Origin of the sequence: Dokdonia sp. LLG6352-1, from assembly GCF_045055815.1 — a bacterium.
GTDB lineage: Bacteria > Bacteroidota > Bacteroidia > Flavobacteriales > Flavobacteriaceae > Dokdonia > Dokdonia donghaensis.
Genome location: NZ_CP159329.1, coordinates 959044 through 1016714, shown reverse-complemented (window position 1 = coordinate 1016714; position 57671 = coordinate 959044). Strand labels below are relative to the sequence as shown.

The following is a 57671-nucleotide window of genomic DNA, read 5'->3' as shown; positions in this document are numbered from 1 at the left end:
CTACATCTTGATACACGCAGTCTTGTTCTACTACAAAAACCTCAGCTCTAAGTTGTAGTATATCGTACAACTCGCTCGTAGTAAGAAATTCAAACTTTTTGATTTTAAAATCAAGGGCTACTTTGTCCATAAGTAATACCCGCGTAGCGGGATTTTTATAAGGCTAGTTACAAGCTATTTTATCTACACGTCTCTGGTGGCGGCCTCCTTCAAACTCTGTAGTAATAAATGCTTTTACCATCTCAAGCGCCTGCATTTCTGAAGTGTAGCGTGCTGGTATCGCTATTACATTTGCATTATTATGCTCACGAGCAAGAATGGCAATCTCTTTTATCCAGCATAGGGCCGCACGTACACCTTGATGCTTATTAACAGTCATTGCAATACCGTTACCACTACCACATATAACAATACCAAAATCTGCCTTACCCTCCTCTACATCTGTCGCAACGGGATGTCCAAAGTCTGGATAGTCTACACTATCTGGTGTGTCTGTACCATAATTACTAACAGTATGCCCAGCTTCTTTTAAAAACTTGACAATAACATTCTTATAACTAGGTCCTGCGTGATCGTTTCCTATAGAGATTTTCATAGTACGTTTGTTTGAGTAACAAAGTTAGTAAATAGCGGTATTGTTTTATCGTTTTACTTAAGCGGTAATTTAATACTGACTATAATTTTGTGTTCTTTTTATTCTTTGATAAAGTTACACGCTCAATATGCTGTATATCAAAACTTTAATAGGTAGTTGTGTGTAAACCTCTTCCTTTGTTTACAATTGTTGATAACCGTGAAAAACCTGTTAATAGTAATTGTCAATAACTTTTAAGCAATACTGATAACTCTATTTGTGATTATAAAATAAAAATACAATACAGGACTTAGGGTATATAAACCTAATTTTTCTATCCCAAATAATGATCAAAATTATGAGCAATAAAAGGAGCCATTTTTAATAAGTTAATAACTCAAGTTATAAGCAATTATATGTGAAGTGCGGTTATCAACATTTGTTAACTACCTAACGTAACATACAGATTTACAACTCTATTTAATAGTAATAACTCGTAGATAAGATGTCAATAACTATCAAAAAGTCACTTTTACAAAGAACAGCTCAAAAAGTTATACCGCTATTCACACTATATAATAAGCATCAATTTTTTTTTAAATTTTTAAAGAAAAGAAATATATATAATATTATATGTGAATAACATCTAGAAGTAACTAGAAGAAAAAAAGGAAAAGAAGACTGTTTTAAAAAGTGTTGACAAGGAGATTTGTTTCACTTCCGTGAAAAAGGAAACTGAAAAGAAAAATAAAGTTGCTAGGCTATGAGTGGTAACTCACTCGCTCTTGAGAAAACGGTGTCGAGGTGTGATTAGGGTTTTCTTCCTCAAAGGTTGCGTTTATATATATAGCAAAGCCTATGATTCCAATAATGAAGATTATTAGAAATAGAAGAGTGTTTTTATGAAAAAGCTTTGATCTATTCATAGTACTGGTCTCTATAAAGACGCTACAAAAATACAATTGTTACACTTATTTTAAGATTTTTTTAAGAATAAAACGTCTAAGTGTTAATTTTAAAGTTTTGATTTTTAAAATGTTACCATAAAAGGGATGTTTTAAGTAATATGAGATTAAGATTTACTGTTTCCGTAATTTTGAGAATGACTGTTATAAAATGTTTTAAGGCATAGCTTTTGCACGGTACTCTTTACATATCAAAATGTCTTGACTTAAAAGAGTATAAAATTTTAATGCTCTTGCTACATACTCTTATAAGTTGCTCGTTTCATCTTTTCGCGAAAGCGTAATAATCACAAACCCTGTTTCTGAAAGGTTATAAAAACTTAAAATTTTAACAGAAATACTGAAGTTGAACATTTTAAGACTAATTTTGTACCAGATATACAATAAATGAATAAGAAGAAGAGAAGGAGAGGACCAGGAAAAATAACAAACCTCTCAGAAAGAATACTAAAAATTCTAAAAGCAGATCATCACAAAACTTACAATTACAAACAAATAGCGGCAAAACTTGATGTAGATGATCCATCTAGCCGTAATCAAATAATCAAAAACTTACAGCAACTTAAAGCCAAAGAACAAATCGTAGAAGAGGGACGTGGCCAGTTTAAGATTGCAGCAAATAAAAATTACCACACTGGGATACTAGATGTTTCTGGTAAAGGTGGTGGTTATGTGATGGTAGATGATCTTGAACAAGATATTTATGTACCACCACATCACTTAAATAAAGCACTTAATGGTGACGAGGTTGAGGTATACATATACCGCCAGCGCCGTAGTAAGAAACACGAAGGTGAGATTACAAAAATCATCAAGCGTAAAACTGAAGAATTTGTAGGGGTTGTAAAACTCCAAAAAAAGTTTGCCTTTGTACTTACATCTGAGTCTAACAAGATGTATACAGACATCTTTGTACCACTTAAAAAAATAGGTGATGCACAAGATGGTGATAAAGTAGTGGTTACCATAGAAGACTGGCCAGAAAAAGCAGACTCTCCTTATGGTAAAATCACAAAAGTACTCGGTAAACCTGGTGAGCATAACACAGAGATACACTCTATACTTGCACAATATGGATTGCCATACGAGTTTCCAAAAGAGGTAGAAGAGTATGCAAATAAGATAGATACTTCTATAAAAGAAGAGGAGATTGCAAAGCGTCGTGATATGCGTGATGTACTTACATATACCATAGATCCAAAGGATGCAAAAGACTTTGACGATGCATTGAGTTTCCAAAAACTAGAAAATGGTAATTATGAAGTGGGCGTGCATATTGCAGATGTAAGCCACTACCTCGTACCAGGTACTATACTAGATGATGAGGCTTATGAGCGTGCAACCTCTGTATATCTTGTAGATAGAGTAGTACCTATGTTACCAGAAATATTGAGTAACGGTGCGTGTTCTCTACGTCCTAATGAAGAAAAATATACCTTCTCTGCTGTATTTGAGATGGTACCAGAAACTTCAAAAATTGTAAACTCTTGGTTTGGACGTACAGTTACTTACAGTGATGCACGTTTTGCTTATGAAGAGGCACAGGCCATTATAGAGAGTAGATCTAACATTATTCCAGCGGGAGTATCACTTACTGGTGAAGAATATACAGTTACAGATGAACTTGTAGAAGCAACTTTAGAGCTAGATAGACTCGCAAAAATTATGCGCCGTCAGCGTATGAAGGATGGAGCTATCTCTTTTGATAAAGTAGAGGTTAAGTTTAACCTTGATGATGATGCAAACCCTACAGGAGTTTTCTTTAAAACATCAAAAGATGCAAATAAACTCATAGAAGAGTTTATGCTACTTGCAAACAGAAAAGTATCTGAGTTTATAGGTAAACAACGACCTAAAAAGACCTTTGTATACCGTATACACGACGAACCTAATGATGAGAAGCTTGCCTCTCTTGAGAAGGTCGTAGGTAAATTTGGTTATAAAATGAACCTCACAGATCGTAAAAGTGTGACCTCTTCACTTAACCAGTTACTCGTAGATGTACAAGGTAAGAAAGAGCAAAATATGGTAGACACACTTGCTATACGTACTATGAGTAAAGCTGTTTACAGTACAGAAAATATAGGTCACTACGGTCTTGCTTTTGAGTATTACAGTCACTTTACCTCACCTATACGTCGTTACCCAGATGTAATGGTGCATCGTTTATTACAACATTATCTAGATGGCGGAAAATCTGCTAGTGAAGAAGAGTATGAACAAAAATGTAAGCACTCATCTCATATGGAGCAGCTTGCTACAAGTTCAGAACGTGATAGCATAAAGTATATGCAAGTCAAGTTTATGCAAGACCATCAAGATGAAGAGTTTGTGGGTGTTATTTCTGGTGTTACAGAGTGGGGAATCTACGTAGAGATTATCTCAAATAAGTGTGAAGGTATGGTGCGTTTGCGTGACATAAAAGGAGATCATTATGAGTTTGATCAAGATAGCTACTCGGTTATAGGGCAGAAGTCTGGTAACCAGATTACCCTAGGAGACGAGGTAGTAGTAAAAGTAAAAGAAGCAGACCTTGTTAAGAAACACCTAGACTTTACACTTGTAGGTGTGAAGGAAGGGCTGCATCAACAATAAATACGCTTTCGTGAAAGCAAAAAAATAAGCCACTTTATAAAATTTATAGGGTGGCTTTATTGTATGAAAACAAAACAATGCCATACCTGTAATACAGAAACTGAAGTTGCCTTTAGAGTACGACTTCACAGTAAAAAGCAATGGGTTTTTATTTGTGAAGACTGTTGTAATCTTCACAAAAATAGTCCTGGGTATACCTATGGCGGTACTTGGAAAGGAAAGCGTCATTAATAGTAAGACTGTAACAATAAAGAGGACCGCCTGTCTCTATAACAAACAAAGACAATTATTATGAAAACAATAGTAACATTTATAGCCATACTTATAACGAGTATTTCTTTTGCTCAAAATCCTATCACAAAAAATGTAGGAGATTTTACAGAAGTAAAAGTGTATGATCGTATCGTGGTAAATCTTGTAAAATCTACCGAGAACAAGGTGGTGATTACTGGTGAAGACGTAAGCCAGGTTAATGTGGTAAACAAGGATGGAACACTTAAGATTAAAATGGATCTAGATCTCATTTTTGATGGTAACAAGACCTTTGTATATGTACATTATAATAATCTAGAAGTTATAGATGGTAATGAAGGAGCTGTTATTACCTCAAACGAGCTTATAGAACAAGACAAGATTGAGATTAAGATGCAAGAAGGAGCTCGCGTTAAAGTAGGTTTACAAGTGCGAGAAGCCCTTTTAAGAGCTGTTACAGGAGGTATTATAGAAGCGAGTGGTCAAGCAACGGTACAGAGAGTAAAAGTAAATACAGGTGGCATTTATGAGGGTCGTAATCTAGAGACAGAAACTGCAGAGATATTTGTGCAAGCTGGAGGAGAGGTAGAGGCTTATGCGAGTAAAATGGCAGACCTTACTATACGTGCCGGTGGTGACATTGTGATTTACGGTAATCCTGCAGAGGTAAAGAAGCATCGCACCTTTGGAGGGCGTATAAAGATTATGTAACCATAATGTATTCTTAAATTATAGAGGGATGTTCATAACCAGTGAGCATCCCTTTTCTTTTGTAAATCCCTTTACCTAACTTTGTGTAAAGCACTATACTTTTATGTTTGAAGATCTACACACGGCCATACCCCTAGGATTTTTCCTAGCGTTCTTAATAGGGCCTGTGTTTTTTGTGTTGCTGGAGACGGCGGCTACAAAAGGTTTTAGAGCTGCTCTAAGTTTTGATATAGGTGTTATCATAGCAGATATTATTTTTATAATGGTTGCTTACCTAAGTAGTTATCAATTACTAGAAAACTTAAGTAACCAGCCAGGTCTTTATGTTTTTGGTGGTGCTATATTGATAGTGTACGGACTTACTATTTATCTTAAAAAACCTACACGAGATGCCCTAGATCCTAATAGAGCAAAGGTTAAAAAAGGAGGGTATCTACAACTATTTATAAAAGGATTCTTACTTAATTTTATAAATATAGGAGTGCTTGTTTTCTGGCTAGGTATCTTAATAATTATAGGCCCTACTGTAGAAAATGATGGAGAGCGCCTTCTTGGGTTTTTTATTGGGATGATAGGTGCTTATTTTATTACAGACTTAGGTAAGATTATTCTAGCAAAACAACTTAAAAGATATCTTACTCCACGTAGAATTTTTAAACTAAAAAAGGTTTTAGGCCTTGTTCTTATAGTTTGTGGTCTTGTACTAGTTACTAAGGGTTTTGTACCCTCAGACGAGTTTAATATACAGCAGGAGATGGAGCGTTTTCAAGAAATCCCGGAGATTACACCAGATAGTATTACCTAGATAATAATACTGCATAAAAAAAGGAACTCCGTATGAAGTTCCTTTTTGAGGTATCGAGCGGATTCGAACCGCTGTAGATGGTGTTGCAGACCACTGCCTAGCCACTCGGCCACGATACCAGTTGTGCGTGCAAATATAGGAATAGATTTGTGATATAACTTATGAGAATCACTACTTTTTTACTTCCTTCTAGTTGCAATTATGCATTATCAAGAAGAGATATAAAAACCTTATCCTTTTTTTACAGCATTTATATTGTTTAAAATGAATGCTTAACGAGTTTTAGTACGCTCTACAGTTACCATTTCTACATCGCCACCTATAGGAGGATTTACCTTAGATACTTCTACTGTTGCTACCTGTATGAGTGCTTCCTCATTAAAAAATCGTACCAGTATACGCTCGCAAACGGTCTCAAGTAGGGCAGAGGGTATTGCCATTTCTTCCTTAACAATACGGTTAAGTAACACATAATCTACCGTGTGAGATAGCGTGTCTGTTTGAGCACTTTTAGATAAATCTGCCTCAATTTCTACATCTACTCTATAATCAGATCCTATGGCTGTCTCTTCAGAGAGGCAACCGTGGTAGGCGTATGCACGTATGTTTGTTACTCTTATTTTTCCCATATAGCGGTATTGTTTATAAGTGGTCAAAGTTACAATACGTACAATGTATAATAAGAATACTATCCTCCAAAGAGATCAAAAATATTACTCAGCGCACTAGTTTTTGCTTTATAGAATTCCGTATATGAGCATTTTTTGCAAGTAACTGTACTGTATTTTTCGGTTTGCATATTAAGTAATTTAGTAAGAAAGCTACCAGTAGCTCTCATTTGCCCTATATTATAAGTTGTATTTGCACATTTTGGACAGGTATAGTTGAGTGTTTTCATAAAGGTATTTTGCTTACTATATGAGTAGGGTTTTATCTTGTTTTGTTACAATAAGTAGAAAGTGTTGAGTTATATATAGAAGATTTATAGAGGTTGTATTACGCTTTCGCGAAAGCGTAAAAAATCCCAGTTAAATCACCTGCACAACCCATCGTCAAAATGATTAATTTTACCACAAGAATTATAGGTTATGACAGAAGAACATAAATCATTAAATTTTTTAGAGCAAATCGTCGAAGAAGATCTTAAAGGGTCTTATTCTAAAGAAGATTTACGCTTTAGATTTCCACCAGAGCCTAATGGATATTTACACATAGGGCACTGTAAGGCTATATGCATAAGTTTTGGACTAGGGGAGAAGTATGGTGCTCCGGTAAACTTACGTTTTGACGATACAAACCCAGCCAAAGAAGAGCAAGAGTATGTAGATGCCATTAAGGAAGATGTCTCGTGGTTAGGATACCAGTGGGATAAAGTATGTTTTTCTAGTGATTACTTCCAGCAATTATACGATTGGACTATCCAGCTCATTAAAGATGGAAAGGCTTATGTAGACTCACAATCTAGTGAGGCAATGGCAGAGCAAAAGGGCACACCTACACAACCTGGTGTACCTGGACCTTATCGTGATCGTACGGTAGAAGAAAACTTAGACCTCTTTGCAAGAATGAAGGCAGGAGAGTTTAAAGAAGGAGAACACATACTACGTGCTAAGATTGATATGGCACACGTAAATATGTTAATGCGTGACCCTATTATCTATAGAGTTTTACATAAAGATCACCACCGTACAGGTAGTGACTGGTGTATATACCCTATGTATGACTGGACACACGGAGAGAGCGATTACATAGAGCAAATATCGCATAGTTTATGCTCACTTGAGTTTAAGCCTCATAGAGAGCTATATGACTGGTTTCTTGACCAAGTTTATACAGGTGAAGATTTACGTCCAAAACAAAGAGAGTTTGCACGCCTTAACCTCAACTATACCATTATGAGTAAGCGCAAGCTTCTTAAACTGGTAGAAGAAGGTGTTGTATCTGGTTGGGATGACCCACGTATGCCTACTATCTCTGGTTTACGTCGTCGTGGGTATACTCCTGCTTCTATACGTAATTTTATAGATGCAGTAGGTGTTGCAAAGCGTGAGAATGTGATAGATGTAGCGCTATTAGAATTTCATATACGTCAAGATTTAAATCGTACTGCACCACGAGTAATGGCAGTTCTTGATCCTGTAAAACTGGTGATTACAAATTATCCAGAAGGAAAAGAAGAGTGGCTAGATGCAGAAAATAATCCAGAAGATGAGAGTGCAGGTGAGCGTAAAGTTCCTTTTAGTAAAGAGCTGTACATAGAGCGCGAAGATTTTAAAGAAAATGCTGGTAGTAAATACTTTAGACTTACTTCGGGTAAAGAAGTACGTCTCAAAAATGCATATATCATAAAGGGTGAAGAAGTTGTAAAAGATGCAGATGGAAATATCACAGAGATACATTGTACCTATGACCCAGAGAGTAGATCTGGAAGCGGTACAGAAGCTTCTAAGCGCAACGTAAAGGGAACACTTCACTGGGTATCTATACAACACGCGATTAAGGCAGAGGTGCGCTTGTTTGATAGACTTTTTAGTGATGAAAATCCAGATGGTCACGAAGACAAGGATTTTATGGAATTTATAAATCCTAACAGTTTAACAACCATTACAGGCTACCTTGAGCCTAGTCTTAAAGATGTTGAGGTAGGCGACTTATTTCAGTTTCAGCGTAAGGGATACTTTAATGTAGATAAGGACAGTACAACATCGCATCTTGTTTTTAACAGAACGGTAGGTTTACGTGATTCTTGGGCAAAAATTAAGCCTAAGCAAGCTTCACAAAAAAAACAAAATGCACCAAAACCTCAGCAGCAACAAGCATCTGCATTGAGTACCATAAATAAACTAGGTAAGAAGCTAGCAAATCTTCCAGAGGAGAAGCGTCTTACTACAGTAGCAGATATTCAAAAACTAGCAACCCAGCTTACAGAAGAAGAGGTAAAAGGATTCTTTAACACTGCGGCAAAAAAGGTAGGAACTCGTCTTGCGGGTATGGAGAGTTTATACGCTTTCGCGAAAGCGCAAAACAAAACCATTAAAGACATAGAAGGTGCAGAAGCATTTGTCGAAAAAGCAAGAGAAGATAAGAATGAATTGCTGCAAGAAGCGGCAGCAAGGTTTTAAGAAATAGGGATCTCTATTTTAACTAAAATTGGCATAAAAACCCGTTATCTTGATAGATAGCGGGTTTTTTTAACATTTATTATGAGCTGGTATTGTGGATATTAACCGGTTATTAACGGAGAATAATGGGCTATCAAAATATCTTTACAAAACAACAAATACTAATCAAAAAAAATAGAGATATGAGTAAGTCAAGTAACACATTATTAGCTTTAGTTCTAGGTGGTGCAATAGGTGCAGCAGCAGGAATTCTTTATGCTCCAGAAAAAGGAACTAAGACTAGAAAAGACCTTTCTAAAAAGGCTAAGAAAGAACAAGAAAAGCTGGTAAAACAACTTAAAGAGACTAGAGAGTCACTTACAGATAATGCACAACAGGCAAAATTATCTTTTGAAGAAAAACTTAATAGCACAATCTCTACAGCAAGTCACAAAGCAGATGATGTAATTGCAACATTAGAATCTAAACTTGCAGAACTGAGACTTCAAAATGCTAAGTTGCAAAAAGATGCTACCGTAGAAAAGGCAAAGGTAAAAACAGAAAAAGCATTATCATAAGCCTACCTAAACCAATCAAATATGGCTTTTGAAAAGTTAACAAATAATCTAAAAGGACTTACAGATAACGGGCAACAGTATGCTAAGGTTACTGCAGAGTACTATAAACTCTCACTGTTTAAAAATGGAATGAGAGGTTTAGTAAGTGCTGCAAATCTTGCACTTAGGGCCACTTTTGGTCTTCTTGCTTTGCTATTCTTATCTATTGGTCTTGCCATCATTATAGGTGATGCCTTAGATAGTGCTAGTATAGGATACTTTATAGTGGGTGGCATATATATTGTCATTTTCTTACTAGTATTCTTATTTGCAGGAAAACCACTTGAGCGTATGTTACTTACAAAGTATAGTAAAATGGCCTTTAGCGATGATTCTTTTAAAGAAACGCCCTCTGCAGGAGCTTCTATGCCTATAAAAAACAAGATAGATGAGAGTATATAATAACTTTGACCAGATAGAACACGATCTTAAAATCCTTAAGCTTAAGAGACAAATAAGCGAGGAGGAGGTAAGACTTAATGTAAATGGCGCAAAGACTGGAATGAGCTCAGGGTTGTCTCCAGTTTCTTCTATAGGTAATCTTGTGGGCTCACTGGTACAAAAGGCAGTAGTAGCAAAATTACTTAGTGCAATCTTTGGCTATAAGCGCGTTAAGGAAGTAGATAAAAAAGGAGAATATAAAGCATAGTATCGCACTATTATTTACAAAAAAAGCCCCAAGATTTCTTGGGGCTTTTTTACTATAAAGATGATTTTAATCTTCTTGAGAATCTCTATTTTTCTTATTTATGATTCCTTTTGCTTCATTTTCTTTTTTCATTTGCTCTCCTATTTGATTTGAAGCTACAAATGAGGTAATCATATCATTAAGCATATTGCTACCCGCTTGTGGTGAGTTAGGCATAAGTATAAGGTTTGAGTTAGTTTGCTCACCCATAGATTGTAAAGTATCATAGTGTTGTGTTACAACAATAAGAGCAGATGCTTCTTGAGAATTGATCCCCACATTATTTAATACATCTACAGACTCCTCAAGACCACGAGCAATCTCTCTACGCTGGTCTGCAATACCTTGTCCTTGTAAACGCTTAGACTCTGCTTCTGCACGTGCTTTTGCTACAATCTTGATACGGTCTGCCTCTGCTTCAAACTCTGCAGCCACTTTCTCGCGTTCTGCTGCATTAATTCTGTTCATAGCTGCCTTTACCTGTAAATCTGGATCAATGTCTGTTACGAGTGTTTTAATGATGTCAAAACCGTAGTTAGACATTGCTTCATTAAGCTCACGCTTTACGGCTATGGCAATATCATCTTTACGCTCAAAAACGTCATCTAGTTTCATTTTAGGCACCTCTGCACGTACTACGTCAAAAACGTATGAAGTAATTTGATCTCCTGGGTTTTCTAGTTTGTAAAAAGCATCATATACTTGATCCTTAACTACTTGAAACTGTACAGAAATTTTAAGTCTTACAAAAACGTCATCTTTGGTTTTTGTTTCTACCACAACATCTAGTTGTTGAATTTTTAGGTTGATGCGTCCTGCAATTTTATCTATTAGAGGGATTTTAAATTGTAATCCAGAATTACGTACCCCTACAAATTTCCCAAAACGCTCGACTACAGCAGCGGTTTGTTGTTTTACCATAAAGAAAGCAGAGATTAATACAATTAGTGTAAAGACTATTAGTACAGGAAGAATAACTTGACTCATAATTATTGTTTTTGATGGTTTATTGAACCTTTCACAAAGATTCTCATAAAGATAAGTAGCTATTATCGAGAAAAAGTAACACTTAAGCTAAAAGTTTCTGAAACGAAATAAACTTGCTCTATATTACAAACTGATTAATCAAAGTCGTTCTAGTCTGAACCTCAATATATGAGATATATAATTTTTTTAATATTCTTTGCTATAGGTATGCTTACCGTAACAGCACAGTCTTATTATAGTCCAGGTAACTATAATAGATTAGGGCTTCAAGCAAAACTCTCTGTACTAGATATAGAAACTCAAAACTTTAATCTAGAAGGAGAAACTGGTTTTCTAGGTGGTCTTACCACGAGGGGTAGATTATACAACGATTTTGGAATCGTTTATGGGATTGATTTTTTAAGTGCTAATATAAATTTACAAAGTCGTCCACTAGGAGAGTCACGTCTAGAAGAAACAAGATATACAGTAATAGGAGCACAGCTTAATCTATTATTTAGTTATAATCTTATAGAAAAACATCTTGCAATAGATTTTGGTCCTGCCTTACTTGTTAATGGTAAAATGAATTTAAGACAGACAGGCCAGAGAGATAATATTGTAGAAGGTTATACAGCATTAAGAGCAGAAGATATTGAAGAAATATCACGTATAAATGGTTTTGGTATCATAGGTATCACCGCTGGTTTTGAGCACGTGAGATTTATTATACAATATCAATATGGATTTACAAATATGTTTAATAATCTTAATGACCGAGATCTATTAGATGTAGATCCTAATGCAAATAATTTTAAAGGATCTCCATCTTTACTAGCTGGAGGTATTGTTCTTTATCTTTAAAGCACAAAAAAAAGAGGAAGCTATAAACTCCCTCTTTTTTAGAATATCAAGTAATAATTATCCTAACGTAGCGATAGCATAATCTATACGTCGCAGTGTTTCTTCTTTACCTATCGTAGTTGCAATATCAAAAACATCTGGTCCCTGCATAGCTCCCACTAGCGAAAGCCTAAAGGGTTGCATTACTTTTCCAAACCCTAGTTCACTATCTACTATCCAAGCTTTAAGAGCTGTTTGTGCCTCTATAGTTGTAAAATTATTTACACTATTAAGAATGATTTTTACTTCTTCCATAATAGCAGTCGTCCCTTCTTTCCAGGCCTTTTTTGATGCTTTTTCATCAAAGGAAGTAGGAGCTGTAAAGAAGTAGCTACCTAAGGTCCAAAGATCCTCTATAAAGACAGCACGTTCTTTTATAAGTGTTACAACCTGTGTAGTATATCCTTCTGTAGCCTCAACACCTTTCTCAATTAATAATGAAGAGAAAGCTGTTGCAATAGTTGCTACGGGCGTTTCTTGCATATACTGCTGCTGGAACCATTTTGTTTTTTCTGGATCAAATTTGGCCCCACCCTTATTAACACGCTTAAGGTCAAAGGCAGCAATAAGCTCTTCGAGACTAAAGATTTCTTGCTCTGTACCTGGATTCCATCCTAAAAAAGCAAGCATATTTACTACAGCCTCTGCAAAGTATCCATCTTCTCTATAACCAGAAGAGATCTCATTACTCTTAGGATCTTGCCATTGTAGCGGAAACACTGGAAAACCTAGTTTATCTCCATCACGCTTACTTAACTTTCCTTTACCCACTGGTTTAAGGATAAGCGGTAAGTGTGCAAATTTTGGAGCTGTCCACCCTAATGCTCTGTATAGCAATACGTGTAAAGCAAGAGATGGTAACCACTCCTCACCGCGTATTACGTGAGAGATTTCCATAAGGTGGTCATCTACAATATTTGCTAGGTGATAGGTAGGCATACCATCAGACTTAAATAATATCTTATCATCTAGTATGTTTGTATCTATCTCCATATCACCACGTATCTCATCTTGAAGTTTTAAAACTTCATCTTGAGGAGATTTAAAACGTATCACATAGTTATCACCAGCTGCGATGCGTTGTTTAGTTTCTTCTTGAGAGAGTACTAGTGAGTTATCTAGTTTAAGACGGTTATGCCAGTTATATATAAAAGTTTTACCGTTTGCCTCGTGATCTTTTCGGTGAGCATCTAGGCTCTCTGCAGTGTCAAAAGCATAGTAAGCATTACCAGAATCTATAAGCTTCTGTGCATAGGTATGATACATATCCTTGCGCTCGCTTTGTCTATATGGTCCATATCCACCATCTTTAGTAGGTCCCTCATCATAAGAGATACCGCACCAGTCTAGACTCTCACGTATATAATCTTCGGCACCAGCTACATAGCGATTTTGATCTGTATCTTCTATACGTAAGATAAAAGTACCTCCGTGTTTCTTTGCAAATAAGTAATTAAAAAGCGCCGTGCGCACACCACCGATGTGCAATGGCCCAGTAGGTGAAGGTGCAAATCGCACTCTAACATTTTGAGACATAGTCTTAGATTTTGTGCAAAGATACTTTTAAGAAGAGTAAAATTTTGAGATTTGAGGTTTAAAGTTTTTACGCTTTCGCGAAAGCGTAACCCTATTAATTACATTTTGTAGAACTATATTTAATTAACCTGTGGTCTCTGATCTGCTGGGACTCGCTTGTTCATAATTTTAAACCATAAGGGTGGTAATAGCGATAGCACCATACTGGTAGGATATCCATATGGTAATTGCGGGCTTATGTCGTGATAATCTAGTAATTGATATTTCTTATTTGCACGATAGTGGTGATCACTGTGACGGGTAAGCTCATAGAGCATTATGCGTCCAAAAACGTGGTTACTATTCCACGAGTGTACTTCTCTTACACGCTCATAACGGCCACTAGGAAGTTTTTTACGTCTCAACCCATAATGTTCTATGTAATTAATAGTCTCAAGGAGTAAAAAGCCTGCGATTGCTGCAAAAATTACAACCATAAGACCTAAAGAGCCAAAAAACCAATAAGCAACAAACAAATAACTAGCTTGAAAAATGTGATACCAGAGCATATCATTTTTAAAAGATAAAAAAGAGTTATTTGCTCTTTTTAATAGGTCCATTTGTATCCTCCAGGAGTTTGTATACTGCTTGTAAATAGAAGAAACCCAAAAAGAATAAATCGATTGATTATACTTTGCTGTGGCCGGATCTTCTGGAGTGGCAGCTTTAAGATGGTGGCCATAGTTATGCTCAATATAAAAGTGCATATAGAGTGCTGGCAGTAGGAGGAGTTTACCTAGAGTTCGCTCAATTTTACTCTTACGATGACCCAGCTCGTGAGCTACATTTATTCCATTAGAGCCTATTACAATACCGGCAGAAAATATGAGGCCTACAAGCTCTGCAAGGCTAGTTTCTTGAGTAGTTACTGTGGTTAATGTAAGTAATAGTATACCGTACACAATCACAATGTTTAGATACAATAAGAAATCTGTCCAATGTAATGATTGTTTATCTTCCTTTTCTTGAGCATCTATATTAACCTCGTTTACAGGTAAAATTGATTCAATGATAGGTACAAGAACAAAGGCATAAATTGGGGTTAACCACACCCAGACACCTTGATAAGTAAGACCTATAAAAGCACATAGTGGAGTAGAGTAGGCAGTAAGATATTTGAGATCTTTCATAGGGTAAAAGTGCTGTGTTTAATATATTGTTAGAAAGGACAATGTAATAATCTTGCATAAAGTGTGGATAGGCAAGATTATTGTAGACAAAATAGAACATTCTTAAAACATAATAAAATAGTACTTTAGAGGTTGCTATAAAGAGAATACCTATAATGATGAACAGGTTTGAAAAGATAGAGAGGAAGTTAGAAGGTTTTATTAAGAAGTATTACACAAATGAGTTGCTTAAAGGCGTGATTTTGTTTTTTGCTTTTGGAGTCTTATATTTTTTACTCACCCTCTTAATTGAATATTTCTTTTGGCTCAGTCCTGCAGGTCGTACCGTTTTATTTTGGGTTTTTATTCTTGTAGAAATAGCACTTCTCGCCAAATTCATTTTACTACCACTATCCAGACTATTTAAACTCTCAAAAGGAATTAACTACAAAGATGCTGCGAGTATAATAGGTAATTATTTTCCAGAGGTAAGTGATAAACTTATAAACACATTCCAGCTACACAAAGATGCTGGAGACTCAGAACTTATGCTGGCGAGCATAGCACAAAAGAGTGAAGAGCTAGAGCCGGTACCTTTTAAGCTAGCCATAGATTTTAAAAAAAATAGTAAGTACTTAAAGTATGCTGCCATCCCGATTGTGGTATTTCTTATCGCAAACTATGCAGGTAAGGAAAAGGTATTTTCTTCTAGCTATGAGCGTGTTGTAAACTATAATGAAGCTTATGAGCCACCAGCTCCTTTTTCTTTTTATGTGGTAAATGAAGATTTACAAGCTATAGAGAATAAAGATTTTGAACTTAGAGTGCGTACCGTAGGAGATGTAATTCCAGAGGAGGCAAGTATACGCTTTAACGATGAGGTTTATTTTTTACAGCAAACAGCTCCAGGAGAGTATAGTTATGTTTTTGAGCAACCTACAGAAGATGTGACCTTTAGCCTTCAGGGTAATAAGGTGGTTTCTCAACCTTATGATCTTGAGATACTTAGAGTTCCGGTACTACTTGATTTTGAGATGGTTATAGATTATCCTAATCACACTAATAAGCGCACAGAACGTATTAAAAATACTGGAAATGCAATTATTCCAGAAGGCTCAAACGTGAGCTGGGAGTTACGTACAAGACAAACTGATAATGTAGATCTTGTGCTTAAGGATACTATTATTTCTTTCGCTTTAAGCGAAAATAAAAACAACAGTACATCTTACAGCACTTCTAAGCGTATTTATAATAATACGAGCTACGAGGTAAGTACGAGCAATGCAAGATTAAAAAACTATGAAAGTCTTGCCTATAACTTGCAAGTTATAAAAGATCAATACCCTCAACTATTACTAGAGGCAAAAAGAGATACGGTAAACGAACAACAAAACTATTTTTACGGTAAAGTAAGTGATGACTATGGATTAACTAAGTTGCAAATCGTGTATTACCCGTCTGAAACTAAAGTAAAGCAATATAAGAGTATTGCTATATCAAACGGTAATGTGGATCAATTTGTTTATGCCTTTCCTGATAATCTTGACCTGCAGGAGGGTATAAATTATGAGTATTATTTTGAGGTTTTTGATAATGATGCAGTTCATAATTACAAGAGCACAAAGAGTACAATTTTTAGCTACACAAAACTTACAAAGGATGAACTCAAAAACAAACAACTAGAGCAACAACAAAAATCAATTAGTAATCTAGACAAGTCTTTACAAAAGATGAAGGAACGAGAGGAGGAGCTCAAAGAAATCTCTCGTACTCAAAAAGAGAAAAAGGAACTTACCTTTAATGATCAAAAAAAGCTGGACAATTTCTTAAAGCGACAACAGCAGCAAGAAGAAATGATGAAAGACTTTTCTAAACAGCTTAAAGAAAATCTGGATGAGTTTCAAAAGGAAGAAGAACAAACAGATGAGGACAAAGAGAGGTTAAAGGAACGCCTCGAACGTCAAGAAAAAAAGGCGAAGGAAAATGAAAAACTTCTCAAAGAGTTACACGAGCTGCGAGAAAAAATGCCAAAAGAAGAGCTCTCAGAAAAACTAGAGGAACTAGAAAAACAGAATAAAAATAATAAGCGCAACCTTGAGCAAATGGTTGAACTTACAAAGAGATATTATGTTCAAAAAAAGGCCGAGCAAATAGCAAATGATTTACAAAAGCTTGCAGAAAAACAAGAAGCATTAAGTAAAAAAGAAGGAGCGGAAAATACAAGTGAACAACAGCAAGAACTAAATGAAGAATTTAAAAATATAGAAGAAGCGCTTAAGGATCTCGAAAAAGAAAATCAAGAACTTAAAAAGCCAATGGATATTCCGGGGGATGATCAAAAGCAAGAAGAGATTAAAGAAGAGCAACAAGGAGCTTCACAAGAATTAAAAAATCAAGAACAGCAACAACAAAGTGGGCAACCTCAAGACACATCTGCAGCACAGAAAAAACAAAAAAAGGCAGCAGATAAAATGAAGCAAATGAGCCAGTCTATGCAGTCACAAATGCAAATGTCTGGTGAGGAAGCTTTAGAAGAAGATGCAGAGATGCTTAGGCAGATACTTGATAACCTCTTAGTTTTTAGTTTTGAAGAAGAAGTCGTGATGATGAACTTTAGAAGTATGGATGATAAAAATCCTAACTATGCTAAAAAGCTAAGACGCCAGAATGTTTTAAAACAGAATTTTGAGCATATAGATGATAGCTTATATGCATTATCATTACGTCAACCTAAGCTTGATGAAGTAATAAACGAGTCACTAGTAGACATAGATTATAATATGAATAAGGCGTTAGAGCGTCTTGCAGAAAATCAAATTATACAAGGTGTAAGTAGCCAGCAATATGTGATTACTGGCGCAAATGAACTAGCTGATCTTCTAAGCCAGTCTCTTGATGATATGCAAAATGCTATGATGTCTGGTAAAGGTTCTGGAAAAGGGAAAGGTGTAGGAGTAGGTTCCGGAAGTGGCGGAGGTGAACAATTGCCAGATATCATACAAAGTCAGGAAGAGCTCAATAAAAAAATGGGTCAAGGAAAAAAACCTGGGGAAGGTAAAGATGGTGAGGATGCTGAGAATGGAGAAAAGGCAGGTGGAGATAAACCAGGCGGTGAACAAGGTGAAGGAAAAGGAGGGGAGCAACCTGGATCTAATGGAGAGGGCGGAAAAGAAGGTGAAGGAAAAGGTGGTAAAGGAGGCAGTAAAGAATCAAGTAATGGAGATAAAGATGGTGAAGGAGAAGGTTCTGGTAATGGCGAAGGTGAAAATAGTGGAGATGAGTATGAGCAAGGATTGCTTTACGAAATTTACAAGGAACAGTCTAAATTACGACAGCAGTTACAAGATGCAATTGAGCGTGAAGGTCTAGGTGATGACGCAAAAAAACTTGTAAAGGATATGCAGAAAGTTGAGGAGCAATTATTAGACAAAGGATTTAGTAATGAGACTATGCAGAGTATGACTAAACTTAAGCACGAATTATTGAAGCTCAAGGAAGCCACTTTCGAGCAAGGTCAAGAAGAAAAACGTGAGGCAAATACAAATCTTAAGAGTTTTTCAAATCCCGTAAATAGTGCTTTAGAAAAAGCGAAAAAATATTTTAATACAACAGAAATTCTTAACCGTAACGCACTTCCTCTTAAAGAAGAATATAAGCGTAAGGTGCAAGATTATTTTCAGAAGAGCGATGATAGAATTTAATAGTACAAATGATTTTGAGTTAGTTAATCCAGAACAAATCATTTCTTGGTTAGAAGGAGTTATCAGTGCAGAAAAGAAGATTGTCGGTGAGCTTAATTATATCTTTTGTAATGACGCTTATTTACATAAAATCAATGTAGACTTTCTTGACCACGATACATTTACAGACATCATCAGTTTTGACTATACTCAAGGTAATGTAGTAAGTGGCGATATGTATATCTCTGTAGATCGAGTAGAGGAGAATGCTCAAGATTTTAATTGCTCTTTTAGAGACGAATTAAGCCGTGTTATGGTACACGGTATACTTCACTATTGCGGTTATAAAGATAAGAGTACAGAGGAGGCAAAGCTTATGCGTAGTAAGGAGAATACCTATTTGGCATTGCGTTAAGTAGTAATTTTCTTACAATGACTAGTTTTCAATAGTTTTGGCTTCTTATAACGTTAACTCTTTAAGTGATTAAAACTATTTATCTTTGCACGATTTTCTGTTAGGGTAATCACGCTTTCGCGAAAGCGTAATACAAAGTGTTCAATAAAGGACACGTTTAATGTTCCACGTGAAACAATGAGTTTATTTCAAGATACATATGATGTAATTGTAGTTGGTGCGGGTCACGCAGGTTGTGAAGCTGCTGCTGCTGCTGCAAATATGGGAAGTTCTACGCTTCTTGTAACAATGAATCTACAAACCATCGCCCAGATGAGTTGTAATCCAGCTATGGGTGGTATTGCAAAAGGGCAGATTGTAAGAGAGATTGATGCATTAGGAGGATATAGTGGTATTGTGTCAGACAAGACAGCAATACAATTTAAGATGCTCAATAAATCAAAAGGTCCTGCTATGTGGTCACCACGAGTGCAAAGCGATCGTATGCGATTTGCAGAGGAGTGGAGATTGCGTCTAGAGGGAACACCTAATCTTGATTTTTATCAAGAGATGGTGAGCGGACTTCTAGTAGAAAATAACAAGGTAGTTGGTGTAACCACTTCTTTAGGTATTAAAGTAAGAGGTAGATCTGTAGTGCTCACAAATGGTACTTTTTTAAATGGACTTATCCACATAGGCGAGAAACAATTTGGAGGAGGTAGAGCTGGTGAAAGAGCAGCTACTGGTATCACAGAACAACTACTGGATTTTGGTTTTGATTCTGGTAGAATGAAGACAGGAACACCACCTCGTGTAGATGGTAGATCATTAGATTTTTCTAAAATGATTATCCAGCCAGGAGATGACGTGCCAGAGAAGTTTAGTTACAGTAAAGAGACAAGCCCGCTTACTAATCAGCGTCCTTGTCATATGAGTTATACTTCGCCAGAGGTACACGATTTATTACGTGAAGGTTTTGATCGTTCTCCTATGTTTAATGGTAGAATCAAATCTCTCGGGCCAAGGTATTGTCCGTCTATAGAAGATAAGATTAACCGCTTTGCAGATAAGGATAGACATCAGTTATTTGTTGAGCCAGAAGGTTGGGATACCTGTGAGATTTACGTAAATGGATTTTCAACATCTCTTCCAGAAGATGTACAATTTAAAGCTTTGCGTAGTGTAGCTGGTTTTGAAAACGTAAAATTTTTCCGCCCTGGTTATGCGATAGAGTATGATTATTTTCCGCCTACACAGCTTAAGCATACGTTGGAAACGAAGCTTGTGAGCGGGCTATATTTCGCTGGTCAGATTAACGGAACCACGGGATATGAAGAAGCCGCTTCTCAAGGTCTTATGGCGGGTATGAATGCACATTTAAAAGTACACGATCAAGATCCATTTACGTTACAACGTGACGAGGCTTATATAGGTGTTCTTATAGATGATCTTATTACAAAAGGTACAGAAGAGCCATATAGAATGTTTACTTCTCGTGCAGAGTATAGAACCTTGTTAAGACAAGATAATGCAGACGAGCGTCTCACTCCAAGATCACATAAAGTAGGTCTAGCATCTGAGGAGCGTCTTGTGACTATGGAAAAAAAGCGCGAGCAATCTGACAATCTAGTTAAGTTTTTTGAGGATACAAGTATACTTCCAGAGGAGGTAAATGATATATTAGAAGAACGAGGATCTTCTCCTATGCGACAATCTGATAAGATGTTTAAGGTTTTCTCAAGACCTCAAATACATCTAGAGGATATGAAGCAGTTTAAAAAGGTTGCAGCATATATTGATGAGCATAGTCTTGAGCGTGATGTCTTAGAACAAGCAGAAATTAAAGTAAAGTATGCTGGTTATATTGCAAAAGAAAAAGCAAATGCAGATAAGCTTCAACGTCTAGAGAATATCAAAATTCCAGATAATTTTGATTACTCAAAGCTTAAATCATTATCATTTGAAGCTAGAGAAAAGTTATCTAAAATTAGACCTACTACAATTTCTCAAGCATCACGAGTGAGTGGAGTTTCTCCTTCAGATATAAGTGTGATGTTAGTTTATATGGGAAGGTAATTTTAGTTTTCTTTTCGTTCCACGTGAAACAATTTTAATGAAAAAGGATTTTAAAGTTAAAGATCATTCTGTAACAGGAGGAGAATTTGTGCTTACATATGATGAGAAATTACATATGTATTACACGATGCCAAAACCTACTTTGGGGAGTTTACCTTCATATTATGAAAGTGAAGATTATATATCTCATACAGATGGCAAACGTTCTTTATTTGAAATTGCTTATCAAACGGTAAAGGGAATTACGCTTTCGCGAAAGCGTAAACTCCTCAAAAAATATCACCCATCTTTGGGTCGTGTTTTAGATATCGGCGCCGGAACTGGAGATTTTTTAGAACATCTGTCCAAACATAACTGGAATACTTCTGGAGTTGAACCTAGCATAAAAGCCAAATCACTAGCTCAAAAAAAAGGACTCAATTTAAAATCTACTATTGAAGAAGTAGGGGAGGAGCAATTTGATGTGATTACAATGTGGCACGTTTTAGAACACGTTTATGATCTACAAGGACAAATAGAATGGCTTAAAAACCATCTTAATAAAAATGGAACCGTGTTTATAGCTGTCCCAAATTTTGAATCTTATGATGCATCTCATTACAAAGAATTTTGGGCTGCATATGATGTACCTCGTCACCTATATCATTTTTCTGAGCAGTCTATAAAAATGTTATTTCAATTAAGTGATTTAAAACTGGTAGAAGTTTTACCTATGAAGTTTGATGCTTTTTACGTAAGCCTACTTTCTGAAAAATATACATCTGGTAAGATGAATTATTTTAAGGCTCTTACTACTGGTCTACGCTCAAACAAGAGAGCAAAAGGAAACGGAGGTTACTCTTCTCAAATTTATGTCTTAAAACACGCTTAAAATTAAAATAAGCCGTTTTAAGAGCGTTTTGTGGGTTTAGTGCTATCTGTGTATGTAACTATTGTAATAACTAACCTAAGATGCCTTTTAAGAAGCGCTTTTTAATAGGAATTTCTTATTGATTATTATTTTATTGATTGTTTTTTGTTATCATCTCGTTTTTTGACAAGTTTTTAGCGTGCAATGTTCCACGTGAAATAAAATAGGAGGATTTGGAAATTTATGCATCTATATAACTTGTCGATTTTAAAATGTTAGAATGTTATGGATTCTCAGTATTTTCGCCGCAATTAATTAAAAACACACAATGAAAAAAATAGGAGTATTACTTGTTGCAGCAATGATGGCTGTTGCTTGTCAAACAGAAAAGACTGGTTTTGTAGATACTGAAGAGCTACTTACAGAATATGCAGAGCTTAAAGATGCTAAAGAGCGTTTTACAAAAGAAAACGACGAGATTATGGCAGATCTTGAACTTAAGATCAAAGCTTACCAGATTAAAGAAGATCTTTTTAGAAAAAATGGACCTTCTATGTCTCGTAAAAAACAAGAGGAAAAGTACAATGAGCTTGGAGCCGAAGCACAACAGTTACAACAAGAACGCCAGGCTAGAATAGGAAAGTTACAAGTAGAGAGCCAAGAGGTAATAGACTCTCTTATTACTAAGGTCAAAACTAAAGTTAAGGATTACGGTAAGGCAAATGGATACTCATACATTTATGGATCTAACGATGCTGGAAGTGTTCTTTTTGGGAAGGAAGAATTAGATCTTACAAAGACTATTCTTAAAGAAATGAATGACAATTACACTACAAAGGAGTAAATAAAATCTATTTATTATAGGTAAAGCGGTGAGAAATCACCGCTTTTTTTATGCCCAAAAATTACTAATAATAGATTATCCCATTGGTCTCGGCCTAAAATACTGCGTGAGCAGAATTACATATCTGCATTTCTATTTAAGATTGTGGCGTTAGAGAGATGATATTATCACATAATATTTTACTAGTAAAATATGAAGAAGTAGACTTTAGATATTAATTTATTTGGGATTTTTTCAGGAATATTATAAGCTAAATTTTTAGGTGTTTAATTGAATTTAGAGTTCAGTGTAAGCTATTATTTATCTTAAATTATTAATTGTTTTGTAACCTATTTGAAATCATAAATAGAGCGTATAATGCTCGTTATTTTATGAAACTTTATCACTGTAATATAATCTACTTTTAACTAACAATATTGATCCGTAATGAGGATGTGTTTTGTGTGTAAATATATCTGAGGGCTAGTCATATTTTTAGCTTGTGAATAATGTTATGCTATGTTCAATTTAGTTGAACCGGCGTGATGGAGTATACCAGGCTATGCCTTTTTAAGTATTGTGGTGAGTAATCTTCCGAAGGCGAATTGATTTCCTAGGAATTTAAACTAAATATTATTTTAGTCTTATCTAAAAATATGTAATAAATTGATTTATTGACTCTTGCGATGTAGTAATCTAGTGAGTTTAATAGAGAGATCTGTAAGGATAATCTTTGCATTACCGTTGCGCTCTATGTGATATTCGGCATCTTGTATGGCTTCTACAATGGAAATTATATTGTTATTATGTACAAATGGAGCAAACTTAGAAAGATCAAATCCCGTTTCTGGTTCCATAAAAACAAGGTCATTTGCCTTGTAGTTTTTAAGCAGTGCCTGACGGAAAAACTGGACACAATATTCAAGAAAATTTTTCTGTGTCTCACGACCAGATTTTGCTATCTCCTCGCTCCAAGAAATAAGGCCTAAAACGGCTTCTTTTTTACCCTTTGCTTGGAAGGCTGTGCGTACCCAAGTAACAAACCATTTTTCAAATTGTATATCATCTCCATCGTGATGTAAAAGATGCAATGCTTGTTGATAATCACCTTGTGCTTGATGTGCAATTTTATTTGCTTCGGCTTCTGGTGTATTGTGTTTTGTAGTTAGTGCCTGTGCAATTTGAGGTTCACTTAGTTTCGGAAACGTGAGAACTTGACATCGTGACTTTATAGTGTCTATAATGCTGTCTTCACTTTCGGCAATGAGGATAAATAGGGTTTGTGCAGGTGGCTCTTCAAGAAGCTTGAGTAATTTATTTGAGGCAGCGGTGTTCATTTTATCTACAGACCAAATGATCATTACTTTATATCCACCTTCATAAGCTTTAAGTGCAAGGGACTTATTAATATCTGCAGCTTCACTTACACCTATTTGACCTTGCTTTTTTTCAATACCTAGGTGCTGATGCCATTCAAAAAGGTCTCCGTATGGGTTCTCTTTTATAAAAGAGCGCCACTGTTTCATAAAATGACTAGATACGGGATGGCTTTTTACTTCTGGTGTAGTAGCAACTGGAAAGGCAAAATGTAAATCTGGATGAGATAAATTTTCAAATTTTAGATTGCAATCTGCCGCGCCAGAGTTGTTTTCGCCTTGAGCGTTATTACATAAAATATATTGGGCATAAGCAATGGCCATAGGTAAGACACCTGTGCCAGCAAGGCCTACAAATAGTTGAGCGTGAGCAATACGACCTGCATCTACACTTGTAGTGAGGTGATTTTTAATAAAATCTTGCCCTATAACGTTTGAGAACAGCATAGCGCCAAATATAAAGGAATCACCGCATTTATTATCCTCTGTATCCATTATATTTGCTAGTAAAACCAACGGATATGATCACAGTAGACGACTTTAATTTTGAGAATAAGAAAGCACTTATACGTGTAGATTTTAATGTACCTCTTGATGAGGAAGGTAATATCACAGATACCACCAGAATAGAGGCTGCAAAACCTACTATTTTAAAAATTCTTGAGGATGGCGGTTCGGCTATTTTAATGTCGCACTTGGGACGCCCTAAAAATGAAGAAGAGGAGTTCTCACTATCTCAAATATGTAGTACTGTCTCTGAGATTATAGGGGTAGAGGTAAACTTTGTAGATAATTGCGTGGGTGATAAAGTAACGCAGGCAGCTCAAGACCTTGAGATGGGTAAGATTTTACTATTAGAGAACCTACGTTATCACAGTGAGGAAACTGCAGGTGATGAAGAGTTTGCAAAGGAATTAAGCACTCTAGGAGATGTTTATGTTAATGATGCCTTTGGTACAGCACACCGTGCACACGCATCTACAACAGTAGTTGCTCAATTTTTCCCAGATGCTAAGTGTTATGGATATTTACTAGCAAAAGAAATAGAGAGTCTTGATCGCGTGCTTAACAATAGCGAGAAGCCAGTACTTGCTATACTAGGAGGATCTAAGGTGTCTTCAAAAATCACTGTAATCGAAAACATACTTGATAAAGTAGATGAGATGATTATAGGTGGTGGTATGGCATTTACGTTTATTAAGGCACAGGGGGGCCAGATAGGAAACTCTATTTGTGAGGATGATAAAATGGATCTTGCGCTTGACTTACTTAAGCAAGCAAAAGAAAAAGGTGTACAAATACATATACCTGTAGATGTTATTGCTGCAGATGATTTTGCAAACGATGCAAATACAAAAGTGAGTGACATTACAGCTATAGAAGATGGATGGCAAGGATTAGATGCGGGACCTGCTTCTCGCGAAAATTTTGATGCTGTTGTAAAAAGAGCAAAAACCATACTTTGGAATGGACCTCTAGGCGTTTTTGAGATGGAAACTTTTGCAGGAGGTACTATTGCACTAGGCCATAGTATTGCAGAGTCTACTCAAAACGGAGCGTTCTCACTTGTAGGTGGTGGTGATAGTGTTGCTGCTGTAAAGCAATTTGGTTTTGATTCAAAAGTAAGTTATGTCTCTACCGGAGGAGGAGCAATGCTAGAAATGCTAGAAGGTAAAACACTACCAGGTATAGCAGCGATTAAGGCATAATGACAACACATAAATTTTTAAAAGCCACCCTAAGCGGTGGCTTTTTTAATGACCTATAATGCGTGATAGCCATAAAAAATACAAGTGAATTATTGAATAAATAAATGCTGTTCTGGTAATATATTACCTTAAATCGTTAAGGTCTTTCCTAATTTTTAAAACCATACGATTTTCTCGTATCTTTCGTTTCTTGACTATGACCCAAATGCACATAAAAAATAATCTTTTCTTGTTCTGCTCCCTAGTGCTAGTTACACTATCGCTGCAAGCACAAGACACACTATCATACGAGGTATACAAGCTTAAGCAACCTGCTAGTGAGCAAGTAAAAACTCAAATATTGCAACCGGATACTATCACTATTGTAAATGAGATGAAGACAAATGTGATATCACAAGATCTACCTCAAACGGTTATTGCTACTCAGGTAAAAGATTCAATAACATTTAAACTAGAAGATGAGCCGCAGGCAGCACTCATAGATATGCGCTGGCGTCAAGAACTTGCCAGAATGGACCTTTATGACTCTATAAATGCTATAAGAAACAGCCAGACCTACCTTCCAGAGGTGAAGCTTGAGTTACCCACAGATACTTTAAAAAAGCGACTCGCAGCTATAAATGCGCGCACACCTTTTAATGTAGAGTATAATCCCTCACTAGAGAGCGTGATAAACCGTTATTTAAAACGTCATAAACCTACTATGGAGAAGTTAATGGCTGTGAGCCAGTTTTACTTCCCTATGTTTGAAGAACGACTAGACAGGTATGACATCCCTCTTGAGATGAAATATCTCGCCATTGTAGAGAGTGCATTAAGACCTAGAGCAAAATCTAGAGTTGGAGCAACCGGTCTCTGGCAGTTTATGTTTGCAACTGGTAAAATGTTTGATCTAGAGGTAAACAGTTATGTAGATGACCGTATGGATCCTATCGCTGCTACAGAGGCGGCTTGTGCCTACTTATCACAACTATATAATATACACGGCGACTGGGACCTTGCCCTAGCATCTTACAACTCTGGCCCGGGTAATGTTTCTAAAGCCATAAGACGCTCTGGAGGTTATAAAAATTACTGGAATATACGCCAGAATTTACCTAGAGAAACCGCAGGATACGTACCAGCATTTCTAGCAACAATGTACCTTTTTGAATATGCAGATGAGCACGGCTACACTCCAGAAAAAGCACCCGTAAATTATTTTGCGACAGACACGATACACGTGAAACAAACTATTGCACTAGACCAAGTATCTAGCATTGTGGGCGTACCTCTTGAGATTGTACAGTTCTTAAACCCGCAGTACAAGTTGGACATCATTCCTGTGATAGAAAATAAGAAGTATTATGTGCGACTTCCTATAGAGAGCGTAGGGAAGTTTGTACAAAATGAGGCGGCTATTTACGCTTTCGCGAAAGCGGAATTAGACAAAAGAGAAAAGCCGTTACCCGAAGTTCTCACAGCGAGTTCACAAGTAAGATACCGCGTGCGTAGTGGTGATTACCTTGGTAAAATTGCAAATAAATATGGCGTGCGCGTAAGCCAAATCAAAAAGTGGAACAACCTACGATCTAACGCACTTAAAATAGGGCAACGACTTACAATATACCCTAGAAAACCAGTGACTAATAATGCTGTTGCGAGCAAGAAGAAAAGTGTCTCTCTTAAAGGGAAAAAGATCTATACCGTTCAAAATGGAGATTCCCTCTGGAAGATTGCAAATAAATTTCCGGGAGTAAGTGTTGACAATATTAAAGTTTGGAACGATATTAGTAGCACAAAACTCAAACCAGGAATGAAACTTCGTGTGTCTAAATAACTAGTTATGAAAACTCTTCTGTACGTCTTATGTTTTTGTTTTGTGGGTGTGAGCATAGCTCAAGAGACTACTCTAAAACCTGTGGATGTAGAGAACACTTCAAAAAAAGATCCGGTATACGAGTATCTATTACAACACTATAAACCTATTTCTGATAAAGAGCATATTCCATCAGACGGCGTGGTAGATTGTGGTTTTACACAAACATTTGAAAACGGTTTGAGCTATGAGAAGCGCAACTGTGCAGATGTATACCTTGCCAGTGGTGAGGTCCTTACCGTTACAAATCCAGACAGAACATCAATAGTAAAATGGGTAGAATCGCTCAATGCTATTTTTACAGACCAGAAAGGGCATAATGGATGGAATTTTGATCAATCAGAATACAGACCACTGTCTAACGTGCCTGGCGCATTTTTTGAAATTTATAGATATAAAAACACTACCAGTGTCCTCGTAATGTCAGGGTGCTAGTCTAATAAAAAACCATATGATTAAAAAAGTATTTTTAGCCCTCTTAACTACTGCATTTATAGCTTCTTGCTCTAATGGCGATGGAAAAAAAATATTAACAGAGTCTGTAGGAAACATAAATAACGTAAAGGTTATTGTGACTAAAGATCAATGGCAGGGCACTATAGGAGATGCGCTAAGAGACGTTCTTGCAGATCCAGTATATGGATTGCCTAGAGAAGAACCTAAGTTTTCTATAGACCAGATACCACCAGATGCCTTTAGCGGGTTTTTGCTCAAAAACAGGATTTTTGTTCAAATCAAAGCGGCAGATAGTGCAACCATTACTATTGTAAAAGATAAGTATGCACGCCCTCAAACGGGTGTGATTGTTACTGGAAATAGCCAGACACAAATTGCAAACCTCATTATTGATAATGAAGAAAAAATTGTGACAGCTCTTAAAGCGCAAGAGCTAGTGGCAAACCAGCGTCGTATAAAAAAAGCACTTAAGGAGACAGACTCACTTCAAAAAACCTTTGGAGTACGTTTTAACTTCCCTACAGCATATCGTTATGCAGAGCAAAAACCAGATATTTTCTGGATACGTAAGGATTTAAAACGTAGCGGGAATATGAACATAACGGTATACGAAGTACCACTTCAAGCCATAGATAAGGATACACTTACCATAAAAAATATCATACGTATGCGTGACTCTATAGGTGGTAAAAAAATACCTGTAGATGATGGCCGTTTTATAACAGAGAGAGCATTCTCACCATACTTACAAGAGACGGAGATAGATGGCAAGTTTGCTTACGAGACTAAAGGAACCTGGGAGGTAGATGGTCGTTATATGGCTGGGCCCTTTGTAAATTATGCAATACGTGATGAAGAAAATGGGCGATACCTCATACTAGAAGGTTTTATATTCTCACCTTCTCAAGACCAGCGTGATAATATGTTTGAGCTAGAAAGCATTTTAAAGTCCGCTAAGCTGAAGTAGATATATGAAAGTATATTGGTTTTTTTTAATCATAGTATTTACTGCTAGCTGCAATAGTACTAGTCCATCAAAAGATGATAGCATACCTTATTTGTTACCCTCGAAAGTTGAGAAGTTATTATTGGAAGCAATTGAAAAGAACCCTAAAAATAATTATTGTATTCTTTTAGAGAGTAATGGATTAACTAGAAAATTCCAATTAGTTAATGGTTATAGCCATATACACGAAAGGACAAATCATCTAGTCCTTATTGGACAAAAATATTATCCAATTTCTTTTATTAGGTTTGATGGAATATATGCGTTGAAAAATTCATCTCAAGAGGTTTTGAAAAGACGCAAGGATGGTAAGCCAAATGAAGAGTTAGGAATCCTATCATACCCTATGTACCACGGGTATTATCAAATTGAAATTAACAACAGCGGTGAAATCATAAAAGCTGACTACTATTACTAAAAAAAACCGCATAACTCAAGGAGCTATGCGGTTTTTTATATAGTATAAAACTAGATTTTATTTTTTCTCTTCTATAAGATCGTCATCTTCATCTTTTGATGCTTTCTTAAATTCTTTAATACCGCCACCTAAGCCGCGCATCATTTCAGGGATTTTTTTACCTCCAAAAAGTAGTAAAACCACTAATACAATAAGTCCTATTTGCCAAGGGCCTACCATTCCTAAAAGTATACTTAATGTGTTCATCATCTTCTGTTTTAGAAAAACAAAGATAGTAAGAAAACAAACATATGAGCGTTAAAGTCATAAAAAGGACAGAATAAGGAGCTTTGTAGTGTGTGATGGCAATTTTCGCGTAAGCGTAATAATAGGTCTACACTATATCACATCTAAAAAAGTATATTTGTAAATCAGATGGCAGAAAAGAAAACAAAAAAGAAGAAAATTGCAAAAAAGCTACTGCATAAGTACCGCTTAGTGATACTTAATGAAGATACTTTTGAGGAGCGTATTTCTTTTAAACTCACACGGCTTAACGTGTTTATACTAGTGGGAGTATCTGCTATTGTACTTATAGCATTAACCACATTACTCATTGCGTTTACACCACTTAGAGAGTATATCCCGGGTTACTCAAGTACAAAGCTTAAACGCAACGCAACCTTACTAGTCGCAAAGACAGACTCGCTAGAAAATGCGATACGAGTTAACGAGCAGTACTACTCATCTATACGCAGAGTATTAAGTGGCGATGTAGCGGCGCTAGAGTTTGATAGAGATTCTATACGAGATGCGGTTTTTAATGAAGAAGATATTTATGTGCTACCTAGCAAGGAAGATAGCTTGCTTAGACAAACGGTAGAGCAAGAAGATAAATATAACGTTTTTGATAAGGCTGTAGAGGATACAGATTTTTCATTATTTCCACCGGTGCAAGGTACCATTACATCTACTTATAATGCTGCCTTAAAGCATTATGCGATAGATATTGTAACAGAAAAAGATGCCCCTGTAAAAGCTGCGGCAGATGGTACGGTGATTTTTGCAGAGTGGACAGCAGAGACGGGTCACGTACTTATTATTGAGCACCCTAAAAACTTGATTACCGTTTATAAACATAATGCCTCTCTTAACAAGGAGCAAGGTGATCTTGTTCAAGCGGGTGAAGTTGTGGCAACTGTAGGTAATACAGGAGAACTCACAACAGGACCACATTTACATTTTGAATTATGGAGTAATGGATACCCCATTAACCCAGTTAATTTTATTGATTTTAACTAATGTCATTAAAGTCTTTTGGCGCAAAGATTTTTGCCTCTTACATCACGGGTAAAATTAAGAAGTGGGCAGATCACCCTATAGAAACTCAACAAAAGGTTTTTGAGAAGCTCATAGATGCTGCGCAGTATACAAACTTTGGTAACGATCACCATTTTGATAAAATAAAAACCCATCAAGATTTTGTAAAACACGTACCCATAAGAGATTATGAGGCGCTTAAACCTTATGTAGATAAGATGGTTGCCGGTGAGGCAGATGTTTTATGGCCTGGTAAACCCTTGTATTTTGCAAAAACATCTGGTACCACATCTGGTGTAAAGTATATACCTCTCACAAAAGATAGTATGAAGACGCACCCTAACAGTGCGCGTAATGCCATATTATCATATATCGCAGAGACGGGTAATACCAGCTTTGTAGATGGTAAAATGATTTTTTTACAAGGTAGCCCCATAATGACCGAAAAAAACGGAATTAAGCTAGGGCGTCTATCTGGTATAGTAGCTCACTATGTGCCTAATTATCTTCAGAAAAATAGACTTCCTAGCCTAGAGACTAATTGTATAGAAGATTGGGAGCATAAGGTAGATAAGATTGTAGAGGAGACTATAGATCAAGATATGACCCTTATAGGAGGGATTCCGCCGTGGGTACAGATGTATTATGAGCGTCTTATCCAGAAGAGTGGTAAAACTGTAGGAGAGCTCTTTAAAAACTATCAACTCTTTGTGTATGGTGGGGTAAACTATGAGCCATACCGTCGCAAGCTAGAAGACCTTATAGGGAGAAGTGTAGACAGTATTGAGTTATATCCTGCAAGTGAAGGGTTTTTTGCCTTTCAAGACTCACAGACTGAGAAAGGAATGCTCCTGCAGCTAGATAACGGAATCTTTTATGAGTTTATAAAAGCAGATGAGTTTTTTAACGAAAACCCTACAAGAATCACCCTCAAAGATGTACAGCTAGATGTAAACTATGTAATGATTATATCTACCACTGCTGGCCTGTGGGCTTATAACATAGGCGATACAGTAATATTTACCAGTCTTAAACCCTATCGTGTGATGGTCTCTGGTCGTATTAAGCACTTTATTTCGGCATTTGGGGAGCACGTGATAGGTAAAGAAGTAGAGCAGGCTATGCTTGAGGCATCTGCAGGTACAGATATCAAGGTGACCGAGTTTACTGTCGCACCACAAGTAGCACCACAATCTGGACTGCCTTATCACGAGTGGATGATAGAATTTGAAAATGAGGGGACGGGAGATTTAGACGCTTTCGCGAAAGCGCTAGACACCTCACTACAAGCTCAAAATTCTTACTACTTTGATCTTATAGAGGGTAAAGTACTACAACCTCTTAAAATAACGAGAGTGGCAAAAGACGGCTTTAATGAATATATGAAATCACAGGGAAAACTGGGGGGACAAAACAAGATCCCAAGACTCTCAAATGATAGAAAAATAGCAGACCTTCTTGCAGTAAAGCAGTAACTTGCTTGTACCGAGGCGAGATAGTCTATGCCTTGCAAGGGGTGAGATGTAAATACTAATCATTACCTTTGACCTTTAATATGAGTATATTAAAAAAACAAGGGCGTACAAGAGCACAAGAGAGTAGCAGCGCCATCGAAAGGATGTATATCACAATGCGTCACCTCTTTAATAGAGGGTTCTACAAACCAATGGGTGTTTCTGGAGAAACATTACGTGAAGCACTATTAATCTTAAGACCAGAAATTTACGGTACTATAGCAGAAGAAAAAGTCGAGCTAGATGGACTTCTTTATGTAATAGATAGACTTCCAGAAGGTATAGAGGAATGTAGATTTATTAATCTTACCAGCGACGAGGGTTATAAAAATAGCCACTTTGAACCTATTGTACCGGCTAAGCGCCGCCGTAATTGCTATCGTATAGATGAAGAACAGATGAACATCGAGATTACTCGTGGTCGTTCTGAGATATATGATATCCTTACCCACATTACTTTTCTTTTTATAGAATCTCACAAAATAATGAAGCGTGTACTCATCAATGATGAGGGAGCGGTTATACGTGACTGGGAGAAGTTAGAAAAAGCTGTTTTGGATAATGATGATCTTGACCAGAAGGGTTGGGAAATCGCTATGACTCACACAGCAAACATTTTAGGAAGAACTTTTGCAGAGGTAAGTAGTATTGCTCCAGAGTTTAATACAAGAACAAATAACAAACGCTTTTTACAAATCATATACTGGCTAGGTAAACTGGCTATTGCAGAGGTTTTAAAAGAAAACAAGCGTACGGTTACATTTAGCCCAGTGTTGCGTGAGCGACTAGGTCATCACATACACGGTGAGGTATGGGCAAATGATATTAAGGCTACCTTAAAACAACACGGTTTAATACACAGACCGTTACATATTATAAGTGCAAATATGCACTCTGTAATGAATACACTGTATGCCCCACTTGCTCTTAAGTCTGAGCTTCGCAAGAAGTCTAAACTCGATATTTATGAGATGCTTAGTAATAGCGGGAACAGTGCATTACGTAATAAAGTGCAAAAAGTAGCGTTACAAAACGGAATGATATACCTTCCGGATGAAAGCGGAACGAATATCAACGTTCAGATTTTTGATATGTGTAAGCTTCCTGTGGCAGAAAATGATTTCTGTAAGAAGGAGATGAAAGATGAAGAACATCCAGTAATTATTGTGATGGACTATGCCTTTGGAGAACAAGCTTATGAAACTATGGAGGAGCTACTCAAACCATATCAAGATGGTGAGGAGAAGATATATCTAGATGTAGACTCTATATCAATAATGGGTAAAGCCGGTATTCTTGAAGGAGGAAAGGGAGATCTTATGATACCTAGCGCACACCTTTTTGAAGGGACTGCAGATAATTATCCTTTTGAAAATGAATTGTCTAAAGAAGACTTTGAAGATAACGGACTTCTCGTTTTTGAAGGAGCAATGGTTTCTGTATTAGGGACATCGCTACAAAACAGGGATATTCTTAAATTCTTTCACGACAGTACGTGGAGCGTTATTGGACTAGAGATGGAAGGTGCTCATTATCAAAAAGCGATACAAGCCGCAGCAAAGTTGCGTAAAAGTATAAAAGAAACAGTAAAAGTGCGTTATGCATACTATGCTAGTGATAATCCCCTAGAAACGGGAAGTACACTGGCTTCTGGAGGATTAGGTACCACAGGTGTAAAGCCTACATACCTCATCACAGAAAAAATACTGGATCAATTATTCAAGTAATTTAAGAGTCTAAATTATAAACTGTATTTTGGACCTTTATCGGCTTACAGACCACTAACGACCAAAATATAATACGTATGAGCGATCATTACAATCAACCTGCTAGCCAGCAGGAGATGGACCTTTCTGATATATTCTCTCTCATAGGCAGATTTATAAAAAACTGTATCTACTTCATATTTAGAATAGTAGATTTCATAATTAGAAAGTGGTGGATTATACTACTGCTTATAGTCGCAGGTATTGTCCTTGGCTACTTTACAAAAGGTGCAGCTTCATATGAGGCAAATCTTTTACTTAAGACTAATTTTAAAAGTCAGTCGTACGTTTATACTGCTATTAACCAGTTTAATAATAATCTAGCGGAAGGGGATACAGACTTTGTTACTTCTCTTGGTAAAGACCCATCTACCTTTGGTGTGGCTTCTGTAGAGGTTGCTCCCGTGGTAGAGGTCCTTGATCTCATAGCGTATATAGGTGAGAATGATAGAGCCCTAGGTGAGATGACTCGTGAGTTCAAACTAGAAGATGATAGAGAGCTTTTTGCTACAGATCGTTTTCTGTCTACTTATAAATATCACAAGCTCACCGTAGGTCTCAAGAGTGAGCAGGGTAAAGAAGATATTGCGAGCCTTATGAGCTTCATTAATGATCAACCCTTTGCACGTGAGCTCAAGGAAAAAGGCCTTGTAACTCATACGGAGTTTATTAAAAGCCAAGAGCAATCTATAGAACAGATTAATAGTCTTATCAATGCCTACAGTAAGGAAAACGGCCTCTTAAATAGCACTAAAGAAGATGGTTTCTATTTTAATAATAGAAGTGATAATATCTCAGATTTATTTGATGTAAAAACACTCTTACAAAGGAACTTAGAAGAGCTTAAAAATGATGATGTAAGCTATACAGATGTGGCCGTTATTGTAAGCGACATTCAAGCTTCTAGAGACACATCTATTCTAGATAATATGATTGTTATTTATCCGCTATTATTTGTGATATTGTTTCTTTTTGTTTCTGGTACAATAAAGTTGTACAGCTCTTACAAAGCCGAAACATTAAATAATTAAGAAACTCCAATACGCACGTTATGAGTCATAAAGTAGCATTAATCACAGGTGTCACAGGGCAAGATGGAGCTTATCTCAGTGAGTTTCTCCTTAAAAAAGGGTACGAAGTACACGGTATAAAACGTAGGACGTCACTATTTAATACAGATAGAATAGATCATTTGTATGAGGATCCTCATATTGATAATCAACGGTTTTTCTTGCATTACGGTGATCTTACAGATAGCACAAACCTCTTTAGAATTATACAAGAAGTACAGCCAGACGAGATTTATAATCTTGGAGCAATGAGCCACGTTCAGGTTTCTTTTGAGATGCCTGAGTATACGGCAAATGTAGATGGTCTAGGTGCTCTACGCCTGCTAGAAGCTGTAAGAGCTTTAGGATTAGAGAAGAAAACAAAAATCTATCAAGCATCTACCTCAGAGCTGTATGGTAAGGTGCAAGAGGTACCACAAAGCGAGACAACACCGTTTTATCCTCGTAGTCCATATGCAGTAGCAAAGCTTTATGCATACTGGTCTACCGTAAACCACCGCGAGGCGTACGATATGTTTGCTTGCAACGGTATATTATTTAATCACGAGTCGCCTGTAAGGGGGGAGACTTTTGTAACTAGAAAAATCACTAGAGCAACAGCAAAAATTGCCTTAGGTCTTCAAGATAAAATGTATCTAGGTAATCTAGATGCAAAACGTGACTGGGGACACGCAAAAGATTATGTACGTATGATGTGGATGATCTTACAAGCAGATGAACCAGAAGACTGGGTGATAGCTACAGGAGAGACAACCACTGTGAGAGACTTCATAAAAATGGCTTTTAAATATATAGGCGTAACCTTAGAGTTTACAGGTAAGGGAGTAGAAGAAAAAGGCAAAGTAGTCTCATCAAATAATCCTGAGTACCCCGTAAAAGAAGGTCAAGTAGTTGTTGAGGTAGATCCAAAATATTTTAGACCTACAGAGGTAGAGCTCTTAATAGGTGATGCTTCAAAAGCATATAATAAGCTAGGTTGGAAACCAGAGTATAAACTACAAGGACTTGTAGATGATATGATGAAGAGCGACATCAAGCTAATGCAAAAGGACAGCTATCTTAAAGAAGGAGGGTATCAAACAATGAACTATTTTGAGTAGCACAATTATACCTAAAGAGGCAAAAATTTATGTTGCAGGCCATAGAGGCCTTGTGGGAAGTGCAATTGTAAAGGCACTTACAGCAAAGGGTTATCATCACATTGTCACGCGCACACACGAAGAGCTGGATCTTACAGATACCCTTGCCACAGCAACATTTTTTAAAACAGAACAACCAGCATATGTTTTTCTGGCTGCCGCAAAGGTGGGTGGCATCATAGCAAATAATACCTACAGAGCAGACTTTTTGTATCTCAATCTTATGATACAAAACAATGTGATACACCAGAGTTATAAGCACGGAGTTAAAAAATTACTCTTTTTAGGCAGTACCTGTATTTACCCAAAAAACGCACCACAGCCTATGCCAGAAGACGCCTTGCTCACAGGCTCTCTAGAGTATACAAATGAACCCTATGCTATTGCAAAAATCGCAGGAATCAAGCTGTGTGAGAGTTACAATCTTCAGTACGGGACAGATTTTCTATCGGTAATGCCTACTAATTTATATGGGTACAACGACAATTTTGACCTTGAGAAATCACACGTTTTGCCTGCACTTATTAGAAAAATGCATCTTGCAAAGCTCTTGTCAGAAGATAAAAACGATGAGGTATGTAAAGATCTAGAGGTTTCCGCTTTCGCGAAAGCGCGTCCTATCCTAAAAAAGTTTGGCATCTCTGCCGAAAGTGTAGAGATATGGGGAACAGGTAGTCCTAGACGCGAGTTTTTATGGAGTCAAGATATGGCAGATGCTTGTGTACATATAATGGAAAAAACGAGCTTTGACCAAGTAAGAGGTGACAGCGATGAGGTAAGGAATACCCATATAAACATAGGTACAGGTATAGATATAAGCATCAAAGAGCTTGCCGTGCTTATAAAAAGCATCGTAGGTTTTAAAGGAAAACTTGTTTTTGATACCTCAAAGCCAGACGGAACACCTCGTAAACTCACTAACGTAAATAAATTACACGAGCTAGGGTGGACGCATAAAACAAGCCTAGAAGAAGGTGTTGTAAACCTATACAACTGGTACTTAAAAAAGAAATAGATGAATCCCAAAATCTGGACCCCTAGATATATAACTAACAGAATAGGACTCTATGTATATGAGCAATTTAATAAGGATAAACCTTGGATTGCACCTAGGGCTATAAAATGGCTAGACACAAACTTACATAAAGAGATGACCGGCGTAGAGTTTGGATCCGGTAGGAGTACGGTTTGGTATGCTCATAAGCTTAAGAACTTAGTAAGCATAGAAGATCATCAAGATTGGTATCAAAAAGTAAAACAACAACTTGAAAAAGCTATGCTTACAAACGTACGCTATATCTTAAAATCTTGTGAGCAGGATATGTCAGGCCAAATTCCTTACCTAGATATTGTAAAAGAATTTGATAATAACTCCATAGATTTTATGGTTGTAGATGGTAAATATCGTGATCGTATTGCCCTTGAAGCTATACAGAAGCTCACCTCTGGAGGTTATCTGTTGCTAGATGATGCAGAACGGTATATACCACTTGATTCACATACACCTTATAATTACAAGAAAGAAGGAAAGAAACAACCAGAGGAGTGGAAAGCGTTTTCAGAACTCACAAGTAGCTGGGAGCAACTACATTTTACAAGCGGTGTGTCAGACACAGTAGTTTTAATAAAACCATAATTGAGTATATTAAAATCCATAAAAGAGAATGCTGCAAGCCGAAAGATGGCCGGCAACTACGTTTCGTTACTGTTTATACAGGCGGCAAATATTCTGTTACCTCTTATATTATTGCCTTACCTAGTACGTACACTAGGTGTAGAAAAATATGGACTTGTATTACTTGCACAATCTTTTTGCACTATTTTATATGTGTTTGTTGAGTTTGGATTTAACTTAAGTGCTACCCGTAGGATATCTATTCTCAAAGACAATGATTCAGGAAAATCTCAGGTTTTTTCGGCAGTGATATCTATAAAATTATTGCTGGCTGTTGCAGTAGCGGTTGTGTATGCGATAATCATACTTGCGTTTCCTAGGTTTAGGTTAGAGTGGGAGGTGTATGCGTTAAGTTATGGTGTAGTAGTAGGGCAAGCATTGTTTCCAGATTGGTTTTTCCAGGGAATTGAGAAAATGCAGTTTATAGCCATACTCAATGTGCTTGCTAAAATCATTTTTACGGCGCTTATCTTCATTTTTGTTCGTGAGGTAGGTGATTATAGCAATGTGCCATTATTCACCAGTATAGGCTTTCTTATAGCCGGAACTATAAGCTTTATCATAAGTCTCAAGTTTGTAAAACTCATTAAGCCTTCAAAAAAGATGATGGGTGAACTTATGACAGAGAGTAAAAGCATCTTTGTGTCTAATATAGCTGCAAGGCTTTTTAACTCTGCAAATGTATTTATAGTGGGGATGATAGCAGGCGATGCTATTGCTGGTATTTACGGTAGTTTTGAAAGAATTTTTATGGCAGCCAAAGGTTTCTTTTCTCCCATTATGCAAGCTGTATTCCCCTGGCTCTCTGTACAGGATGAGGCAAAGAGAAGAGCGAGTATACGTAAGATGGCGCCGGGTATTATAATACTGGCGGGTATTTTTATAACCATCATACTCATCTTTGGAGAAGATATTTTACAACTGTTATTTGATGATCCCGCCATAACGGCTTATACAACTGCATTTAAGATATTATGTACGGCAACCGTTTTTGCAGGCCTTAATATGCTCATCCTTACCTTATACTTACCTGCTGTAGGTGCCTATGTAAAGCGTATGAATATACTACTTGCAGGCGGTGTATTTAATGTAGTACTGGCTTGTGCACTTGTATCTGTGTGGCCTATTTATGGTATTGTGATAGCAGTAGTTTTTACAGAACTAGCGCTAGCGTTATTAAGTTGGGTGTATTTCTTTAAACAGTCTAAACCCCAATCTTATGCCGTCTAGACTTACCATTGTACAGACTGCATTACCAGATTATAGAGGAGGCTTCTATGCTGAACTCTACAGATTACTGAATACAAATTTCTCGCTATATGGTGGAGCTCATTATTTTGAGCCGTCTGTACAAACAGACAATAGCATTTTACATAAAAAACTAGAAAACAAATTTTTACTAGGTAATCGTTTTTTATGGCAACGAGGAGTAAAACATCTAGCACTAGAGCCAGGTATTGTTGTACTTGAGATGAACCCTCGCATATTGAGCAACTGGTGGTTGTTATACAAACGGAAATCTAAGGGGTTCAAAACTGTGTTGTGGGGTCACGCCTGGCCGCGTAAGGGTAAAAATAGTCCTACAGACCGCTTGCGTCATAAAATGCGTAAACTAGCTTCTACCATCGTGGTATATACTAAAAAACAGCAGGAAGAGTTACAAGAAAAAATGCCCGCAACACACATACTCGCCGCGCCTAACGCACTTATGAGTAGTGCAGTAATGAATGTCGCTGCAGGTAAACAACACCACCTTATTTACGTAGGGCGATTAACTCCAGAAAAAAAACCACTCTTTTTAGTCCAAGCATTTAAAGCGTGTTTACCAGATCTTCCACCAGAAACAAAGCTTCTCATAGTAGGCGCTGGAGAAGAACAATCTAAAATCGCTACATTTATAAAGAAACATCATCTTGAGAATCGTGTGGTATTGTATGGGCATATAAGTGACACAAAGGAGTTAGAACGACTTTATGCTTCAAGCTTGTTAAGTGTTTCGCCAGGTTATGTAGGTCTATCTATTACCCAAAGTTTTGGTTTTGGTGTACCTATGCTTATCTCTCGTGATGAACCGCACTCGCCAGAAATAGAGGCAGCAATAGAGGGCGGTAATGTGGTGTTTTATGAGACAGATGATGTGGTACGCTTTCGCGAAAGCGTAAAAAAAATATTCTCATACAGAGAAGAGTGGATTGAAAAAAGAGATGCAATCTCCACCTACTGTCGCGAGCGTTATACGGTAGAGGCAATGGCAATGGTGTTTTATAAACTTACGCAAAACGATGATAGGTAGACTCATCTTACTACTAGCTTATCTAGGGATAAGTGTTGTACTGTTTGCAACTTTTGCAACAGATGTATGGGTGTGGATGTCATTTTTTATGAGCAACCTTGTTCTGTTTGCGTTGTTCTGGTGGCATTTATATCAAGAGCGCGAGTACTCACCGTTTATATCTGTGTACATTGTTTTTAACTTCTTATTTTTTATCATAGCACCCATATTGCAGCTACGAGTTATAGGAGATAAGAATGCAGATTTCTTAACAAAGCTTCCTTACACATCTTCAGGCATTATTTATAGTAATGTATTAATAATACTTTTTACGCTCTGTTTTTTCGGAGCTTATACGTGGTTTAAAAAAACTAGAAAAACCAGGGTTATAGTCCCAAATTATAATAGAGACAAAAGATTACCTCTTGTGCTTTTTGGAATATTAGGTATTTCCTTACTCGTATTTATTGTGAGTATGGGGTTTGTTTTTAACGAGATGGCTCGTGCTGGATGGATGGCCTCATCCATAGGTCGCACTGCTTTACTTATATGGAAAAAGCTACTTTTTGTAGTACCACTAGGGGGTGTTATTTTATCGGTGCAGTATTATAAACAGTCTAAAAAGTCGGGTATAAATGTGCTTGCTGTGGCTGTTATGTTTGTCTTATTTATGATACTGCTATTATGGTTTAAAAATCCGCTAGTAGAAAAGAGAAATGCCTTAGGTCCCATTTATATTTCTATAATTTACCTCCTCGCACCTAGACTGCTTAATAGTAATGTGAAGACGATGTTTTTTATGTTTTTTACAATGGTTGTTGTGTTTCCACTTTCGGCTATTATTACGCACGCAAAGTCTTCTTTGAGACAGATTATTATACAGCCGCGTATACTTCTAGATGAGTTTGAAGGAGAGGGGATAGGTGAGGTTTTTAATACAATACATTATGATGCCTTTATAAATATAGTTGGCACTATAGATTATGTAAAGTACGAGGGCTTCTCATATGGATACCAGTTTTTAAGCGCATTTTTGTTTTTTATACCCCGTAAAATCTGGGAAGGAAAACCAGTGAGTACGGGACAGCTAGTAGGCGAGCACTTAATAGACAACTATGAGTTTACGTACAGTAACTTATCTAACCCTATGGTATCTGAGGGATATGTAAATTTTGGGATTATAGGTGTTATACTTCTTGCCATTGCTCTTGGGTATGCAATAGTTTACTTTTTGACTTGGTTACATAGCCACATTCTTATTAAAAAAATTATGGCTTTTTACTTTGCGATACACTTACTGTTTTTCTTAAGAGGAGATTTTGCAAATGGATTTTCGTATTACGTGGGAACTCTTATAGGTGTTATGGGTATTGCTAGATTAATAGATTACCTTATCAAAAATGGATTAAATAATCAATATAAATGGAGGCAAAAACAAATAACAAAAGCTTAGTGTATCTAGAAGGAGCTTTGTTTCTTCTATTTGCATCAATACTGTTACCTACAAATGTAAAATCTATTGCTGTGGGGTTGTTTTGTGCTGTCGCAGTTTATCATTTTTTTAAAAGTAAAAATACATTTAACACACGCTTTTTTCTAGTAAATGCTGCGGTTTATTTTTTAATAGCGATAACACTCATTTACAGTAATAACATCGCCTATGGAGTAAGAAAACTTACCTCATTTTTGTCATTACTATTGTTTCCGCTCTGTTTTGCCTTGTTTTCAAGAAACGATATGAAATATCTCTACTCTCGGTTAGAAAAATTTCTAGGGGTATATCTTGTGACCGTTGTTCTTTTTAATGTGATTCCGTTTTTATGGTTTTACATTACACATTATAGTTTTAGTGATATGCTCATTCATTTTCCAACTGTGATGCGTGTTGATGTGGGTAAATATGGAATACACCCTATCTATCTATCAATGCATTGTAGTGTGGCGATTTTATTCTCAATGTTCATATTGCGCTCCTTAAAAAGTAAATGGAAAATAGTAGGAGTCTTATTACTTGACGCAATACTCATTTTATTCTTGCTACTTTATGCAAAGAAGGGGCCTATTTTAGCCCTTATGATTGTCTCTACACTGTTTATACTATTTCAGCGCAAAAGAGCAATTGTACGGCCTTATATTTTTGCAATTCTAGGTCTTGTTGTATTGATGATTGCCATACCACGCACCAGAAATAAATTTTTAGAACTTCAAAAAATTGAGGTGATTGGTGAGGGAGGACCTACGTCTACAAATATTAGATATACTATTTACGGCGTAGCAAAAGAACTCATATATGAAAGTCCTATTTTGGGGTACGGTATAGGTGATTATAGGGATGTGCTCAATAAAAAGTATGAAACCACAGGTAATAGTGTTTTAAAAGAAGGGAGATATAACACGCATAATCAGTTTTTGAGTTTATTAACCATAGGAGGAGTCATATTATTATTAGCTTTTTTAGGCACACTAGCTATTAATCTTGTCTTTGCAACACGGTTTAATAATGAACTTTTTATACTCGTTCTATTATTTTATGGCATTGTTATGTTAACCACAAATATTTTAGAGCGTGAGGCCGGAGTTATTTATTTTGCATTATTCTTTAACTTCCTTTCTGCCAGAACACTTTTTGTAAACCCCTCAGATGCCTCATAAAAAAGTTCTTCTTATTGGACCACTACCAGAGCCTACCACTGGCGTTTCGCTAGCAAATCAGGTAGTAAGTAGCGTGCTTAAAAATGAGGGCTATAACGTTACAGAGGTAAATACATCCTTTAGTTATCTAGACGAAGAGCTGGGCGTATTTTCCTTTAAAAAACTTTGGCACAACCTTAAGTATAATACACAGGCGTTTAAAGTTTTTTCAAACCACATAATTTATTTCACTCCAGGACAAACGTTTTTTGGGGTGCTTAAATATGCTGTTTTTATAGTTTTTGCTGCGCTTTCGCGAAAGCGTATCATCACCCATATACACGGCAATCACCTAGGTACAGCTTACCATCAAATGTCCGGTATAAGGAGATGGGTTACAAAGAAACTTATGTCTTTATCTAGCGACGGGATTGTGCTGTCTGAGTCATTAAAACCAAATTTGACACCCTTTCTAGATGAAAAAAATATTCATATTCTACCCAATTTTGCTCAAGAGTATTTAAAAACAGATATCACAAAAGACTACGCCTCTCCACGGTTTATCTATTTGAGTAACCTAATGCAAGAAAAAGGAATTATAATATTTTTAAAAGCGCTTCTAGAACTTCAAAATCAGAATATTTCTTACCAAGCTCAAATAGGTGGAGCCGTCACAAAAGAAATGTGGATGCAAGTAAAACCATTATTGCTGCAACTCAAAAATGTAGACTATAAAGGCGTGGTAATGGGAGAAGAAAAGAAAGCCCTTTTTGAGTGGGGTAATGTCTTTGTGCTGCCTACATATTATAAAATGGAAGGACAGCCCATATCCATCTTAGAAGCAATGGCAACAGGTAGTCTAATAATTACCACAACGCAAGGAGGAATACCAGACATTATAAAAAATGGAGAGCAAGGTCTCTTTGTTGAAAAACAAAATGTAGAAGATCTCGTTTTAAAGATGAAAAGTATTGCCAGTAATCCCAAGATTATTTCTGATATTGGGGTTAAGAACCAGGTACATTTTAGTGAAAACTTCACGATGAAGGCATTTACCAGTAGACTTATAACCATATTTAGAAAGTAGTGGAATACCAGAATTTAGATCAATATAAAACGCCAAAGGGTTTTCGTGGGCGGTCTGCTCTTATAGTACAACTATGGCGTGTGGTATATGCTGTTTTCTTTAAACACTCTCCACAGTTTTTATACGGCTGGAGACGTTTTATTTTGAGATGTTTTGGCGCACAAGTGGGCAAAAATGTCATCATAAGACCTAGCGCTCAGATAACCTACCCCTGGAAGTTAAACCTAGGTGATCACTGCTGGATAGGAGATGAGGTCGTTTTGTACACTTTAGGGCCTATTACGATAGGTGCAAATGCCGTTATATCACAACGTAGTTATTTATGTACAGGCTCGCACGACTATCGCTCACCTCATTTTGATATTTATGCAAAGCCTATACACATAGCAGAAAAGTGCTGGCTGGCTACAGATGTTTACGTAGCACCAGGAGTATCTGTAGGTGCCGGAACCGTAATAGGTGCTAGAAGTAGCGTTTTTAAAAACGTACCAGCAGGTAAGGTAGGTATAGGTTCTCCACTAGTTATATTAAAAGATCGTATTGAATAATCTCACAGGCAAGCACATCACTCTCATCTCCCTTAACTTCTATCCAGAAGATACGGCCATAGGTTTATACAGTACCCAGATGGCAGAGTACCTGGAGCAGCAGGGTGCACACATATCTGTCATCACAGCTTTTCCATATTATCCGCAGTGGGAGATTGCTCCAGCATATCAAGATAAAGGGAGTTACTTACACGAGAAAAAAGGATCTATAGACATTTATAGATACAAGCAGTTTACACCTAAGAGTCCCACCTTTTTAAAGCGTGTGGTACATATTACAGACTTTACGCTAGGCTCACGTTTTAACTTTAAGCAAATAAAGGAGTGCGATATTGTGATTTCAGTAATACCATTTACAAGTAGTGCGTGGTTAGGTAATACGCTTTCGCGAAAGCGTAATGCAAAACACTGGATACATATTCAAGATTTTGAATTTGACGCAGCTTTTCAATCTGGACTTGCTACCACAACATCAGAAAGTAAAAGTGTTGCTTATAAAGGTTTAATGCGTTTAGAGCGCTCTATACTGGACAAAGCAGACTGTGTGAGCACTATAAGCCAGACTATGCTGGCTAAACTTAAAGAAAAGACAAATACGACTACATATTACCTGCCCAACTGGATAGATGCCACAGAGAGTGACCCGTCTCAAGTGGCACAACACCCATACTTTTCTCAAGACAAGTTTAGTATTCTGTATGCGGGTAATGTGGGAGATAAACAAGACTGGTCTTTTTTTAAAAAAATAGTTGCTGCACTAGATTTTACAAAGTTTGAAGTAATTGTGGTAGGTGCAGGAGCAAAAATGGAGATTCTTAAAGATCAACTTAAAGACTCTAGTGTACAATTTTATGATCCTATACCTCTAGAAAGGTTAGCGAGTTTACTAGCTAGTGCAGATGTACATATCTTATTTCAAAAAGCCGAAGTTGTAGACACAGTAATGCCTTCAAAAATTTTAGGAATGATGGCAAGTGCACGCCCTTCTATAATAACCGGCCACCCAGATGCAGAGCCTGCAAAAATTATAGAGGTATCGCAAGGCGGCTATTATAAAAGCACCACAGATGCACAAGAGATTGTGGCTATTTTAGACAGCTTACGTACCAATAGTGATAAAGCAACGTTAATGGGGAGTAACGCAAGGAAGTTTATAGTAGAAAAATATGCCAGAAAAGCTATTTTGAAAGACTTTACTGACGCATTGAGAAGGTTATAGGAGCTTAGTTTTATAAGCAGTGAATACTTCCTTATTTTTACGGCAAGCAGTCCGTCATAAGATTTGCTACCCAATCAACCAATAATAGAGAATGAAGAGAGTTTTAATTACAGGTGCAGCAGGATTTTTAGGGTCACATTTATGTGATCGTTTTATTAAAGAAGGCTTTCACGTGATAGGGATGGATAATCTTATTACAGGTAGTTTATCTAATATTGAGCATCTGATTAAATTAGAACACTTTGAGTTTCATCATCACGATGTGACCACTTTTGTACACGTGCCCGGTGAGCTAGATTATATATTACACTTTGCCTCACCAGCAAGTCCTATAGATTACCTTAAAATTCCAATACAAACCTTAAAAGTAGGTTCCTTAGGAACACATAACCTACTGGGTCTTGCAAAGGTTAAAAATGCACGTATTCTCATAGCCTCTACTTCAGAGGTGTATGGAGATCCTCTAGTACACCCACAAGATGAAGAGTATTATGGTAATGTAAATACCATAGGCCCTCGTGGTGTATATGACGAGGCAAAGCGTTTTCAAGAATCTATCACAATGGCTTATCACCGTTTTCACGGGCTTGAGACGCGCATTGTGCGCATATTTAACACCTATGGCCCAAGAATGCGACTTAACGACGGTCGAGTAATACCAGCTTTTATGGGGCAAGCATTAAGAGGGGAGGATCTCACGGTTTTTGGAGATGGTTTACAGACGCGGTCTTTCTGTTATGTAGATGATCAAGTAGAAGGTATTTACAGGCTACTTATGAGTGATTATGCACTTCCAGTAAACATAGGTAACCCAGATGAGATCACGATAAAGGACTTTGCAGAGGAGATTATAAAACTTACAGGTACAGATCAAAAGGTAATCTATAAAGACTTGCCTGTAGATGACCCTATGCAGCGCAAGCCAGATATTACAAAAGCTAAAGAGATTTTGGACTGGACAGCTACCGTAGGTAGGGCAGAGGGTATGAAAAAAACCTTCGAATATTTTAAAAACCTTACACAAGAGGAGCTCTATAAAAGTGAGCATAAGGACTTCTCAAAGCACATACGTAAATAAGTATGGCGCAACGCGTAGGTAGATATTCAGTTTATATAAGGCCAGCAATTTATTGTATTGACCTTGCAATTATCGTGTTGCTAGCTAAGCTATGCCTTGTAATGAATGAAAACTTCTTGTTGTTTTCTCTATACATCATTGCTACGTGGGTGTTTACCGCAACTAAGTCAGGTTTTTATGAGGTATATCGATACACAAGACCCACGCGCATTGTCTCTCTTATTTTATTACAACTTGCCATATTTGCCTTATTAGTATTTGCTTTTTATGGTTTCTTTCAAGATGTAAACACATCACCGCGTAGTATTATTTTTTATGTCTTGTATGTATTTCTTGGGGTGTCTATAGTAAAGTTTGGCGTGTTTTATTTACTTAAAACTTATAGAACTGTGCTAGGCGGTAACCACCGTAATGTGGTTATTCTAGGTTGGAATAATCAAGCAGAAGAGCTTAAAAACTTCTTTTTAGAAAACAAGGCCTACGGGTATATGGTTAAGAGTACTTTTGATATAAATAATCCTAAGGTCTCTCTAGATAATATATTTAGATATGTTTTAGAAAATAATATTGATGAGGTATACTGCTCTGTAGAGCAATTCTCAAATGAGCAACTTAGAGAAATTTCTGAGTTTACAGATAACAATCTTAAAATTCTCAAATTTATACCAGATAGCAGAGAGATTTTTACAAAAAAACTAGAGTACCAGTACTTGGGGATTACTCCAATCTTATCATTACGTACCATCCCTATAGACACGCCTCTTAACCAGTTTATAAAGCGTGCTTTTGACATTGTTCTATCGGTAATTGTACTAGTAGGAGTTCTTTCTTGGCTCACACCTATACTCGCCATATTAATTAAGTTGGACTCAAAGGGAACCGTGTTTTTTAAGCAAAAACGTAATGGTCTTGACTATCACGAGTTTTACTGCTATAAATTTAGGTCTATGAGACCTAATGAAAAGGCAGATCTTGAACAAGTGAGTAAAAATGATGAACGCATTACTCGCGTAGGTCAGTTCTTAAGAAAAACGAGTATGGACGAGTTACCGCAGTTTATAAATGTACTCAAAGGAGATATGTCTGTAGTGGGGCCACGACCACATATGGTAAGCCACACGCATATGTATGCAGAGCGCATAGATAAGTTTATGGTACGTCACTTTATAAAACCTGGTATTACCGGTCTAGCACAAGTAAGCGGTTATAGAGGTGAAGTAGAGACAGATGAGGATATTGTAAACCGCGTAAAGTTTGATATATTTTATGTTGAGAACTGGTCATTATTTCTAGATATCAAAATTGTGTTTACCACTATTTACAAAGCCATAGTAGGAGATGAAAAAGCCTACTAGCCACACACCACAACCCTTAGTTTCTATTATAACGCCATTGTATAATGCGGCACGTTTTATACAAGCTTGTAGCGCAAGCATAAAAGCGCAAACCTATCAAAACTGGGAGCATATTATTGTAGATGATGCCTCTACAGATGACTCACTATCACTAGCACAAGAGCTTGCTAGTGCAAATAGTAGGATACGTGTTATTACGCTTTCGCGAAACAAAGGAGCCGCCTACGCCCGTAATAAAGCTACTGAGCTTGCCAGTGGTGACTACATAGCCTTTCTAGATGCAGATGATCTTTGGCACCCCGAAAAATTATCTAAGCAAATTACCTTTATGCAAAAGCATAATTGTGCAGTATCATACACCAGCTACATACAAATAGATGATAAGGGTAACCCACTAGGCAAGCGCATAAACGCAAGGCCTTCTCTTACGTATAGTAAACAGCACAAAAATAATTACATAGGTAATCTCACTGGAGTATACAATGCTAGCCTGATAGGCAAAATAAGCGCCCCTAGCATAAGAAAAAGGCAAGACTGGGCATTGTGGCTTGAAGCAATAAAAAGAAGCAGTGAAGAAGCCTTAGGGCTTCAAGAAGATCTAGCTTTTTATAGAATACGAGATGGATCTATGAGTGCAAATAAAGTACAACTAGTAAAGTATAATTTTAAATTTTACAATCAGCATCTTGAGTATTCTTGGTTTAAATCAGCATACTGGTTAGGGATATTTTTAATGGAGTATTTCTTTGTGAGACCAAAATATATAGAAATTTACTAGAAAGCTATTTGCATCCAGATAGGTCTATGGTCAGATAAGTAATACTTTACATAAGACTTAAACTTACTGTGGCTTTCTTGCCATAAGTCTGGAAAAACTGCGTTATCAAAATCAAAAGTCCCATTTGCCTGTATGGTGTTTTTTAGAGAAGGTAAAAAGGCTATTTGATCATACATTTTATCATCTGCAATGTTTGAGTATACTTTAGTAGAATGTTTAGGTAGTTCTAGGCCACGTTTTACTAAGGCTTTATAGATGAGGTCACCAGGTTCTACTAGTGGTAAGTTAAAATCACCAAGGGCAATAATTTTATCAGAAAAGGCATATTTAGAGTTTCCCATCAAGTCTGTGTGCCTAGCTATTGCATAAGTTTCTAAAGCTCTACGATGAATGTTTTTCTTACTGTTACTTCCAAAGTAGGAGTGTACATTAAGTAAAACAAAATTTGTATTTCTCCATTGAAAAGAGCCTAGATAAGGATTGCGATCAAAGCCAGTAAAAGAACTAGTTACTCCAGGTAATTTTATATACTTATGATCCTTGGGAGGGATTGCTACTTCGCCCACCATCTCAAGTTGCTTGACTACGCGGCTATCAAATATGTAGGCAAACCGCTCATTATTACCAGCCTTATCAGAAAAAAGTAAGTTATAATGACTAGGTAATGCGGCCTCTATTTGTCTAAGGCCTTCAAGATTTACGTTTACCTCTTGTATGGCAATAAGATCAAACCAGTCTATAATTTCTGCTATAAGGGCCGCGTGTATAGTCCAGCGTTTATGAAGTCCTAAGTTTGCAATGTTCCAAGAAGAGATGAGTAACTTGGTTTTAGACTTTGCTGGAATGTGACGTGTTTCTTTATGAGCTAGTAGTAAGTCTATCTGGTCTTTAACCGAAAAATTATAAGTAAATGCAGGTTTTGGAAAGGCTGGCATAACACGATATTTTATGGTAAGATAGAAATTGTAATACTACCAATAAAGAGGTATTTGCCTGTTTATCAAGTCAGAACTTATGGATAAGTTCAGTTAGATTTTTGATGTAAACTGTTTTAATTTTCCTCGGTCAGACCTATCCATTGTAGTTATCTTGATAAAATCTACGTTTAATCCTTCTTCAAGATAGGTTGCTGTGGCTTTTTTTATAGCATCTTGTTGCTTAACAGTGAGTGGTTTTTGTGCTGTGTAAATAAATCTAAATGTATCAAGAGCGGTTTGTTCTATAACAAACTCTTGCACGTTACCATCGTCTTGAATGATACTTTTGGTTACATAATAAAATGTGAGACCTGGGACTACTTTTCCGCTTGGGAGTCTAGCGATATCGTTTGTACGGCCTTGTAATTGTTCTAAAATAGGTTTTTTGGGAGTACTTTTTCGCGAAAGCGCACCTATATCTCCTATATCATAACGTATAAATGGATGTGCTTTATTATAGAGTGATGTGACTACAATACGACCTATCTCCCCATTGGGAACAGAGCGATTATTTTCATCAAGAATTTCCACAAAAAGAAGTTCGCTGTCTACCTGTAATTCATTGTCTTTATTTTGAAATGCAATGAGCCCAATTTCTGAGGCGCCATACTCATTAATAATTGGTACGTTGAGGTATTCTTCTATAAGCTTGCGGTCATCTGGAAAAAGCATCTCGCTTGTAACAATGCAGGCTTTTAGAGTAGGGCAGACATCTGTGAGTATGAGGTGGTTCTTTTTTAAATACTTTGCAAAAAGAACAATACTGCTTGTATACCCGTTTATATATTCAAATTTTGTTTTTTTAAATTTTTTATAAATAGACTCAAGGACTTTCTCGTTTAGATTGAAAATCGGGAAGCGGTATCTATTGCTTAAAAAGTCTTTGAGACGCTCTTTTGTGTACCCAATAGCGTTGAGCGGAATACCGTAAAATCGTGCTTGTTTTGAACGGTCTAGATCAAGATCAAACCACTGGTATCTATCTATAAAAGAGGCCCAAGTGAGTGCGTGTGCATCCTTATCTTTTGCAAAAGTAAAAGGTGTCCCAGAGGAACCAGAGGTTTTACCTACGTACACATTTTTGAGATGATAAATCTCTGATAGTCTTTGCTCTAGTGGTTGTTGTAAATCTTTTTTTGTAAGTATTGGTAGTGTTTCCCAGTCTTTTTCATCTCTCTCTACAAGTAGGTTTTTATAGAAAGAGTTATAAATCTCGTGATAGGTAACTATGGTTTTTTTTTGTTCTGATATATAGTCTTCATATTCACTTTCTGGTATGCTTTGAATACGTGCTAATTCTGATTTTGCAAAATCAGTATCAAACCCTCGCATTCGTAACGCTCTATTAAATAGTTTCAAGTCACCTTAGTTTTGAACACCAAAATACAAAACACGATTGAAAAATATAGAGACATCGCATCTATTTACACAAGCAAAACTTATTTTTGCTCTTAAACCTAAAAACTAATCAAATGAACATCTTAATCTTAGGCTCTGGAGGACGTGAGCATACATTTGCATACAAAATTGCTCAAAGTGACCACTGTGATTCACTATTTGTAGCGCCTGGTAATGCCGGGACTTCACAAATAGCCACAAATGTTGCTATAGGAGTTACAGATTTTGATGCAATAAAAGAGCTTGTAATAAAAGAAGGGATAGAGATGGTTGTAGTGGGGCCAGAAGACCCGCTTGTACAAGGTGTTTATGACTTTTTTAAGGCAGATGAATCGCTTAAAAATGTTGCTGTTATAGGACCTAGTAAAGTAGGTGCAGCGCTAGAAGGAAGTAAAGAGCGTGCAAAAGAGTTTATGATGGCTCATAATATACCTACGGCGGCCTACGAGGCTTTTACTTCAGAAACACTTGTTAAGGGACAGGCATTTTTAGAAACACTACAGGCACCTTATGTATTAAAAGCAGATGGTCTTGCTGCAGGAAAAGGGGTTTTGATTATAGACAATCTTGAAGAGGCAAAGCAAGAGCTAGCAAATATGCTGGGAGGAAAATTTGGCGATGCAAGTGCAACCGTGGTGATTGAAGAGTTTTTAGACGGTATAGAACTTAGTGTATTTGTACTCACAGATGGTAAGAACTACAAAGTACTCCCTACGGCAAAAGATTATAAGCGTATAGGAGAGGGAGATGTAGGTCTTAATACTGGTGGTATGGGCGCTATAAGTCCAGTACCATTTGCAGATGATGCATTTATGCAGAAAATAGAGGAGCGCATTGTAAAACCTACGGTAAACGGGCTTTCTAAGGAAAACATTGAGTACAAAGGTTTTATTTTTATAGGTCTTATCAAAGTAGGAGATGACCCTAAAGTAATAGAGTACAACGTGCGTATGGGAGACCCAGAGACAGAGGTGGTATTACCACGTATACAGTCTGATCTTGTAGAATTATTTAAGGCGGTAGATGCTCAAACCTTAGACAAACAGGAGTTTAAACTAGACCCAAGAAGTGCAGCAACGGTTATGCTCGTATCTGGAGGTTATCCAGAAGCATATGAAAAAGGTAAAGTCATTACAGGCCTTGATACTATAGAAGATTCGCTTGTTTTTCACGCCGGCACCACAGAAAAAGATGGGCAAGTAGTGACTAACGGAGGTCGTGTTATCGCAATTACATCTTTTGATGATGATTTCAAACAGGCCATAAAAAAATCCTATCAAAATATAGAAAATCTACATTTTGATAGGATCAATTATCGTACAGATATAGGCTTTGACCTATAGTAGTATTATTAAATGTTGCTCTCGAGCTCGCTGTTTTTACCTAAAAAACCGTGAGCTTTTGCTTCACGATACTCAGTATCATTTGCATCATATTTCTTGATTTCCATAATCCAGTATACGATTGCAGCAGCACAAATGAGCATAAAAATCCAGTTTACACCATTTGCAAGCCACCAGTTACTTAGTTCTAACTCTGCAAGTGCATTAAAGGGTGCAAATAAAGTTGCTTCTGCAAATTCTTGTACTCCTTCAAAAAATCCTCTCAAACTCATAATGTTGTATGTTTACAATATTGAAATCTTAATTGTACATCCATAGATGTGACTGCAAAAATAGGAAAAAAACTAGCTATGCTCACAAGATTTTTTGGTACTTCAAAACCACTAGCCGTGGTGCTCGTCTTTATTTATATGACTTTGGGCTTTTTTTATAGTAATAGAGAGCAGTTTGTAACGCCATTTAACTGGCAAGAAGTGATTCGACTCGTTGGGATGTGGCTACTTTTTATAAGCACAATGTTTATACTCAATTTTGTGGCTCAAAAAAATGATTTAACTAAGCGTAGTGCTTACGGTGTATTGCTTTTTGCCGCTTTTAGCCTCTCATTACCAGTGGCTTTACGAGATGGTGCGATACTACTTGCAGGCTTTTTTATACTCATCGCCTTGCGACGCATTATAAGTTTTAAGTCTGAGTTATATATGGAACGCAAGATTTTTGACGCCACCTTATGGATTCTCCTTGCTGCGCTCGCATTTTATTTTAGCTGGTTGTATTTAATAGCAATTTACTTAGGGCTTTTATTATATAATATTTCAAACCCGAGATATTTATTTATTCCTCTCATAGCATTTATATCATTTACAGTCATATATTATAGCTTTTTACTTCTACAAGCAGGAGCTCCGGGAGATGTTACGATTGTATTTGAGTCTGTTTCTTTTGATTTTGGAGCTTATAATAAAGTCAAAATTCTTATTCCCATTGCCTTCTTCATAGCACTAATGTTATGGACAGTATGGAAATATCTTGGTGAGCAAAGAAATGCTTCTTCTGGGGCAAAGTCTCGATACTCTGTAATTTTAGGATTACTCGCTGTAGGCTTACTAGTGATCGCGCTTTCGGCACATAAAACAGGCGCAGAGTGGTATCTTATTGTACCTGTAATGACCATTATAGTAAGTAACTTTTTAGAACACACAGAGAGTCCTATTTTTAAGGAAAGCTTGTTGTGGCTTATTGTCCTTCTTCCAGTATTTATAAACTATATCGCATAATGAAGCTCGATATATCCTACATAGAGAGCGAGTTAAAGAAAAGGTGTAACCTTCCCTATGTTTGGAATAGAAAGCAAAATGATACTTGGGATGATGCGACTAAGTTTATTTATAAAACAATGTCTTGGGAAGCGCTTTTAGTTCAAATTGAGGAACAACAAAAGGAGCACAATTTTCCCACACAAGATTTCTTTAACTACGCCATAAACAGATGGTACAACTTCTGGAGTGCTCAGGCTGTAGAAAAAATTTTTACAGACCTACCAGGTTTCGCACCTAACCCTAATCCGGTAGAAGACCACTACGATTTTAGATGGCTAGGCGAGCGCATAGACCATAAAACAAGTATATTCCCAAAAGGATTTGGTGAGAATTACGCTTTCGCGAAAGCGCACAAAACCCTACTCATACACTGGTTTTACAAGCACCAAAGTACCGGGCAACGCTTTCACCTCAATAACAGGTTATTTATAGTCGTGCACGACCAAAACGGAGAACACTGGAAACTAAAAGCCGAAATAGAACTCATAAAATCCATCATAGAACCCTACGGAAAACAGAAAACACCAGCAGTAATGGAAGTCCTTTCCCTCGAGGAAGGAAAGGAAACAATGGCGGACATTATATGGGTAAGTAGATGAATTATATAGGTTCAAAACATAGATTATCTTCCTTTATACAAGACACCATACATAGCGTGTGTGGGCGAGACCTAAGCGATTTAGTTTTTTGCGATCTCTTTGCAGGTACAGGCGCAGTAGGTAGGGTATTTAAATCTCAAGTAAAAGCCGTCATAGCAAATGATCTTGAGTTTTATAGCTATGTTCTCAATCGTAATTATATAGGAAACTATAAGAATTTTGAATATAATGACCTTATAGAAAACCTAAATTCATTACCACTGCAAGAAGGTTTTATTGCCGCACAATATGGAGAAGGAGGTGTGGGTAATCGGTTATATTTCAGCAAGCATAATGCTCAAAAAATTGATAGCATACGCACAGAGGTTGAAAAATGGTATCATAATAAAGCGATAAGTACAGATGTCTACTATTTTCTACTAGCCAGCCTACTTGAGAGTGCAGATAAAATTGCAAACACAGCCTCTGTTTATGGGTCTTATCTCAAAACTATAAAACCTAGAGCCGCAAAGAATATGGTCATTACTCCGGCTACTTTTGAGATTACAAAGACAGCTCATAAAGTATTTCAAGAAGATGGTAACGAGCTTATTACTAAAATAAGCGGAGATATTTTATACATAGACCCTCCATATAATGTACGGCAGTATGGTGCAAATTATCACATACTTAATACCATTGCAAAATATAATATCTTTGCACCACGAGGAAAAACAGGTCTTCCCATCTATAATAAAAGTGCTTATTGTAGTAAGAAAACGGTTGTCTCAAGCTTTGAACAGCTTATAAAAAATGCTCAGTTTAAGTACATTTTTGTAAGCTATAGTAATGAGGGTTTAATGAGTCCATCAGTTATTAAAAAGGTGATGGAGCAGTATGGTAGATATGATGTAAAAACCACCAGCTATAAACGATTCAGAGCAGATAAAACAGCTAGCCGTCATCACAAAGCTAGCAGCACAATAGAGTATTTACACATTTTAGAAAAACAATAATATGTTTACAGATAAGGCAAATGCCATTTTTAAAGAAGCGATAGACACCTATCACGTAATAAACACCGTAGATCAACCTTTTATCAACAAGTATGATAAAAATGAAGATGTACTAGGGCACTTGCTATACCGTAAATGCTGGATAGATACTGTACAATGGCATTATGAAGATATTATACGCGATCCTCAAATAGACCCTGTGGCTGCACTTACACTTAAACGTAAGATTGATGCCTCAAACCAAGATCGTACAGATATGGTAGAGTATATAGATAGCTACTTTCTTGAGAAGTATAAAGATGTAACTGTAAAAGAAGGAGCAACAATTAATACAGAAAGCCCAGCTTGGGGAGTAGACCGTTTATCTATACTTGCTTTAAAAGTATATCATATGCAAGAAGAAGCAACACGTGAAGATGCAAGTGATGCACACAGAGCTGCTTGCCAGACTAAGCTAGATGTTTTACTAGAGCAACGCGTAGACCTCTCTACAGCAATAGATACCTTACTTGATGACATCTCAAAAGGAGACAAGTATATGAAGGTATACAAGCAAATGAAAATGTATAATGACGATGAGTTAAACCCAGTACTAAGAAACATTAAAAAGTAATGAATCCTTACGCACGATACCGTTCTTTATTTTAAAGAGCGGTATCGTGCATTCTTACAATGGCTAGACAAAAACATATTCTCATCATACGGCTCTCTGCAATGGGAGATGTAGCGATGACGGTGCCTGTGGTTTACGCTTTCGCGAAAGCAAATCCAGATATAAGAATATCTTTTCTCTCAAAACCATTTTTTAAACCCATTGTAAGCTCCATACCTAACCTTGAATTTGTTGCTGCAAATGTCACTTCAGAACATAAAGGAGTGATGGGTATATGGAAACTCGCACGCCAGCTGAAAAAGCTTGGTATCACACACGTTGCAGACTTGCATAATGTGATACGGTCTAAAATGCTTCGTACCTTTCTTAATCTGCCTAGTGCAACTCTAGATAAAGGAAGAGCCGAAAAGAAAGCACTCACTAGAGAAAGTGATAAGAACTTTACACAACTTGCAACAACTGTACAGCGCTACAATGCTGTTTTTGACAACCTAGAATTTAAAAACCTAGTTCCAGAGGTTTTACCAAAACCCAATAGAGCGCCAGCAATCATTGAGTTTACAGCAGGTCATAGTCGTAAGTGGCTGGGAGTAGCACCTTTTGCCGCCCACCTAGGTAAGCAGTATCCTCTAGACTATATGAAAATGGTAGTAGAAGGAATAGACCTATTAGATAAGTATGATATCTTTCTATTTGGAGCACCCTCAGAAGTGACTATACTCAATAACCTCTCAAATACCTGTAAAAATGTAAAGGTCGTAGCTGGAGCACTTAAATTTAAAGAAGAACTTAATCTTATAAGTCAGCTAGACGGGATGCTTTCTATGGATAGTGGTAACGCACACCTCGCAGCAATGTATGGCGTTCCTACGATAAGCCTTTGGGGAGTAACACATCCTTATGCAGGCTTTGCTCCATTTAATCAAGAAGAGCACTGCATAGTGTCAGACAGAGAAAAGTATCCAAAAATCCCAACTTCAATATACGGCAATCTAGTGCCAGAAGGTTATGAAGAAGTGATGAAAACCATCTTGCCAGAACAGGTAATTGATAAGATTAAAGCAACTATCTAGCGTTACATACTATGCGCGCACAGTAAAATTGTACTATATTTGTGGTATAATATATAACTATGAGCGCAACAAAACCTACCCTTAACGACTTACTGGGCATAACTCACCCTATTATTATGGCACCTATGTTTCTGGTGTCTAATGTCGCAATGTTAAAAGCCGGAATGGAAAATGGTATCGCTGCCTGCGTACCAGCACTTAATTATAGAACTATAGAAGAGCTTAAAGCTGCCATTACTGAGCTTAAAGCGTCAAAAGTACCTGGAGGAGCCTTCGGGATAAATCTTATTGTAAATAAATCTAATATGAAGTACCCAGCACAGCTGGAAGCAGCTTGTGAGCTAGGTGTAGACTTCATTATCACATCTCTCGGGTCACCTAGAATGGTTATCGAGAAGGCAAAACCAAAGGGAATT

The 57671-nt window shown here is 36.9% G+C and carries 55 protein-coding genes and 1 tRNA gene (2 of these 56 only partly in view); 43 read left to right on the top strand and 13 right to left on the bottom strand.

Features of this window, described 5'->3' with window-relative positions:
- Window positions 1–130: the 5' portion of a GNAT family N-acetyltransferase gene (locus tag ABVM49_RS04685; protein ID WP_405203238.1), read on the bottom strand. The gene continues 326 nt to the left of window position 1, outside the view; 130 of the gene's 456 nt are visible here — the first part of the coding sequence; it begins with the start codon at window positions 128–130; the stop codon falls past the left edge of the window.
- 33 nt (window positions 131–163) lie between these two features.
- Entirely contained in the window at window positions 164–595 is a 432-nt protein-coding gene (rpiB, locus tag ABVM49_RS04680; protein WP_038598131.1) for a ribose 5-phosphate isomerase B, read from the bottom strand.
- A 1331-nt stretch (window positions 596–1926) separates the two neighbouring features.
- Between rpiB and rnr the strand changes: the two genes are divergently transcribed.
- From rnr to ABVM49_RS04660, 4 genes are all read left to right on the top strand, one after another.
- Window positions 1927–4134, top strand: coding sequence for a ribonuclease R (rnr, locus tag ABVM49_RS04675; protein ID WP_405203237.1), 2208 nt, complete (start codon window positions 1927–1929; stop codon window positions 4132–4134).
- Window positions 4135–4197: 63 nt separating this feature from the next.
- On the top strand, window positions 4198–4365 hold the full coding sequence (locus ABVM49_RS04670) for a hypothetical protein (RefSeq protein ID WP_405203236.1): 168 nt from the start codon (window positions 4198–4200) through the stop codon (window positions 4363–4365).
- A 60-nt stretch (window positions 4366–4425) separates the two neighbouring features.
- Complete coding sequence (locus ABVM49_RS04665; protein ID WP_038598137.1) at window positions 4426–5097, top strand: head GIN domain-containing protein; 672 nt, start codon at window positions 4426–4428, stop codon at window positions 5095–5097.
- A gap of 103 nt (window positions 5098–5200) precedes the next feature.
- Window positions 5201–5902, top strand: a complete 702-nt coding sequence (locus ABVM49_RS04660; RefSeq protein ID WP_035326195.1) for a LysE family translocator — start codon at window positions 5201–5203, stop codon at window positions 5900–5902.
- Window positions 5903–5950: 48 nt separating this feature from the next.
- Here the strand turns inward: ABVM49_RS04660 and ABVM49_RS04655 are convergent.
- The 3 genes from ABVM49_RS04655 to ABVM49_RS04645 all read right to left on the bottom strand — a co-directional run bounded on the left by ABVM49_RS04655 (window position 5951) and on the right by ABVM49_RS04645 (window position 6800).
- Window positions 5951–6021: transfer RNA gene (locus ABVM49_RS04655), tRNA-Cys, on the bottom strand.
- A gap of 153 nt (window positions 6022–6174) precedes the next feature.
- Window positions 6175–6531 (bottom strand): dihydroneopterin aldolase, encoded by a 357-nt coding sequence (folB, locus tag ABVM49_RS04650; RefSeq protein ID WP_405203235.1) that lies wholly within the window; start codon window positions 6529–6531, stop codon window positions 6175–6177.
- Between the two features lie 59 nt (window positions 6532–6590).
- Window positions 6591–6800, bottom strand: coding sequence for a zinc ribbon domain-containing protein (locus ABVM49_RS04645; RefSeq protein ID WP_380031654.1), 210 nt, complete (start codon window positions 6798–6800; stop codon window positions 6591–6593).
- A gap of 190 nt (window positions 6801–6990) precedes the next feature.
- On the opposite strand from ABVM49_RS04645, the gene ABVM49_RS04640 reads away from it, so the two are divergent.
- The 4 genes from ABVM49_RS04640 to ABVM49_RS04625 all read left to right on the top strand — a co-directional run bounded on the left by ABVM49_RS04640 (window position 6991) and on the right by ABVM49_RS04625 (window position 10269).
- Window positions 6991–9024, top strand: coding sequence for a glutamine--tRNA ligase/YqeY domain fusion protein (locus ABVM49_RS04640; RefSeq protein ID WP_405203234.1), 2034 nt, complete (start codon window positions 6991–6993; stop codon window positions 9022–9024).
- Between the two features lie 182 nt (window positions 9025–9206).
- Entirely contained in the window at window positions 9207–9581 is a 375-nt protein-coding gene (locus tag ABVM49_RS04635) for a YtxH domain-containing protein (protein WP_038598144.1), read from the top strand.
- 21 nt (window positions 9582–9602) lie between these two features.
- On the top strand, window positions 9603–10022 hold the full coding sequence (locus tag ABVM49_RS04630) for a phage holin family protein (protein WP_405203233.1): 420 nt from the start codon (window positions 9603–9605) through the stop codon (window positions 10020–10022).
- On the top strand, window positions 10009–10269 hold the full coding sequence (locus tag ABVM49_RS04625) for a DUF6327 family protein (protein WP_035326205.1): 261 nt from the start codon (window positions 10009–10011) through the stop codon (window positions 10267–10269). The genes ABVM49_RS04630 and ABVM49_RS04625 overlap by 14 nt, the downstream gene beginning before the upstream one ends.
- Before the next feature lie 66 nt (window positions 10270–10335).
- Here ABVM49_RS04625 and ABVM49_RS04620 read toward each other — a convergent pair whose 3' ends face one another.
- Window positions 10336–11295 (bottom strand): SPFH domain-containing protein, encoded by a 960-nt coding sequence (locus tag ABVM49_RS04620; RefSeq protein ID WP_405203232.1) that lies wholly within the window; start codon window positions 11293–11295, stop codon window positions 10336–10338.
- 168 nt (window positions 11296–11463) lie between these two features.
- Here ABVM49_RS04620 and ABVM49_RS04615 point away from each other — a divergent pair, with 168 nt between their 5' ends.
- A complete protein-coding gene (locus ABVM49_RS04615; RefSeq protein ID WP_375253164.1) occupies window positions 11464–12138 on the top strand; it encodes a hypothetical protein in 675 nt (224 codons plus the stop codon).
- A gap of 57 nt (window positions 12139–12195) precedes the next feature.
- Here ABVM49_RS04615 and gltX read toward each other — a convergent pair whose 3' ends face one another.
- Together gltX and ABVM49_RS04605 are read right to left on the bottom strand one after the other, a co-directional pair.
- Window positions 12196–13713 (bottom strand): glutamate--tRNA ligase, encoded by a 1518-nt coding sequence (gene gltX, locus ABVM49_RS04610; RefSeq protein ID WP_405203231.1) that lies wholly within the window; start codon window positions 13711–13713, stop codon window positions 12196–12198.
- Between the two features lie 119 nt (window positions 13714–13832).
- Window positions 13833–14882 carry an alkane 1-monooxygenase gene (locus tag ABVM49_RS04605; RefSeq protein ID WP_405203230.1) on the bottom strand — a complete coding sequence of 350 codons (1050 nt, stop codon included), beginning with the start codon at window positions 14880–14882 and terminating at the stop codon, window positions 13833–13835.
- 155 nt (window positions 14883–15037) lie between these two features.
- On the opposite strand from ABVM49_RS04605, the gene ABVM49_RS04600 reads away from it, so the two are divergent.
- The 5 genes from ABVM49_RS04600 (at window position 15038) to ABVM49_RS04580 (ending at window position 22705) form a co-directional block, all read left to right on the top strand.
- The gene (locus ABVM49_RS04600; RefSeq protein WP_405203229.1) at window positions 15038–18562 is read left to right on the top strand and encodes a hypothetical protein; all 3525 of its coding nucleotides are present in this window, start codon (window positions 15038–15040) and stop codon (window positions 18560–18562) included.
- Window positions 18549–18956: an rRNA maturation RNase YbeY gene (ybeY, locus tag ABVM49_RS04595; RefSeq protein WP_405203228.1), complete on the top strand. Its 408-nt coding sequence runs from the start codon at window positions 18549–18551 to the stop codon at window positions 18954–18956. Before ABVM49_RS04600 ends, ybeY begins: the two co-directional genes overlap by 14 nt.
- A gap of 177 nt (window positions 18957–19133) precedes the next feature.
- Window positions 19134–21011, top strand: a complete 1878-nt coding sequence (mnmG, locus tag ABVM49_RS04590; protein ID WP_405203227.1) for a tRNA uridine-5-carboxymethylaminomethyl(34) synthesis enzyme MnmG — start codon at window positions 19134–19136, stop codon at window positions 21009–21011.
- A 37-nt stretch (window positions 21012–21048) separates the two neighbouring features.
- On the top strand, window positions 21049–21882 hold the full coding sequence (locus ABVM49_RS04585; protein ID WP_405203226.1) for a class I SAM-dependent methyltransferase: 834 nt from the start codon (window positions 21049–21051) through the stop codon (window positions 21880–21882).
- 307 nt (window positions 21883–22189) lie between these two features.
- On the top strand, window positions 22190–22705 hold the full coding sequence (locus tag ABVM49_RS04580; protein WP_405203225.1) for an OmpH family outer membrane protein: 516 nt from the start codon (window positions 22190–22192) through the stop codon (window positions 22703–22705).
- A 650-nt stretch (window positions 22706–23355) separates the two neighbouring features.
- Here the strand turns inward: ABVM49_RS04580 and ABVM49_RS04575 are convergent.
- Complete coding sequence (locus ABVM49_RS04575; protein WP_405203655.1) at window positions 23356–24507, bottom strand: ATP-binding protein; 1152 nt, start codon at window positions 24505–24507, stop codon at window positions 23356–23358.
- Between the two features lie 74 nt (window positions 24508–24581).
- Between ABVM49_RS04575 and ABVM49_RS04570 the strand changes: the two genes are divergently transcribed.
- The 5 genes from ABVM49_RS04570 (at window position 24582) to ABVM49_RS04550 (ending at window position 29507) form a co-directional block, all read left to right on the top strand.
- The gene (locus tag ABVM49_RS04570) at window positions 24582–25769 is read left to right on the top strand and encodes a phosphoglycerate kinase (RefSeq protein WP_405203224.1); all 1188 of its coding nucleotides are present in this window, start codon (window positions 24582–24584) and stop codon (window positions 25767–25769) included.
- Between the two features lie 205 nt (window positions 25770–25974).
- On the top strand, window positions 25975–27588 hold the full coding sequence (locus ABVM49_RS04565) for a LysM peptidoglycan-binding domain-containing protein (RefSeq protein WP_405203223.1): 1614 nt from the start codon (window positions 25975–25977) through the stop codon (window positions 27586–27588).
- A gap of 6 nt (window positions 27589–27594) precedes the next feature.
- Window positions 27595–28062 (top strand): hypothetical protein, encoded by a 468-nt coding sequence (locus tag ABVM49_RS04560; RefSeq protein WP_405203222.1) that lies wholly within the window; start codon window positions 27595–27597, stop codon window positions 28060–28062.
- Between the two features lie 16 nt (window positions 28063–28078).
- Window positions 28079–29050, top strand: a complete 972-nt coding sequence (locus ABVM49_RS04555; protein ID WP_405203221.1) for a DUF4837 family protein — start codon at window positions 28079–28081, stop codon at window positions 29048–29050.
- Window positions 29051–29054: 4 nt separating this feature from the next.
- A complete protein-coding gene (locus tag ABVM49_RS04550; RefSeq protein WP_405203220.1) occupies window positions 29055–29507 on the top strand; it encodes a hypothetical protein in 453 nt (150 codons plus the stop codon).
- A gap of 57 nt (window positions 29508–29564) precedes the next feature.
- Here ABVM49_RS04550 and tatA read toward each other — a convergent pair whose 3' ends face one another.
- Entirely contained in the window at window positions 29565–29753 is a 189-nt protein-coding gene (tatA, locus tag ABVM49_RS04545; RefSeq protein WP_035326230.1) for a twin-arginine translocase TatA/TatE family subunit, read from the bottom strand.
- 168 nt (window positions 29754–29921) lie between these two features.
- On the opposite strand from tatA, the gene ABVM49_RS04540 reads away from it, so the two are divergent.
- The 17 genes from ABVM49_RS04540 (at window position 29922) to ABVM49_RS04460 (ending at window position 48938) form a co-directional block, all read left to right on the top strand.
- Window positions 29922–30788, top strand: coding sequence for a M23 family metallopeptidase (locus ABVM49_RS04540; protein ID WP_038598168.1), 867 nt, complete (start codon window positions 29922–29924; stop codon window positions 30786–30788).
- Window positions 30788–32281, top strand: coding sequence for a GH3 auxin-responsive promoter family protein (locus tag ABVM49_RS04535; RefSeq protein WP_405203219.1), 1494 nt, complete (start codon window positions 30788–30790; stop codon window positions 32279–32281). The genes ABVM49_RS04540 and ABVM49_RS04535 overlap by 1 nt, the downstream gene beginning before the upstream one ends.
- 80 nt (window positions 32282–32361) lie before the next feature.
- Window positions 32362–34047, top strand: coding sequence for a DUF6909 family protein (locus ABVM49_RS04530; RefSeq protein ID WP_035326237.1), 1686 nt, complete (start codon window positions 32362–32364; stop codon window positions 34045–34047).
- Window positions 34048–34124: 77 nt separating this feature from the next.
- Window positions 34125–35117 (top strand): hypothetical protein, encoded by a 993-nt coding sequence (locus ABVM49_RS04525; RefSeq protein ID WP_405203217.1) that lies wholly within the window; start codon window positions 34125–34127, stop codon window positions 35115–35117.
- 20 nt (window positions 35118–35137) lie between these two features.
- Window positions 35138–36256 (top strand): GDP-mannose 4,6-dehydratase, encoded by a 1119-nt coding sequence (gene gmd, locus ABVM49_RS04520; RefSeq protein ID WP_035326240.1) that lies wholly within the window; start codon window positions 35138–35140, stop codon window positions 36254–36256.
- Window positions 36257–36263: 7 nt separating this feature from the next.
- Entirely contained in the window at window positions 36264–37310 is a 1047-nt protein-coding gene (locus ABVM49_RS04515; protein WP_405203654.1) for a GDP-L-fucose synthase family protein, read from the top strand.
- Window positions 37311–37931, top strand: a complete 621-nt coding sequence (locus tag ABVM49_RS04510) for a hypothetical protein (protein ID WP_405203216.1) — start codon at window positions 37311–37313, stop codon at window positions 37929–37931.
- Window positions 37932–39200, top strand: coding sequence for an oligosaccharide flippase family protein (locus ABVM49_RS04505; protein WP_405203215.1), 1269 nt, complete (start codon window positions 37932–37934; stop codon window positions 39198–39200).
- Window positions 39190–40263: a glycosyltransferase gene (locus ABVM49_RS04500; protein WP_405203214.1), complete on the top strand. Its 1074-nt coding sequence runs from the start codon at window positions 39190–39192 to the stop codon at window positions 40261–40263. Before ABVM49_RS04505 ends, ABVM49_RS04500 begins: the two co-directional genes overlap by 11 nt.
- A complete protein-coding gene (locus ABVM49_RS04495) occupies window positions 40253–41695 on the top strand; it encodes an O-antigen polymerase (protein WP_405203213.1) in 1443 nt (480 codons plus the stop codon). The genes ABVM49_RS04500 and ABVM49_RS04495 overlap by 11 nt, the downstream gene beginning before the upstream one ends.
- Complete coding sequence (locus tag ABVM49_RS04490; protein ID WP_405203212.1) at window positions 41665–42894, top strand: O-antigen ligase family protein; 1230 nt, start codon at window positions 41665–41667, stop codon at window positions 42892–42894. Before ABVM49_RS04495 ends, ABVM49_RS04490 begins: the two co-directional genes overlap by 31 nt.
- Window positions 42884–43960 carry a glycosyltransferase family 4 protein gene (locus ABVM49_RS04485; RefSeq protein ID WP_405203211.1) on the top strand — a complete coding sequence of 359 codons (1077 nt, stop codon included), beginning with the start codon at window positions 42884–42886 and terminating at the stop codon, window positions 43958–43960. The genes ABVM49_RS04490 and ABVM49_RS04485 overlap by 11 nt, the downstream gene beginning before the upstream one ends.
- Window positions 43960–44508 (top strand): putative colanic acid biosynthesis acetyltransferase, encoded by a 549-nt coding sequence (locus tag ABVM49_RS04480; protein WP_405203210.1) that lies wholly within the window; start codon window positions 43960–43962, stop codon window positions 44506–44508. The genes ABVM49_RS04485 and ABVM49_RS04480 overlap by 1 nt, the downstream gene beginning before the upstream one ends.
- Entirely contained in the window at window positions 44501–45727 is a 1227-nt protein-coding gene (locus ABVM49_RS04475; protein ID WP_405203209.1) for a WcaI family glycosyltransferase, read from the top strand. The genes ABVM49_RS04480 and ABVM49_RS04475 overlap by 8 nt, the downstream gene beginning before the upstream one ends.
- 91 nt (window positions 45728–45818) lie before the next feature.
- Complete coding sequence (locus ABVM49_RS04470) at window positions 45819–46805, top strand: UDP-glucuronic acid decarboxylase family protein (protein WP_405203208.1); 987 nt, start codon at window positions 45819–45821, stop codon at window positions 46803–46805.
- Window positions 46806–46807: 2 nt separating this feature from the next.
- Window positions 46808–48160, top strand: coding sequence for an undecaprenyl-phosphate glucose phosphotransferase (locus ABVM49_RS04465; protein ID WP_405203207.1), 1353 nt, complete (start codon window positions 46808–46810; stop codon window positions 48158–48160).
- Window positions 48144–48938, top strand: a complete 795-nt coding sequence (locus ABVM49_RS04460) for a glycosyltransferase family 2 protein (RefSeq protein WP_405203206.1) — start codon at window positions 48144–48146, stop codon at window positions 48936–48938. The genes ABVM49_RS04465 and ABVM49_RS04460 overlap by 17 nt, the downstream gene beginning before the upstream one ends.
- On the opposite strand, the gene ABVM49_RS04455 is transcribed toward ABVM49_RS04460, so the two are convergent.
- Window positions 48935–49873 carry an endonuclease/exonuclease/phosphatase family protein gene (locus tag ABVM49_RS04455; protein ID WP_405203205.1) on the bottom strand — a complete coding sequence of 313 codons (939 nt, stop codon included), beginning with the start codon at window positions 49871–49873 and terminating at the stop codon, window positions 48935–48937. The genes ABVM49_RS04460 and ABVM49_RS04455 overlap by 4 nt on opposite strands.
- A 93-nt stretch (window positions 49874–49966) precedes the next feature.
- On the bottom strand, window positions 49967–51247 hold the full coding sequence (locus ABVM49_RS04450) for a phenylacetate--CoA ligase family protein (protein ID WP_405203653.1): 1281 nt from the start codon (window positions 51245–51247) through the stop codon (window positions 49967–49969).
- A 140-nt stretch (window positions 51248–51387) separates the two neighbouring features.
- On the opposite strand from ABVM49_RS04450, the gene purD reads away from it, so the two are divergent.
- Window positions 51388–52656 carry a phosphoribosylamine--glycine ligase gene (gene purD / locus ABVM49_RS04445; RefSeq protein ID WP_405203204.1) on the top strand — a complete coding sequence of 423 codons (1269 nt, stop codon included), beginning with the start codon at window positions 51388–51390 and terminating at the stop codon, window positions 52654–52656.
- A gap of 8 nt (window positions 52657–52664) precedes the next feature.
- On the opposite strand, the gene ABVM49_RS04440 is transcribed toward purD, so the two are convergent.
- Complete coding sequence (locus ABVM49_RS04440; protein WP_375252092.1) at window positions 52665–52928, bottom strand: DUF6341 family protein; 264 nt, start codon at window positions 52926–52928, stop codon at window positions 52665–52667.
- Between the two features lie 78 nt (window positions 52929–53006).
- Between ABVM49_RS04440 and ABVM49_RS04435 the strand changes: the two genes are divergently transcribed.
- The 6 genes in view from ABVM49_RS04435 to ABVM49_RS04410 are tightly spaced (at most 59 nt apart) and all read left to right on the top strand, a layout consistent with a single transcriptional unit that may run on beyond the window.
- Window positions 53007–53933, top strand: coding sequence for a hypothetical protein (locus ABVM49_RS04435; RefSeq protein ID WP_405203203.1), 927 nt, complete (start codon window positions 53007–53009; stop codon window positions 53931–53933).
- The gene (locus ABVM49_RS04430; RefSeq protein ID WP_405203202.1) at window positions 53933–54574 is read left to right on the top strand and encodes a hypothetical protein; all 642 of its coding nucleotides are present in this window, start codon (window positions 53933–53935) and stop codon (window positions 54572–54574) included. Before ABVM49_RS04435 ends, ABVM49_RS04430 begins: the two co-directional genes overlap by 1 nt.
- A complete protein-coding gene (locus tag ABVM49_RS04425; protein WP_405203201.1) occupies window positions 54571–55569 on the top strand; it encodes a DNA adenine methylase in 999 nt (332 codons plus the stop codon). Before ABVM49_RS04430 ends, ABVM49_RS04425 begins: the two co-directional genes overlap by 4 nt.
- Before the next feature lies 1 nt (window position 55570).
- Window positions 55571–56182: a DUF4254 domain-containing protein gene (locus ABVM49_RS04420; protein WP_038598205.1), complete on the top strand. Its 612-nt coding sequence runs from the start codon at window positions 55571–55573 to the stop codon at window positions 56180–56182.
- Window positions 56183–56241: 59 nt separating this feature from the next.
- The gene (locus tag ABVM49_RS04415; protein WP_405203200.1) at window positions 56242–57255 is read left to right on the top strand and encodes a glycosyltransferase family 9 protein; all 1014 of its coding nucleotides are present in this window, start codon (window positions 56242–56244) and stop codon (window positions 57253–57255) included.
- A gap of 59 nt (window positions 57256–57314) precedes the next feature.
- Window positions 57315–57671 carry the start of an NAD(P)H-dependent flavin oxidoreductase gene (locus ABVM49_RS04410; RefSeq protein ID WP_405203199.1) on the top strand. The gene runs 597 nt beyond the window's last position, so only the first 357 of its 954 coding nucleotides appear in the window; it begins with the start codon at window positions 57315–57317; the stop codon falls past the right edge of the window.

Coding starts and splice junctions, on each gene's coding strand:
- ABVM49_RS04510 (WP_405203216.1), top strand. CDS start 37,311: ATGAATCCCAAAATCTGGACCCCTAGATATATAACTAACAGAATAGGA.
- ABVM49_RS04570 (WP_405203224.1), top strand. CDS start 24,582: ATGATCACAGTAGACGACTTTAATTTTGAGAATAAGAAAGCACTTATA.
- ABVM49_RS04535 (WP_405203219.1), top strand. CDS start 30,788: ATGTCATTAAAGTCTTTTGGCGCAAAGATTTTTGCCTCTTACATCACG.
- ABVM49_RS04490 (WP_405203212.1), top strand. CDS start 41,665: ATGGAGGCAAAAACAAATAACAAAAGCTTAGTGTATCTAGAAGGAGCT.
- ABVM49_RS04620 (WP_405203232.1), bottom strand. CDS start 11,295: ATGAGTCAAGTTATTCTTCCTGTACTAATAGTCTTTACACTAATTGTA.
- ABVM49_RS04625 (WP_035326205.1), top strand. CDS start 10,009: ATGAGAGTATATAATAACTTTGACCAGATAGAACACGATCTTAAAATC.
- ABVM49_RS04665 (WP_038598137.1), top strand. CDS start 4,426: ATGAAAACAATAGTAACATTTATAGCCATACTTATAACGAGTATTTCT.
- mnmG (WP_405203227.1), top strand. CDS start 19,134: ATGAGTTTATTTCAAGATACATATGATGTAATTGTAGTTGGTGCGGGT.
- ABVM49_RS04500 (WP_405203214.1), top strand. CDS start 39,190: ATGCCGTCTAGACTTACCATTGTACAGACTGCATTACCAGATTATAGA.
- ABVM49_RS04575 (WP_405203655.1), bottom strand. CDS start 24,507: ATGCTGTTCTCAAACGTTATAGGGCAAGATTTTATTAAAAATCACCTC.
- ABVM49_RS04630 (WP_405203233.1), top strand. CDS start 9,603: ATGGCTTTTGAAAAGTTAACAAATAATCTAAAAGGACTTACAGATAAC.
- ABVM49_RS04465 (WP_405203207.1), top strand. CDS start 46,808: ATGGCGCAACGCGTAGGTAGATATTCAGTTTATATAAGGCCAGCAATT.
- ABVM49_RS04540 (WP_038598168.1), top strand. CDS start 29,922: ATGGCAGAAAAGAAAACAAAAAAGAAGAAAATTGCAAAAAAGCTACTG.
- ABVM49_RS04600 (WP_405203229.1), top strand. CDS start 15,038: ATGATGAACAGGTTTGAAAAGATAGAGAGGAAGTTAGAAGGTTTTATT.
- ABVM49_RS04550 (WP_405203220.1), top strand. CDS start 29,055: ATGAAAGTATATTGGTTTTTTTTAATCATAGTATTTACTGCTAGCTGC.
- ABVM49_RS04605 (WP_405203230.1), bottom strand. CDS start 14,882: ATGAAAGATCTCAAATATCTTACTGCCTACTCTACTCCACTATGTGCT.
- ABVM49_RS04435 (WP_405203203.1), top strand. CDS start 53,007: ATGCTCACAAGATTTTTTGGTACTTCAAAACCACTAGCCGTGGTGCTC.
- ABVM49_RS04420 (WP_038598205.1), top strand. CDS start 55,571: ATGTTTACAGATAAGGCAAATGCCATTTTTAAAGAAGCGATAGACACC.
- ABVM49_RS04615 (WP_375253164.1), top strand. CDS start 11,464: ATGAGATATATAATTTTTTTAATATTCTTTGCTATAGGTATGCTTACC.
- ABVM49_RS04455 (WP_405203205.1), bottom strand. CDS start 49,873: ATGCCAGCCTTTCCAAAACCTGCATTTACTTATAATTTTTCGGTTAAA.
- ABVM49_RS04440 (WP_375252092.1), bottom strand. CDS start 52,928: ATGAGTTTGAGAGGATTTTTTGAAGGAGTACAAGAATTTGCAGAAGCA.
- ybeY (WP_405203228.1), top strand. CDS start 18,549: ATGATAGAATTTAATAGTACAAATGATTTTGAGTTAGTTAATCCAGAA.
- ABVM49_RS04495 (WP_405203213.1), top strand. CDS start 40,253: ATGATAGGTAGACTCATCTTACTACTAGCTTATCTAGGGATAAGTGTT.
- purD (WP_405203204.1), top strand. CDS start 51,388: ATGAACATCTTAATCTTAGGCTCTGGAGGACGTGAGCATACATTTGCA.
- tatA (WP_035326230.1), bottom strand. CDS start 29,753: ATGAACACATTAAGTATACTTTTAGGAATGGTAGGCCCTTGGCAAATA.
- ABVM49_RS04645 (WP_380031654.1), bottom strand. CDS start 6,800: ATGAAAACACTCAACTATACCTGTCCAAAATGTGCAAATACAACTTAT.
- ABVM49_RS04660 (WP_035326195.1), top strand. CDS start 5,201: ATGTTTGAAGATCTACACACGGCCATACCCCTAGGATTTTTCCTAGCG.
- ABVM49_RS04560 (WP_405203222.1), top strand. CDS start 27,595: ATGAAAACTCTTCTGTACGTCTTATGTTTTTGTTTTGTGGGTGTGAGC.
- gmd (WP_035326240.1), top strand. CDS start 35,138: ATGAGTCATAAAGTAGCATTAATCACAGGTGTCACAGGGCAAGATGGA.
- ABVM49_RS04425 (WP_405203201.1), top strand. CDS start 54,571: ATGAATTATATAGGTTCAAAACATAGATTATCTTCCTTTATACAAGAC.
- ABVM49_RS04525 (WP_405203217.1), top strand. CDS start 34,125: ATGAGCGATCATTACAATCAACCTGCTAGCCAGCAGGAGATGGACCTT.
- ABVM49_RS04530 (WP_035326237.1), top strand. CDS start 32,362: ATGAGTATATTAAAAAAACAAGGGCGTACAAGAGCACAAGAGAGTAGC.
- ABVM49_RS04555 (WP_405203221.1), top strand. CDS start 28,079: ATGATTAAAAAAGTATTTTTAGCCCTCTTAACTACTGCATTTATAGCT.
- folB (WP_405203235.1), bottom strand. CDS start 6,531: ATGGGAAAAATAAGAGTAACAAACATACGTGCATACGCCTACCACGGT.
- ABVM49_RS04470 (WP_405203208.1), top strand. CDS start 45,819: ATGAAGAGAGTTTTAATTACAGGTGCAGCAGGATTTTTAGGGTCACAT.
- ABVM49_RS04460 (WP_405203206.1), top strand. CDS start 48,144: ATGAAAAAGCCTACTAGCCACACACCACAACCCTTAGTTTCTATTATA.
- ABVM49_RS04450 (WP_405203653.1), bottom strand. CDS start 51,247: ATGCGAGGGTTTGATACTGATTTTGCAAAATCAGAATTAGCACGTATT.
- ABVM49_RS04415 (WP_405203200.1), top strand. CDS start 56,242: ATGGCTAGACAAAAACATATTCTCATCATACGGCTCTCTGCAATGGGA.
- ABVM49_RS04565 (WP_405203223.1), top strand. CDS start 25,975: ATGCACATAAAAAATAATCTTTTCTTGTTCTGCTCCCTAGTGCTAGTT.
- ABVM49_RS04580 (WP_405203225.1), top strand. CDS start 22,190: ATGAAAAAAATAGGAGTATTACTTGTTGCAGCAATGATGGCTGTTGCT.
- ABVM49_RS04485 (WP_405203211.1), top strand. CDS start 42,884: ATGCCTCATAAAAAAGTTCTTCTTATTGGACCACTACCAGAGCCTACC.
- ABVM49_RS04640 (WP_405203234.1), top strand. CDS start 6,991: ATGACAGAAGAACATAAATCATTAAATTTTTTAGAGCAAATCGTCGAA.
- ABVM49_RS04635 (WP_038598144.1), top strand. CDS start 9,207: ATGAGTAAGTCAAGTAACACATTATTAGCTTTAGTTCTAGGTGGTGCA.
- ABVM49_RS04585 (WP_405203226.1), top strand. CDS start 21,049: ATGAAAAAGGATTTTAAAGTTAAAGATCATTCTGTAACAGGAGGAGAA.
- rnr (WP_405203237.1), top strand. CDS start 1,927: ATGAATAAGAAGAAGAGAAGGAGAGGACCAGGAAAAATAACAAACCTC.
- ABVM49_RS04670 (WP_405203236.1), top strand. CDS start 4,198: ATGAAAACAAAACAATGCCATACCTGTAATACAGAAACTGAAGTTGCC.
- ABVM49_RS04430 (WP_405203202.1), top strand. CDS start 53,933: ATGAAGCTCGATATATCCTACATAGAGAGCGAGTTAAAGAAAAGGTGT.
- rpiB (WP_038598131.1), bottom strand. CDS start 595: ATGAAAATCTCTATAGGAAACGATCACGCAGGACCTAGTTATAAGAAT.
- gltX (WP_405203231.1), bottom strand. CDS start 13,713: ATGTCTCAAAATGTTAGAGTGCGATTTGCACCTTCACCTACTGGGCCA.